Origin of the sequence: Mucilaginibacter sp. Mucisp86, assembly GCF_047324315.1 — a bacterium.
GTDB lineage: Bacteria > Bacteroidota > Bacteroidia > Sphingobacteriales > Sphingobacteriaceae > Mucilaginibacter.
Window position 1 is genome coordinate 5186833 of sequence record NZ_CP168503.1, and the last position, 57112, is coordinate 5243944.

The 57112-nt window shown below is 42.1% G+C and carries 60 protein-coding genes (1 of these 60 cut by a window edge); 40 read left to right on the forward strand and 20 right to left on the reverse strand.

The features are described from left to right. Positions 1-23: 23 nt before the first annotated feature. Entirely contained in the window at positions 24-239 is a 216-nt protein-coding gene (locus ACEN9X_RS21830) for a hypothetical protein (RefSeq protein ID WP_091211258.1), read from the forward strand. 44 nt (positions 240-283) lie between these two features. On the opposite strand, the gene ACEN9X_RS21835 is transcribed toward ACEN9X_RS21830, so the two are convergent. Together ACEN9X_RS21835 and ACEN9X_RS21840 are read right to left on the reverse strand one after the other, a co-directional pair. Beyond that, the gene (locus ACEN9X_RS21835) at positions 284-772 is read right to left on the reverse strand and encodes a VOC family protein (protein ID WP_413667149.1); all 489 of its coding nucleotides are present in this window, start codon (positions 770-772) and stop codon (positions 284-286) included. An 85-nt stretch (positions 773-857) separates the two neighbouring features. Further along, positions 858-1088, reverse strand: coding sequence for a hypothetical protein (locus tag ACEN9X_RS21840; RefSeq protein WP_413667150.1), 231 nt, complete (start codon positions 1086-1088; stop codon positions 858-860). A 406-nt stretch (positions 1089-1494) separates the two neighbouring features. Here ACEN9X_RS21840 and ACEN9X_RS21845 point away from each other — a divergent pair, with 406 nt between their 5' ends. Beyond that, a complete protein-coding gene (locus tag ACEN9X_RS21845) occupies positions 1495-2010 on the forward strand; it encodes a Pr6Pr family membrane protein (protein WP_413671151.1) in 516 nt (171 codons plus the stop codon). Between the two features lie 136 nt (positions 2011-2146). Continuing rightward, a complete protein-coding gene (locus ACEN9X_RS21850; protein ID WP_413667151.1) occupies positions 2147-2293 on the forward strand; it encodes a hypothetical protein in 147 nt (48 codons plus the stop codon). 84 nt (positions 2294-2377) lie between these two features. Here the strand turns inward: ACEN9X_RS21850 and ACEN9X_RS21855 are convergent, their stop codons facing one another. The 3 genes from ACEN9X_RS21855 to ACEN9X_RS21865 all read right to left on the reverse strand — a co-directional run bounded on the left by ACEN9X_RS21855 (position 2378) and on the right by ACEN9X_RS21865 (position 3917). Further along, positions 2378-2578 carry a hypothetical protein gene (locus ACEN9X_RS21855; RefSeq protein ID WP_413667152.1) on the reverse strand — a complete coding sequence of 67 codons (201 nt, stop codon included), beginning with the start codon at positions 2576-2578 and terminating at the stop codon, positions 2378-2380. A 110-nt stretch (positions 2579-2688) separates the two neighbouring features. Continuing rightward, on the reverse strand, positions 2689-3549 hold the full coding sequence (locus ACEN9X_RS21860; RefSeq protein WP_413667153.1) for a family 16 glycosylhydrolase: 861 nt from the start codon (positions 3547-3549) through the stop codon (positions 2689-2691). Positions 3550-3680: 131 nt separating this feature from the next. After that, positions 3681-3917 (reverse strand): hypothetical protein, encoded by a 237-nt coding sequence (locus tag ACEN9X_RS21865; RefSeq protein ID WP_413667154.1) that lies wholly within the window; start codon positions 3915-3917, stop codon positions 3681-3683. Positions 3918-4209: 292 nt separating this feature from the next. On the opposite strand from ACEN9X_RS21865, the gene ACEN9X_RS21870 reads away from it, so the two are divergent. The 3 genes from ACEN9X_RS21870 (at position 4210) to ACEN9X_RS21880 (ending at position 8960) form a co-directional block, all read left to right on the forward strand. Next, positions 4210-5475 (forward strand): metallophosphoesterase, encoded by a 1266-nt coding sequence (locus ACEN9X_RS21870; protein ID WP_413667155.1) that lies wholly within the window; start codon positions 4210-4212, stop codon positions 5473-5475. Positions 5476-5560: 85 nt separating this feature from the next. Next, positions 5561-5770: a hypothetical protein gene (locus ACEN9X_RS21875; RefSeq protein ID WP_413667156.1), complete on the forward strand. Its 210-nt coding sequence runs from the start codon at positions 5561-5563 to the stop codon at positions 5768-5770. A gap of 349 nt (positions 5771-6119) precedes the next feature. Continuing rightward, entirely contained in the window at positions 6120-8960 is a 2841-nt protein-coding gene (locus tag ACEN9X_RS21880; protein WP_413667157.1) for a hypothetical protein, read from the forward strand. Between the two features lie 58 nt (positions 8961-9018). Here ACEN9X_RS21880 and ACEN9X_RS21885 read toward each other — a convergent pair whose 3' ends face one another. The 3 genes from ACEN9X_RS21885 to ACEN9X_RS21895 all read right to left on the reverse strand — a co-directional run bounded on the left by ACEN9X_RS21885 (position 9019) and on the right by ACEN9X_RS21895 (position 11498). Further along, positions 9019-9771: a copper homeostasis protein CutC gene (locus ACEN9X_RS21885; protein ID WP_413667158.1), complete on the reverse strand. Its 753-nt coding sequence runs from the start codon at positions 9769-9771 to the stop codon at positions 9019-9021. Positions 9772-9898: 127 nt separating this feature from the next. Further along, complete coding sequence (locus tag ACEN9X_RS21890) at positions 9899-10909, reverse strand: N(4)-(beta-N-acetylglucosaminyl)-L-asparaginase (protein ID WP_091211270.1); 1011 nt, start codon at positions 10907-10909, stop codon at positions 9899-9901. Positions 10910-11057: 148 nt separating this feature from the next. Further along, positions 11058-11498 (reverse strand): DUF2007 domain-containing protein, encoded by a 441-nt coding sequence (locus tag ACEN9X_RS21895; protein WP_413667159.1) that lies wholly within the window; start codon positions 11496-11498, stop codon positions 11058-11060. Positions 11499-11551: 53 nt separating this feature from the next. Here ACEN9X_RS21895 and ACEN9X_RS21900 point away from each other — a divergent pair, with 53 nt between their 5' ends. The 4 genes from ACEN9X_RS21900 (at position 11552) to ACEN9X_RS21915 (ending at position 14040) form a co-directional block, all read left to right on the forward strand. Further along, positions 11552-12499: a helix-turn-helix transcriptional regulator gene (locus ACEN9X_RS21900; RefSeq protein WP_413667160.1), complete on the forward strand. Its 948-nt coding sequence runs from the start codon at positions 11552-11554 to the stop codon at positions 12497-12499. Between the two features lie 122 nt (positions 12500-12621). Beyond that, on the forward strand, positions 12622-13077 hold the full coding sequence (locus tag ACEN9X_RS21905; protein ID WP_091211273.1) for an EVE domain-containing protein: 456 nt from the start codon (positions 12622-12624) through the stop codon (positions 13075-13077). After that, positions 13065-13487, forward strand: coding sequence for an SRPBCC family protein (locus ACEN9X_RS21910; protein WP_413667161.1), 423 nt, complete (start codon positions 13065-13067; stop codon positions 13485-13487). The genes ACEN9X_RS21905 and ACEN9X_RS21910 overlap by 13 nt, the downstream gene beginning before the upstream one ends. 94 nt (positions 13488-13581) lie before the next feature. Next, positions 13582-14040 (forward strand): GyrI-like domain-containing protein, encoded by a 459-nt coding sequence (locus tag ACEN9X_RS21915; protein ID WP_413667162.1) that lies wholly within the window; start codon positions 13582-13584, stop codon positions 14038-14040. A gap of 255 nt (positions 14041-14295) precedes the next feature. Here ACEN9X_RS21915 and ACEN9X_RS21920 read toward each other — a convergent pair whose 3' ends face one another. Continuing rightward, positions 14296-15630: a dihydroorotase gene (locus ACEN9X_RS21920; RefSeq protein WP_413667163.1), complete on the reverse strand. Its 1335-nt coding sequence runs from the start codon at positions 15628-15630 to the stop codon at positions 14296-14298. A gap of 112 nt (positions 15631-15742) precedes the next feature. Then, complete coding sequence (locus tag ACEN9X_RS21925; protein ID WP_413667164.1) at positions 15743-16159, reverse strand: winged helix-turn-helix transcriptional regulator; 417 nt, start codon at positions 16157-16159, stop codon at positions 15743-15745. 81 nt (positions 16160-16240) lie between these two features. On the opposite strand from ACEN9X_RS21925, the gene ACEN9X_RS21930 reads away from it, so the two are divergent. The 11 genes from ACEN9X_RS21930 (at position 16241) to ACEN9X_RS21980 (ending at position 27860) form a co-directional block, all read left to right on the forward strand. After that, positions 16241-17125 carry an NmrA family NAD(P)-binding protein gene (locus ACEN9X_RS21930; RefSeq protein WP_413667165.1) on the forward strand — a complete coding sequence of 295 codons (885 nt, stop codon included), beginning with the start codon at positions 16241-16243 and terminating at the stop codon, positions 17123-17125. Positions 17126-17422: 297 nt separating this feature from the next. Further along, a complete protein-coding gene (locus tag ACEN9X_RS21935; RefSeq protein ID WP_413667166.1) occupies positions 17423-17890 on the forward strand; it encodes a MarR family winged helix-turn-helix transcriptional regulator in 468 nt (155 codons plus the stop codon). A gap of 5 nt (positions 17891-17895) precedes the next feature. Beyond that, positions 17896-18399: a transposase gene (locus tag ACEN9X_RS21940; RefSeq protein WP_413667167.1), complete on the forward strand. Its 504-nt coding sequence runs from the start codon at positions 17896-17898 to the stop codon at positions 18397-18399. 135 nt (positions 18400-18534) lie between these two features. Then, entirely contained in the window at positions 18535-19887 is a 1353-nt protein-coding gene (locus ACEN9X_RS21945; protein WP_413667168.1) for a DEAD/DEAH box helicase, read from the forward strand. 9 nt (positions 19888-19896) lie between these two features. Beyond that, on the forward strand, positions 19897-20163 hold the full coding sequence (locus ACEN9X_RS21950; RefSeq protein WP_091211280.1) for a hypothetical protein: 267 nt from the start codon (positions 19897-19899) through the stop codon (positions 20161-20163). A gap of 8 nt (positions 20164-20171) precedes the next feature. After that, positions 20172-20504, forward strand: coding sequence for a gliding motility protein GldC (gldC, locus tag ACEN9X_RS21955; protein ID WP_091211281.1), 333 nt, complete (start codon positions 20172-20174; stop codon positions 20502-20504). A 10-nt stretch (positions 20505-20514) separates the two neighbouring features. Further along, positions 20515-20952: a hypothetical protein gene (locus ACEN9X_RS21960; protein WP_413667169.1), complete on the forward strand. Its 438-nt coding sequence runs from the start codon at positions 20515-20517 to the stop codon at positions 20950-20952. A gap of 87 nt (positions 20953-21039) precedes the next feature. Beyond that, entirely contained in the window at positions 21040-24495 is a 3456-nt protein-coding gene (locus ACEN9X_RS21965; protein WP_413667170.1) for a response regulator, read from the forward strand. 2 nt (positions 24496-24497) lie between these two features. Beyond that, positions 24498-25328, forward strand: coding sequence for a CheR family methyltransferase (locus ACEN9X_RS21970; RefSeq protein ID WP_413667171.1), 831 nt, complete (start codon positions 24498-24500; stop codon positions 25326-25328). Next, positions 25318-25905: a chemotaxis protein CheB gene (locus ACEN9X_RS21975; RefSeq protein ID WP_413667172.1), complete on the forward strand. Its 588-nt coding sequence runs from the start codon at positions 25318-25320 to the stop codon at positions 25903-25905. Before ACEN9X_RS21970 ends, ACEN9X_RS21975 begins: the two co-directional genes overlap by 11 nt. A gap of 26 nt (positions 25906-25931) precedes the next feature. Next, positions 25932-27860 carry a response regulator gene (locus ACEN9X_RS21980; protein ID WP_413667173.1) on the forward strand — a complete coding sequence of 643 codons (1929 nt, stop codon included), beginning with the start codon at positions 25932-25934 and terminating at the stop codon, positions 27858-27860. Here the strand turns inward: ACEN9X_RS21980 and ACEN9X_RS21985 are convergent. Beyond that, positions 27857-28342 carry a methylated-DNA--[protein]-cysteine S-methyltransferase gene (locus tag ACEN9X_RS21985; RefSeq protein ID WP_413667174.1) on the reverse strand — a complete coding sequence of 162 codons (486 nt, stop codon included), beginning with the start codon at positions 28340-28342 and terminating at the stop codon, positions 27857-27859. The two genes, ACEN9X_RS21980 and ACEN9X_RS21985, sit on opposite strands and share 4 nt — an antisense overlap. A 93-nt stretch (positions 28343-28435) precedes the next feature. On the opposite strand from ACEN9X_RS21985, the gene ACEN9X_RS21990 reads away from it, so the two are divergent. The 9 genes from ACEN9X_RS21990 to ACEN9X_RS22030 all read left to right on the forward strand — a co-directional run bounded on the left by ACEN9X_RS21990 (position 28436) and on the right by ACEN9X_RS22030 (position 37509). Next, entirely contained in the window at positions 28436-29119 is a 684-nt protein-coding gene (locus ACEN9X_RS21990; protein WP_413667175.1) for a heme exporter protein CcmB, read from the forward strand. 163 nt (positions 29120-29282) lie between these two features. Further along, positions 29283-30467, forward strand: a complete 1185-nt coding sequence (locus ACEN9X_RS21995; RefSeq protein WP_413667176.1) for a carboxypeptidase-like regulatory domain-containing protein — start codon at positions 29283-29285, stop codon at positions 30465-30467. A 115-nt stretch (positions 30468-30582) separates the two neighbouring features. Beyond that, positions 30583-31257 (forward strand): cytochrome c biogenesis protein CcsA, encoded by a 675-nt coding sequence (gene ccsA / locus ACEN9X_RS22000; RefSeq protein ID WP_243480982.1) that lies wholly within the window; start codon positions 30583-30585, stop codon positions 31255-31257. A 1-nt stretch (position 31258) separates the two neighbouring features. Further along, entirely contained in the window at positions 31259-31468 is a 210-nt protein-coding gene (locus tag ACEN9X_RS22005) for a CcmD family protein (RefSeq protein ID WP_091211293.1), read from the forward strand. A gap of 152 nt (positions 31469-31620) precedes the next feature. After that, positions 31621-33057, forward strand: coding sequence for a Glu/Leu/Phe/Val family dehydrogenase (locus tag ACEN9X_RS22010; RefSeq protein WP_413667177.1), 1437 nt, complete (start codon positions 31621-31623; stop codon positions 33055-33057). Between the two features lie 125 nt (positions 33058-33182). Continuing rightward, complete coding sequence (locus tag ACEN9X_RS22015; RefSeq protein ID WP_413667178.1) at positions 33183-33710, forward strand: hypothetical protein; 528 nt, start codon at positions 33183-33185, stop codon at positions 33708-33710. Positions 33711-33905: 195 nt separating this feature from the next. Further along, positions 33906-34316 carry a cytochrome c maturation protein CcmE gene (locus tag ACEN9X_RS22020; protein ID WP_090524409.1) on the forward strand — a complete coding sequence of 137 codons (411 nt, stop codon included), beginning with the start codon at positions 33906-33908 and terminating at the stop codon, positions 34314-34316. A gap of 9 nt (positions 34317-34325) precedes the next feature. Beyond that, complete coding sequence (ccsA, locus tag ACEN9X_RS22025) at positions 34326-36788, forward strand: cytochrome c biogenesis protein CcsA (RefSeq protein ID WP_413667179.1); 2463 nt, start codon at positions 34326-34328, stop codon at positions 36786-36788. 10 nt (positions 36789-36798) lie between these two features. Next, positions 36799-37509, forward strand: a complete 711-nt coding sequence (locus tag ACEN9X_RS22030) for a phytanoyl-CoA dioxygenase family protein (RefSeq protein ID WP_413667180.1) — start codon at positions 36799-36801, stop codon at positions 37507-37509. A 66-nt stretch (positions 37510-37575) separates the two neighbouring features. On the opposite strand, the gene ACEN9X_RS22035 is transcribed toward ACEN9X_RS22030, so the two are convergent. Beyond that, complete coding sequence (locus ACEN9X_RS22035) at positions 37576-38496, reverse strand: alpha/beta fold hydrolase (RefSeq protein ID WP_413667181.1); 921 nt, start codon at positions 38494-38496, stop codon at positions 37576-37578. Positions 38497-38578: 82 nt separating this feature from the next. Here ACEN9X_RS22035 and ACEN9X_RS22040 point away from each other — a divergent pair, with 82 nt between their 5' ends. From ACEN9X_RS22040 to ACEN9X_RS22065, 6 genes are all read left to right on the forward strand, one after another. Further along, positions 38579-39361 (forward strand): Rossmann-like and DUF2520 domain-containing protein, encoded by a 783-nt coding sequence (locus ACEN9X_RS22040; protein WP_413667182.1) that lies wholly within the window; start codon positions 38579-38581, stop codon positions 39359-39361. Positions 39362-39380: 19 nt separating this feature from the next. Beyond that, positions 39381-39713 carry a 2Fe-2S iron-sulfur cluster-binding protein gene (locus tag ACEN9X_RS22045; protein ID WP_091211301.1) on the forward strand — a complete coding sequence of 111 codons (333 nt, stop codon included), beginning with the start codon at positions 39381-39383 and terminating at the stop codon, positions 39711-39713. A gap of 88 nt (positions 39714-39801) precedes the next feature. Next, entirely contained in the window at positions 39802-40044 is a 243-nt protein-coding gene (iscX, locus tag ACEN9X_RS22050; RefSeq protein WP_121227630.1) for a Fe-S cluster assembly protein IscX, read from the forward strand. A gap of 145 nt (positions 40045-40189) precedes the next feature. Then, complete coding sequence (locus ACEN9X_RS22055) at positions 40190-40711, forward strand: KdsC family phosphatase (RefSeq protein WP_091211302.1); 522 nt, start codon at positions 40190-40192, stop codon at positions 40709-40711. 131 nt (positions 40712-40842) lie between these two features. Next, on the forward strand, positions 40843-41415 hold the full coding sequence (locus ACEN9X_RS22060; protein ID WP_413667183.1) for a Maf family protein: 573 nt from the start codon (positions 40843-40845) through the stop codon (positions 41413-41415). 237 nt (positions 41416-41652) lie between these two features. Further along, complete coding sequence (locus ACEN9X_RS22065) at positions 41653-42321, forward strand: DUF4136 domain-containing protein (protein WP_413667184.1); 669 nt, start codon at positions 41653-41655, stop codon at positions 42319-42321. Positions 42322-42370: 49 nt separating this feature from the next. Here ACEN9X_RS22065 and ACEN9X_RS22070 read toward each other — a convergent pair whose 3' ends face one another. The 3 genes from ACEN9X_RS22070 to ACEN9X_RS22080 form a co-directional block, all read right to left on the reverse strand. After that, positions 42371-42568 (reverse strand): hypothetical protein, encoded by a 198-nt coding sequence (locus ACEN9X_RS22070; protein WP_413667185.1) that lies wholly within the window; start codon positions 42566-42568, stop codon positions 42371-42373. A gap of 15 nt (positions 42569-42583) precedes the next feature. Then, positions 42584-47434 (reverse strand): T9SS type A sorting domain-containing protein, encoded by a 4851-nt coding sequence (locus ACEN9X_RS22075; protein ID WP_413667186.1) that lies wholly within the window; start codon positions 47432-47434, stop codon positions 42584-42586. 581 nt (positions 47435-48015) lie between these two features. After that, entirely contained in the window at positions 48016-50001 is a 1986-nt protein-coding gene (locus tag ACEN9X_RS22080) for a M1 family metallopeptidase (protein ID WP_413667187.1), read from the reverse strand. A 130-nt stretch (positions 50002-50131) separates the two neighbouring features. Between ACEN9X_RS22080 and ACEN9X_RS22085 the strand changes: the two genes are divergently transcribed. The 4 genes from ACEN9X_RS22085 to ACEN9X_RS22100 are packed head-to-tail and all read left to right on the forward strand — an operon-like array spanning position 50132 to position 52843. Then, complete coding sequence (locus tag ACEN9X_RS22085) at positions 50132-50884, forward strand: prolipoprotein diacylglyceryl transferase (protein ID WP_413667188.1); 753 nt, start codon at positions 50132-50134, stop codon at positions 50882-50884. Next, positions 50877-52274 carry a radical SAM protein gene (locus tag ACEN9X_RS22090; RefSeq protein ID WP_413667189.1) on the forward strand — a complete coding sequence of 466 codons (1398 nt, stop codon included), beginning with the start codon at positions 50877-50879 and terminating at the stop codon, positions 52272-52274. Before ACEN9X_RS22085 ends, ACEN9X_RS22090 begins: the two co-directional genes overlap by 8 nt. Further along, complete coding sequence (locus ACEN9X_RS22095; RefSeq protein ID WP_413667190.1) at positions 52271-52552, forward strand: hypothetical protein; 282 nt, start codon at positions 52271-52273, stop codon at positions 52550-52552. Before ACEN9X_RS22090 ends, ACEN9X_RS22095 begins: the two co-directional genes overlap by 4 nt. A 27-nt stretch (positions 52553-52579) precedes the next feature. Next, positions 52580-52843 carry a hypothetical protein gene (locus ACEN9X_RS22100; RefSeq protein WP_413667191.1) on the forward strand — a complete coding sequence of 88 codons (264 nt, stop codon included), beginning with the start codon at positions 52580-52582 and terminating at the stop codon, positions 52841-52843. Here the strand turns inward: ACEN9X_RS22100 and ACEN9X_RS22105 are convergent. From ACEN9X_RS22105 to ACEN9X_RS22125, 5 genes are all read right to left on the reverse strand, one after another. Continuing rightward, on the reverse strand, positions 52840-53766 hold the full coding sequence (locus ACEN9X_RS22105; protein WP_413667192.1) for an exopolyphosphatase: 927 nt from the start codon (positions 53764-53766) through the stop codon (positions 52840-52842). The genes ACEN9X_RS22100 and ACEN9X_RS22105 overlap by 4 nt on opposite strands. Positions 53767-53861: 95 nt before the next feature. Next, a complete protein-coding gene (locus ACEN9X_RS22110; RefSeq protein WP_413667193.1) occupies positions 53862-55115 on the reverse strand; it encodes an ABC transporter permease in 1254 nt (417 codons plus the stop codon). Beyond that, positions 55108-56028, reverse strand: coding sequence for an ABC transporter ATP-binding protein (locus ACEN9X_RS22115; protein WP_413667194.1), 921 nt, complete (start codon positions 56026-56028; stop codon positions 55108-55110). Before ACEN9X_RS22115 ends, ACEN9X_RS22110 begins: the two co-directional genes overlap by 8 nt. 57 nt (positions 56029-56085) lie before the next feature. Then, positions 56086-56745, reverse strand: a complete 660-nt coding sequence (locus ACEN9X_RS22120) for a hypothetical protein (RefSeq protein ID WP_413667195.1) — start codon at positions 56743-56745, stop codon at positions 56086-56088. Positions 56746-56880: 135 nt separating this feature from the next. Continuing rightward, positions 56881-57112, reverse strand: partial view of an exo-alpha-sialidase gene (locus ACEN9X_RS22125; protein ID WP_413667196.1) — the final stretch only. The gene runs 917 nt beyond the window's last position; the window shows 232 of its 1149 coding nt (coding positions 918-1149); its start codon lies beyond the right edge, outside the window — the gene reads right to left on this strand; it ends in the stop codon at positions 56881-56883.

Sequence of the window (57112 nt, forward strand, 5' to 3'; positions counted from 1 at the left end):
ATCTACCTCAAAATAACATTACAATGGATGTATTGGTATTTGCAACAAGTGTACGGCAGAGACGGCAGGTGAGCCGGGTGCAAAATTTATTTACCAAAATACCTGCCATAGCCCAATGGAACTTTGACCTTGAAGATTGCGATAATATTTTACGTGTAGAGGTCAGGGACATTTCACCCCGCGATATTGAATCGTTGCTTCAAAAAGCCGGCATCCATTGTCAGGAACTTGAATATTAAATAAAGTACAAGAATTTTAGTTTTTGATTGTTTGACGGCCCGGCTTATTTTTTAGCCGGGCTGTTTATTTCAATCCAGTAGCCATCCGGATCCTGGAAATATAACTGCAGTACGCCATCGGCACGGTATGTTGGCTCTTTACTATCGCCCTTCCAGTTTGAGTAGGGGATATTCATTTGCTCAAGTGTTTTGGCAAACTCTTTTACCGACGAAACGGTAAAACAAAGATGTACGCCTTTAACCTGTTTTTCGTTGCGTTCGGCCTGGATAACATGAAGTTTTACATTGTTACCGAGGCTGTACCATTGATGTACGGTATCGGCAAACGGATTATCTACCTTTTTGAGGTGTAATACTTTGGTATAAAATTCGGTGCTTTTTTTTAGGTTGCTGGTAGTGATTGCAATATGATCAATCACCGGCGAAATATCGGTACCTTTTTGTGCCCTGCAAACCACCGGTAAAAGTACAGTGATAATAAGCAGGGGGATAATCGTTTTAGCCGTTTTAATGAATATTGATACAGATTTCATATTTAGGATGGGTAATTTAAATGCCTAAAGATATAGGTTTAGCATTGTGGTTAAACTAATGCACAAATAAATTACACAAATACATCTAATGAAAACTGAATATCAATTTTTCCTCTTCGCCGTTAATACAGTTGGTGTTGTGTATGTTCCAGTCATTGATGTCAATAAGGCCCGGATGGGTTCTGTAATGACTGTCATCAACAGGGCACTTTACCACATATCCAATATCTTTAATCAGTACAATTATTGGTCGTGCACCGCAAATCTTGCAGCAGTTGCAATCAACCGATCCTGGTATATTTACATAACCCCTCATACTTCATCTGGCGTTTAATGAATTTTTAATTGCGATTAGTTATCAGGTCACTCAATTTTGTGGAGATACTTATCGTATTTTATCCCAAAATGTTATAAAAACACTAATTTAGAATAAAATCCTCCATAAATATAATACGTATGAAACTGAATTTATGTTACTACGTTTTGGTAGTTTATTATTTATTTAAGGGGTAATAATAATTTGTTCGCATTTTACAGGAGTGTTTATAATAAATTTAAGCGCTGCAAATGGCTATGGAACAATATAAACTACATATCAATAATACGGTTAAAGGACGCAAATGGTTGTATGCCTCTACGGTTATTATATGGTTTAGTTTAATGTTACAAATAAGCATAGCAATACCAAAATACCTGCAAACAGGGCGAAGCCTTGCCGGTAGCTGGTTCAACTATTTAGTTATTTTACAATCCTCACCAATTTACTTGCAGCCACATGCCTTACTGCCGTATTATTTAAAACTAATATGGGCATACGGAGGTATTTTTTGCAAAGTCATATTTTTAGTGCTATTGCCCTGTATATCACCATTGTTGGCTTGGTTTATAACCTGGTGCTCCGTAGTTTGTGGCATCCGGACGGATTATCTAAGCTTGCTGATGAATTGCTGCATTCCGTAAACCCTGTTTTATTTGTGCTTTACTGGCTCATGTACGTGCCAAAAGCCGATTTAAAATGGACACAAACTTTAGGCTGGCTTTGGTTTCCCTTTATTTATTCGGTGTATATATTTATCCGTGGCAGCATCAGCCATTTGTATCCTTACCCGTTTCTTGATATCGGCGCGTTGGGATTATCCCGCGTTGCTGTTAATTCATTACTGATGCTTGTGGCCTTCCTGTTCTTCGGCTTTTTGTTTGTTTGGATTAACCGGCTCATGAAAAAGCGCGATGATTAAAATATCTCCTCAGTTGTTACCCGACCAATAAATATCCACTGTAACATTCCCTTTACCACCAGTAATATCTTACCCTTATGGCATGATAACTGATTAAGCATAAGTATATCTATTTAAAACTTATAAATTATTTGCTATGAAAACCACTGTTTCACGCTCAATTGCGCTGTTAATATTAGCTGCAATGGGCTTTGCAAGCTGCTCTGCCGAGTACCGGGAACGGCACCGGCGCCGTCATGACGATAGGGTTCGTGTACACGAACGCGTAATTATACATAACTAACACAGGTAAATAAAAACAGGCCGCGCTTCATAAGCACGGCCTGTTTTTTATGGCGATTACAAACCGGGATCTTTTATCGAAAAATCAATCGTTCCAAAGGTGTTTATGGTGCAGATTGTTTTCCAGTTTGTTTTTAATAAAAAGATCGTCTTTATGCAAAATGCAGTCGCCGTGATTGAGGTCTTCTTCAGAAGTAACTTTAATGATACTGCCTGATATTTGTTCAACTATGCTTGATAGTGTGAGGATCTCTGTGTCGGGTATTTGAACGGTTAATATTGCCATGGGTAGATGATGTTATTTTTAATAATTCAAAAATATGGCAATAAAATTTAGCTTGTGTTTTATGAAAGTAAAATTTAAATAACCTTTATTTTACAAATGTGTCAACAATATTAATTCCTGGTTTTAGTTACCAGTACCCAGTCAACAATGGTTTTGGCTTCGCCTGCTTTAATTTTGTTAACTGTATTTTCTGATAAGCCATGATATGGCTTGGTAACCTTATTAACGCCACCGGGATACCCGCCGCCTAAAGCAAAATTAAGGATGATGAACTTTTTATTGTCAAAAGCCCAGCGCCCATATTTTTCAACCATTGCTTTTGTTACTGTATAGGTGATTTTTCCATCAACCTTAAAAATAAGACTCTCCGAAGACCAATCAACCGAGTATACGTGCCATTGGGTAACATCAATACCTGCCGGGAAAAATACGCGTTTTGCAAGCGGCGTATCGCCATAATAACCCGGGCCGTGCAAAGCGTGGCTTACCCAGCTTGAGTCGCCAACGGTTTCCATTACATCAATCTCACCGCAATCGGGCCATTTGCCGTTACCCAGCGTCCAAAATGCAGGCCATAAACCTGCACCTGAAGCCATCTTCATCCGGCAAGAAGCTGTGCCATAGGTAAATTCCATTTTAGCGCGGGTATTAATACGCCCCGAAATAAAATCATATTTACGCTGCTCTTTACTGGTAAAACCGGGCTGGTACAGAGCTTTTAACACCAGTGCGCCGTTCGTTGCCCCCTCTGCTTTGCCATCTGTCATGTAAATAGTAGCTGCCGAATCAACGTAGGCCTGCTGCTCGTCATTAACAGTATTACCGGTAATTTCAACATTCCATTTACTTCTGTTAAGAGTTGACTGGTTAAAATCTTCAAAGAAAACAGTATCTGTTTTTGGCTGCTTTTGCGCAAATACCTGTGATGCAGTTAAAAGAGTTGCTGATAACAGCAGATGTTTTAATTTCATTTTTGATGATATAGGATGATTATTTAAAAGTATATAAATTGGATGATGCTAATTTAAGCTTTACGGATTGAGATAGTAATTTTACAATAGTATATCAGTTTTGACATTACTATATTTGTTGAAATACTCATCTATCGGACAATGGGTAACAACATTACAAACTTATATTTCAGAACTAAAAAGACCTCATTAGTGATTTTGGCAGTAGCAGCAATCGTTTGCTCCAGACTGCTGTTCTTTTTTTTCAATGACCCTGAAGGCCCAAATCCTTTAATAGTTGCCGCCGCAGCGGTGGTTGTATATTTGTTATCCTGGACAGCATATATATTCGGCCCGTTGAAAATAAATGGATTTAAGAGACTTTTCATAGCAATTTGTATCCAAATACTATTGGTTATTAGTATCTATTTTTGTGTGAAGTAATCTGATATGTAACTGATCGAAAACCTGCAATTAATACAAGCTCGCAAAGGCGCTAAGAAAACCCTTTGCGACTTAGCGCCTTTGCGAGAGATTAATATGTATGACAATGACCTTTTATATCATTCCCACTTCACAGCCCAACGTGTTTAAAATTTTGACCCAAACGCTTATCGCCCTTTAGAATATTACGCTCCAATTACCTTTACTTTTTTAAATTGCAGTCTTATACATGTTTATATGCACAATAGTGGCTTTTTAAAGGTATTCGCAATTATCGCATTTATTAGTTTGTTATTTGATTGGTATATCCATTCCGGCTTAAAAACACTCACCACCGACTGGCAATCAAACCTATGGCGCAGTGTTGTTTTATGGGGGTATTTGGTAATATCCGTAGGCGTAACTGCTTTATTTTTGTTGGGATTTGGTGCTTTCAGTACCGCAAGTGGTATGCGCCCGTTTCACGAATGGATGCTGAGCCTGTTCCTCACATTTTTTGTCACCAAACTGGTTTTTATCATTGTGCTTTCCCTTGGTGATCTCGGGCGTTTCTTCGTCGGAATTTTTAATATGGCCGGCCGTTCGGGCAATGCAAGCGGACAGCCAGCCTTTCCCGGTAGGCGTAAGTTTATCAGTGAAATAGCTGTACTGGTAGCCGCGGTACCTTTTACATCGTTTTTTTATGCCATGTTTAAGGGTAAGTACGATTATAAGTTACATAAAACCACGCTTTATTTTGAGGATTTGCCGGATGCATTTGATGGCTTTACCATTACCCAGTTATCTGATATCCATTCGGGAAGTTTTGATAATACCGAAGCTATGCAACGCGGTATCGACCTGGCTAAAGCTCAAAAAAGCGACCTGTTTGTTTTTACCGGCGACCTGGTGAATAATGCAGCATCAGAAATTGAACCTTATATAGACAGGTTTGGACAGATCAAAGCCCCTTATGGGCAGTTTTCCATCTTAGGCAACCATGATTATGGCGATTATATCCACTGGGATAGCTTACAGGAAAAGGCAGCCAACCTGGATAAACTCAAACAGCATCATAAAGAATTGGGCTATCGTTTGTTGCTTGATGAAAATGTAACAATCGAAAAAGGAGGACAAAGCATCTCCCTTATCGGTATCCAAAACTGGGGTAAGGGATTTATACAGGTGGGAGATTTAAATAAAGCGCTTGAGGGTGTACCTAAAGATGCTTTCAAAGTACTGCTTTCGCATGATCCAACTCATTGGGAAGAGCAGGTGCGTTATAACCCTACTACCATTCATCTCACCTTATCCGGGCATACCCATGGTGCACAGTTTGGGGTAGAGATCCCAGGTTTTAGATGGAGCCCTGTAAAATACCGCTATGTTGACTGGGCTGGCCTGGCTAATGAAAAGAACCGTTACCTGTACGTGAACCGTGGTTTCGGCTTTCTTGCATTTTCGGGCAGACTGGGTATTTGGCCGGAAGTCACGGTGATTGAATTGAAGAAAAAGGTGGCATAAGCTAATAAAAAGCCAGTTTCTATACATCTATTTGATTGTGGCAAGGTTTTTATGCTTTTATTACAAAGCATCTAAAACTAAAATTATGGCAACTAACAATATGAAAAGGATAGGAAAGCGGGGAGCGCAGGTTGAGTATAGTAACGCCTGGGAAGTGATGAGGCCTTTTGTTCATTTCGGCATTAAAGCGGCAAGTGCTATCGCGCATACGCTTATCTACATTGTAAAACATGTACCTAAGCCCGGTTCGCCTAACCCGCCCGAAAAGAAAAGGGACAAGATCATTAAAATATAAAATTGCAAACCCGGCAGTAATTTCGGTTTTTTTATTGCGGTAAACGGTTTTACCGTTATTTGACGGAAAAAATACCGTGTTTTCACGGATTGCCGCAACGTTTTTTAATGCCGAAATTTAGACCGTTAGTTAAAATGGATTTACACAATTGCCATTATTTGATAACAGGCTGCAAATGTTGCCTTTCTATATTGAAACATATTTAAAGCCTAAACCTTACTTACTTTAACCTTATCGTTACACCCGCCTAACCGGCGGGTGTTTCTTGTTTTATACCAGTTTAAATTAAAAAGCGTTGTGTAGGCGGCATTGTTGTTTAAATAGCAATTTGTATTTACTTTCACCCTCAATGAATTATCTGTTTACCGGTTACAAAACACTTCAAAAATTAATACTTCCGGCGCTGTTGCTTTCTGCTACAATATCAAAAGCACAGGTTTTTGGCGGCAACCCACCCTCAATAAAGTGGAAACAGGTAAACACAGCTCCTGCAAGGGTAATATTCCCGGCGGGCTTGGATTCGGCAGGACTAAGGGTAGCCAATATTGTGCAGCAAATGAATGGCGTTGTAAAGCCTACCATCGGCTTTAAACAAAAACAGATCAGTATTGTACTGCAAAACCAAACCACCGTTGCTAACGGTTATGTGGGGTTAGCGCCCTTCAGAAGTGAATTTTATTTAACCCCCGATCAAAATAGTTTTGAAATAGGCAGTCTTCCATGGCCGCAGCAGTTGGCTATCCACGAGTTTAGGCATGTGCAGCAGTACAATAATTTTAATGTAGGGCTTTCGCGTTTTCTCCGTGTAATTTTTGGCGAGGGCGGGCAGGCGCTGGGCAACGATCTGGCCGTACCTAACTGGTTTTTTGAGGGGGATGCTGTATTTAACGAAACCCTGGTGAGCGAACAGGGCAGGGGCAGGCTACCATATTTTTTTACCGGTTATCGTGCGCTATGGGCGGCTGATAAAAACTACAGCTATATGAAACTTCGCAACGGCTCATACCGCGATTATGTGCCCGATCACTATCCGCTTGGTTACATGATGGTAGCCTACGGACGTGAAAAATATGGCAGCGAACTATGGAGAAATGTAACACATGATGCGGCGGCTTATCGCGGCGGGTTTTACCCCTTTCAGTGGGCCATTAAAAAATATACCGGCGAAAGTTTCAAAACATTTTCAAATAATGGGTTTAGCTATTTTAAACAGCAATTTGCCGAAGATAACACCCAACCGGTTACCGAACGAAAGAGACACTTTGACGCCAACCGGGAATACCCTGCGTTTGTGAACGATAGCACAATTATTTACGCTGAAAGTACCTATGATCATTTGCCTGCTTTCGTTATCAAAACCGGTAATAAGGAAGTAAAACTAAGTACCCGTTCCTATTCGCTGGATAGTTATTTTGATTATAACGATGGTAAAATAATTTACGCATCCTATCGGCCCGACTTACGCTGGGGCTACCGTAACTACAGCGAATTGATGTTGCTTGATACAAAAACAGGACAAGAGCACCGTATCACCTCAAAAGCAAAATACTTTTCGCCAGCTTTTAGTCCTGACGGCCAAAGCATAGTTGCGGTACAGGTTGATCCCTCCGGAATGAGTAAGCTGCACATCTTAGATACAACCGGGAAGGTACAAAAGGAAATTCCAAACCCCCAGGGGTTGTTTTATACCTATCCTAAGTTTTATGGTGATGGTAAATTGATTTCGGCTGCCCGTGATAAAGAAGGCAAAATGGGGATAGCTCTTACGGATATTGCCACCGGTAAAGCAGATTATTTAACACCCCTGAGCTTTCGCCCGATAGGTTTTATCGCCCTGAAAAAAGATACCCTATATTTCACTCAAACAAATGGTAAAAACGACCGCCTCTTTGTGATGATGCTTAGCAATAAAAGTGTTTTTGAATTGTTGCCAACCGGTAATTATACAGGGTTAGGCTATTATCAGCCGGCGGTAAGCGATAACAAACTGGTCTGGGTTGGTTTTACTGCTGATGGCTATCAGGTTAACCAGGCTAATAAAAAGGATTTGAAATGGATAGCGGCCGGAGTTGATTACGCACGTTACCTGCCCGATTTGGGTATCACGGCACTAAAAAAAGATTCGGCTGCCAATATAGTTGCCGAAATAACCAATAAACCTTTGCCGGTCACCAATTATTCAAAAGCGCATGGATTGTTTAACTTTCATAGTATCATCCCTAATATCAGCGACCCTAACTATTCGTTCGCTATTACCGGGGAGAATGTGTTGAATACTTTCCAATCCGAACTGTCTTTTGATTATAATACTAATGAAGGGTATAAGCAATTTGGTTTCGATGCCATTTATGGGGCTCTGTTCCCATATATTTCGGCCGGTGCTGATTATACGCTCGACAGACGGAGCTTTTACAAAGGACAATATGTTTACTGGAATGAAACCGCTGTTCATGGCGGTTTACGTGTACCATTGAATTTTACCGAAGGCAAACGTTTAACCAGCCTTACGTTAGGCAGTGATCTGTACTTTAACAGTATTAATTTTCAGCAAGCTTACAAAAGCAGTTTTGCAGATAGGTCTTACAGTTATCTGAACAACTACCTTAACTTCAGCAATCAAACGCAGCAGGCGCAAAAAAACATCTATCCCCGGTTTGCGCAAAGTATAGGCCTCAATTACAAATCAGCAGTTTCCGGCTCGGGAGCAACACAGTTTTTAGCCACAGGAAGCTTTTATTTCCCCGGTTTGTTTGTGAACCACAACTTTGTGATCAGCCTGGCGCATCAGCAAAAAGGAAAAGATAATGTGATCAGTTTCTCTAACGATTTTCCTTTCTCCAAGGGTTACACTGCCGAAAACTTGGATAACATGAACAAGGTTGGCTTAACCTATCATTTGCCAATAGCTTATCCCGATGCCGGCTTCGGTAACTTGTTTTATCTGTTACGACTACGCGGGGCATTGTTTTTTGATTACACCCATGCCAACGCATCCAACTTTTTTACCGATGGAAGCAGCTTTAAGCAAAATTTCAGGTCGGCAGGTGGCACGTTGTATTTCGATACTAAATTCTTTAATCAAAATAGTATCACATTCGGTATCAGGTATAGCAGGCTGCTGGATGAAGACTTTTTTGGCGGGACAGGCCGCAACAGAATAGAACTGGTTTTGCCGGTGACGTTCTTTTAACGGAATGTTACAAGATATCAGTCTTATGTCCTGATATCTTGTTTCTTGAATCTTTTATTTAACTATTTGCCAGTCTGATCAGTTCCTTAACCCGGTCAACCCCGGTAACATCAATACTGTATTCATCCCCAGCTTCGGCGCTCATCATGATACTTTCGTTATGAAATTTCATTTTACTCGCAACCTTGATCCTTGCCGACGAATGCACTTCCTTTACCCCGGTAAAATGAATCAGATCGGCCACATTGGCTTCACTTACACCACTGCCGGGCATAATGCTGATACGGCCGGCCGCCTGTTCAACAAGGCGGTTTAAGTTGCTGGCGCCTTCAATAGCAGTGCTTTTACCTCCCGAGGTAAGCACGCGTTCGCAGCCCATTTCAATAATTTCTTCAAGGGCTTTATGCTGATCGGCACACATATCAAAAGCGCGATGGAATGTAACGCCAAGGCCCCATTGCCGGGCAAGGCGCACCATTTCGGTACAGCGTTCAATGTCAATGGTACCATCTTCTTTAAGAATACCTATTACAACGCCATCGCAGCCGGCATCAATACAATACCTGATATCGGCCATCATAAGCTTGTACTCCATATCATTGTACAAAAAGTCGCCGCCGCGCGGACGGATCAGTACATAAAGCTTGATATGGAGCAGACTGCGGGCCATTAATATGGTGCCGTGCGATGGGGTGGTGCCACCTTCTTTTAAATTTTCGCAAAGTTCAACACGCACAGCGCCCCCTTCCTGGGCCGCCAGGGCCGATGTTACCGAATTAGCACAAACTTCGAGCGATACGGGTTGATACATTTTCTTTTATGTTTTTTAGTTCATGGATCATAGTTGATAGTTCATAGCCGGATTCGTCTATTTAACCCAACATCCTAATAGCTTTTCGCCATGAACCATGATCTATCAACCATGAACCAAATAATCTCTATTTATAATAACTTTTTCCCGGAATTAACAGATCCTGTTGCTGCGCATTACAAACAGCATATGAAAAGCCGCTTTGTATAGCGTAAGCACCATATTCGCCTTTTTTATTAATTGCTAAAAAGCCAACCTGGATCTTTTTAGCTATTTCCGGTTTCTTTTTGATAATACGGTTTACAGCCTCTTTGCAGGCATCCTCGGGCGATAATCCCTGGCGCATCAGTTCGACCACCAAAAAGCTGCCCACGTTGCGGATCACCTCTTCGCCAACACCTGTTGACGTTGCCCCGCCAACTTCATTATCTACATAAAGGCCTGCACCTATAATTGGGCTATCGCCCACGCGGCCATGTAATTTAAAGGCCATGCCGCTGGTTGTACACCCTCCTGAGATATTGCCTTTAGCGTCAATGGCCAGCATACCAATAGTGTCATGGTTGTATTTATTGCCCGGTTTGCCGCCGTTTTCTATGTTCATAACGGGGCTGTACTGAGCTTTTTTAAGCCATTCTTTCCAGATCTTTTCAGTTTCCGGGGTTAGCAGTTTTTCTTTTTTCATTCCCTGTTCAACTGCAAACTGGGTTGCACCTTCGCCAACCAGCATTACGTGAGGGGTTTTTTCCATCACCAAACGGGCTACTGAAATAGGGTGAGCTATATTTTCCATAGCAGCTACCGACCCGCAATTGCCAAACTCATCCATAATACATGAATCGAGGGTTACATGGCCATCGCGATCAGGCAGGCCGCTACGACCTACGGTATGATTGCTGATATCTTCGGCTTCGGGAATGCGTGCTCCGGCTTCAATGGCATCGAGGGCACGGCCTCCGGCCGATAATACTTTCCAGGCACCTTTGTTGGCAATAATGCCAAAATCCCAGGTTGAGATAACGATAGGATAACCGCCTTCTGGTTTAGAAATGACAGTTTTTGCTATAGCAGATTTAGAAATGGCTGCAAATGAAGCACCTGCAGCAGATAATTTGATGAACTTACGGCGGTTGTACATACCGCTAATATATAAAAAACAGTATTAAGTCATAAGTTCTAAGTCTTGAGTCTGAAGTCGTAAGTATTGAGTTTCTGAGCCAGATCCTATTTGGGTATAAAATGAAGACTTTTAACTCAACGGTTAAAACTTCCGGCTTCAAAAAAAATCATTCAAAGTCGCGCTGACAGTTAAAACAATGCCATGCTTTGCGGCTGTAAAAAGGGAATATCATTAGCAAAAATGATACGATGGCGGTAAGCCAGTGAACCCTTTTTTCGGTTGCCGAACCATATCGTACATTGGTTGAGCCGCAGTACGGACATATGACAGCATTTAGTGTTTCATCATCAATTTCAATATGGTCCTGGTCGTGAAGATCACCTTCGGCGGCTAAAATTTCACGGCATCGTTCAAGGTCGCGCTCGAAAATTTTAAGTTTAATACCACCTACTGCCTGGTTGTAAAGCGGGTTTGAACCTATGGTGTTTTCGTCGGCAATAAAGCAGGGAATGCCATAACCCTCCAGTTTGGTACGGATGATGTGTGCAAGCATCACATCATAATAAGTTTCAAATGTTATGATCTTTTCTTCGGGTTGAACGGCCATATGTAGATAAATATTAATCAAAGGTAAATTGTTTTTTATTTAATTTGGACGCCATGAACCGCATCGACCGAATATCAGCAATTTTGATCCAACTACAATCACGCAGGGTAGTAAAGGCCGGTGATATAGCCGATAGGTTCAATATTAGTCTGCGTACTGTTTACCGGGATATTAAAACGCTCGAAGAAGCGGGCATTCCCCTCATAGGCGAAGCCGGGGTTGGCTATTCCATAATGGATGGCTACCGTCTTCCGCCGGTTATGTTTACCCGCGAAGAGGCTACGGCTTTTTTAACTGCCGAAAAGTTTGTTGAAAAGCTTACCGATACCTCAACCATGGCGCAGTACCAGTCGGCCATGTATAAGGTGCGGGCTATCCTTAAATCGTCGGAAAAGGATGCTTTGGAAAACCTTGACGGGAGCATAGAAGTATTAAAAAGTCATAGCCAGAAAAGGGCAGGAAGCACCGATCATATCCAAACTATATTGGATTGCATCATATGTAAAAAGATCATGAGCATCGATTATTTTGCTGCCCATTCGCAGGAAAATACCAAACGGGAAGTTGAGCCGGTAGGTGTTTTTTTTCTGGACAGCTTCTGGCACCTGATAGCCTATTGCCGCCTGCGTAGTGACTATCGGGATTTCAGGATAGATCGCATCAGGAAACTGGTGGTTACCGATAAAAGTTATGTAAACAGTAAGCACCCCACGCTAAAGGATTACATTGATAAAATGGCTTGTGAAAAGCAGCTTGAACAGGTAGTGATTAAAGTTGATAAGGAGATTCACAGCTATCTTGATCATCAAAAATATTATGGCGGTTTTGTATCTGAAAAAACTGTAGGTAATAAAATTGAGATGACTTTTTTGACCATCTCATTAGAAGGCTTTGCCCGCTGGTACATGACCTTTGGCGATCGTGCCGAGATCATCAAACCAGACACTCTGTTGCATCGCGTACGGGAGATCACAGCAACCATCTCCCAAAAAATAAATTAATTTCTTTTCTTTTTTTCCTGCTGACATAAGGCTGTCACCAGCGCATTGTTACTTTGTTTCATCATAGCAGGGACGCGACTTTTATTGGTCGTGTTTTTGCGGGTAATTTAAACCATACACTTATGAAACATTGGATAATAGTAGTATCAAAAGATCACATTAGCCGGGGTATTTCCGGGGGCTTTATTCAGGCTAATCATGGCAAGCTTGCACCGCTTAAACGTATGGCAGTTGGCGACTGGGTAGCGGTGTATTCGCCTAAGCAAAAAATGAATGGTGATACACCTTTACAAGCCTTTACTGCCATTGGCCAGGTGCGGGATGAAGATATTTATCAAAAGCAAATGGCTATCGATTTTACGCCTTACAGGCGCAATGTAAATTACTATGAATGCATGGAGGCTCCTATAGCCCCGATGATTAATGAGCTCGATTTTATCAGCAATAAAAAGGCATGGGGGTACAACTTCAGGTTTGGTTTTTTTGAAGTTCCCGGCACCGATTTTGAGAAGATAAAAGAGCAGATGATAACTGAAGATAAACCACTACTAAATAAAGCTACATTATGGAAAAACTAACAGTAAACGTACAGGTGAAATTTAAAGCGCCCATGGCCAGAGTTTGGCAGGGATTAACTGATCCGGCCATGGTAAAAGAATACTTTTTCGGTACCAATCTGGAGTCGAGCTGGAGGGTAGGGGAGCCCATTAAATTCAGCGGGGAATGGAACGGACATAAATACGAGGACCACGGAACCATACTGGATATTGATCCCGGTACATTTGTAAAATATAGCTACTGGAGCAGCATGAGCGGTACCGATGACAAGCCCGAAAACTATGCTAACATCACCTATAACCTAACCGAAAATAGCGGCGAAACCGAGCTTACTATTACCCAGGATAATGTAAAAAACGAAGAAGCCAAAGCGCATTCGGAGCAAAACTGGACAGGGATTTTTGAGAAATTGAGAAAGTTGATAGAGTAGTTATAGTAGTAAATTGATAATTTATATAATCATTATAATTATTTGTTTAAAAGTTAATTATATATCAATATAACAAATAGTAATAGCTCCGTATATGGATAAAATAACAATAAAGGGCTTTTATTTAGTCGGGATTTCTGTACGCACTACAAATCAAAATGGACAGGCGATGAAAGACATAGCCGGGCTTTGGAACTGGTTTATGAGCGAGCATGTTTTACAGCAGGTGGTGAACCGCTTAAACGATGACATTTATTGCGTTTACACCGATTATGAAAGTGATAAGGACGGCTATTACACCGCGGTACTTGGGTGTAGGGTTGCTACTAAAGATAATATCCCTGAAGGCTTGATTTGCATTACTGTGCCGCCCGGAAGTTATAACCGGTATATAGCTAAAGGTGTACTACCGCAGGCAGTAGGCGAAACCTGGCATCAGATCTGGACGAGCGATATCGACAGAAGATATATGGCCGATTTTGACGTTTACGGAGAAAGATCGCAAAATGCTGATAGTGCAGAGGTTGAGGTTTTTGTTGGGGTGAATAGTTAATGCTACCACCCAGGTCCTTTTTCTGGCCTTTTTCTGGCGCAAGTCTTGTGTGGTGGGTAATGTAGGGCTGACTTGTGCCTTCTGGTACACCTATTTTAGGACGATACAGAGTCACAAGTCATCCACCCTCGTGGCCACCGCGCAAGACTTGCGCCATAGTAGAGAAGAAGTCACAAACTAAAAAAGAAGAAGCAAATGCTTTTTCCCCTCCAGAAAATTCTGTAAATCCTTAAATTCTGAAAGTTTTGATATGCTTTATCTATTAAAAGTCAATCGTTTGCCAGCTTTACCTTCAATAAGACTTCCGTTGGCGTAAGCCAGGTTACCCGATATTAAAGTATAAGCTACCTGTGAGCGGAATGTGTTGCCTTCAAACGGGCTCCAGTTACATTTATACAGGATATTGTTTTTATCTACGTTCCATGGTTTGTTAAGGTTAACCAGTACTAAGTCGGCCCAATAACCTTCGCGGATGAAGCCGCGTTTCTCTATTTGAAAAAGGGTGGCTACGTTGTGTGCCATTTTTTCTGCTATTTGCTCAAGGCTTATTTTGCCGTGATGGTACAGCTCAAGCATGGCCGGTAAAGCATGTTGAACCAATGGGCCGCCGGATGGGGCCTGCAGATAAGGTTGCTCTTTTTCTTCAATGGTATGCGGGGCATGATCTGTAGCAATAACGTCAATCCTTCCGTCAAGCACGGCACGTAAAATACCATCACGGTCCGCCTCTGTTTTTACCGCGGGGTTCCATTTAATGTAATTGCCTTTTGTTTCATAATCTGCATCAGTAAACCACAGGTGGTGGATGCAGGCTTCGGCGGTAATTCGCTTATCTTTTAGCGGGATTGTATTCTCAAAAAGGTGTGTTTCGCGCTCGGTAGAAATGTGTAAAATATGCAGGCGGGTGTTGTGTTTTTTTGCCAGCTCAATCGCCATTGATGATGACAAATAACAAGCCTCCGCGCTCCTGATTTTTGGATGCATCCGCACGGGGATATTTTCGCCAAGCAGTTGTTTATAGTGGGCAAGATTGCTCTTGATCGTAGCCTCATCTTCGCAATGTGTAGCTATCAACATTGGTGATTGTGCAAACAGTTTTTCGAGCGTGTGCGGGTCATCAACGAGCATGTTCCCGGTGGAGGATCCCATGAATACTTTTATGCCGCAAACCTTGCTGGTATCGGTGCGCAAAACCTCGTCCAGGTTGTTGTTGGACGCGCCCATAAAAAACGAATAATTGGCCAGTGAATTTCGTGAAGCGATCTGGTATTTATTTTCCAAAAGTTCCTGCGTTAAGGTGTTGGGCACGGTGTTCGGCATCTCCATAAATGAAGTGATACCACCGGCAACAGCAGCGCGTGATTCGGTATAAATGTCGGCTTTGTAAGTCAAGCCTGGTTCGCGAAAATGTACCTGGTCGTCGATGCAGCCGGGAAGCAAATGCAGGCCTTCTGCGTTGATGATTTCATCGGCTTGCACGTCAATCACTGAATCGATACGGTCTATCAAACCATCTTTAATCAATACATCGGCAACGTATTGTTTATGCTCGTTAACTATGGTGGCTGCTTTTATCAGGATTGTAGACATGGGTTGATTTTGGATTTCGGAATTTCGATTTCGGATTTATTAATATGATGCTTATAACAGGTCAAACTTACGAAGTTTTTGAAACTTCGTAAGTTTTGCTTCGGGAACGTAATTACATTTCAGCAAAAGTTTCCTCGGTAGGGAACTCTCCCAAACTCCTGTAAATAGGCATTCCATTTGCTTCGCTGTCTTCAACCGCCCATTTAGACATCGCATACATCACAGGCCGTAAACCCATACCCGTTTCACTGAGCCGGTAGGTTACATGCGGCGGCACAACAGGTTTAGATTCTCTTATGATGATGCCGTCAGCTTCCAGTTGTTTCAGGTGTTGGATCAGCATTTTTTCGGTAATAGTTGGGATAGACTTTTTTAGTTCACCATAGCGTTTGCTGCCGGCTAACAGGTGGAACAAAATGATAGGTTTCCAATATCCGCCTATACGCTCCATTACATAAGTTACGGGGCATTCTTTAAATGCGGCTTGTTTGTTTTCCTGTATGGTTGAGCTTTCTTTTATAGCTGTCATGGTGATACATACTTTGGGGTAAGTACTTGTAAAAAAGTAAGTACAAAAATACCTTTGCTTTCAAATAAAAACAAAAACATTATGAAAATTATAGTAACAGGTTCAACAGGCAATATAAGCAAACCTTTAACACAAACTTTAATTGCCGCAGGGCATAACGTAACAGTAATTAGCAGCAATGCCGATAAGGCAGCAGAGATAGAATCATTAGGCGCTAAAGCTGCAATTGGCTCACTGGCCGATGCCGATTTCTTAACACAAACATTTACCGGTGCAGATGCACTTTACGCCATGGTACCGCCAAGTTTTAGCGCCGAAAGCTTAAGGGCCTATCAAAATGAAACAGGTAAAAGTTATGCTGAAGCTATCAAGCGGTCGGGCATAAAAAAAGTGGTTGCGTTAAGCAGCATCGGTGCGCATTTGGATAGTGGCGTAGGACCGATAAAAGGCATCCATGATGTTGAAGGAATTTTAAGTGGATTAGATGGTGTAGCTGTTAAATTTATCCGTGCGCCATTTTTTTATATCAATTTCTTCAGTAGCATTCCACTTATCAAATATCAGGGCATCCTTGGGTCAAACTATCCTGCAGATGCAAGGCTGATCATGGTACACCCTAAAGATATTGCCGCAGCTATTGCTGAAGAGTTGCAACAGGATTTTACCGGTAAAAGTGTTAGGTATATTGTAAGCGATGAATCAACGCCCGGTAATGTAGCTGCTGTTTTGGGTGAGGCTATTGGTAAGCCCGGTTTACCGTGGATTGAATTTACGGATGAACAACTTGCGGAGGGCTTACAGCAGGCAGGTGTTCCGCCCGAAATGACCCGCAACTTTGTTGAAATGGGTACTGCCGTAAGAAGTGCAAAAATATGGGAGGATTATGATAAGCACAGGCCAACCGAATCCGGAAAGGTGACTTTGCAGGATTTTGCCAGGGAGTTTGCTGCGGTATACAATGCCTGATCCTTTTATTAATAATTCAATCTGATCGGCAGGATCATACTATAAAATTTTCACAGAAGTTTTCAAACCTGCCTCAAATAATCGAATTGCACGGATCTTAAATTTTAAGTTCGTGTAATTCGATTAATGCATTAAAAATCGGCATAATTTCCCTTGATCGTTTTTCGATCTGCATTAATTCCGGGCTTTGGCTAAAAGTGCGGGATATGCGAAATTTTTTAAACTAATGGAATTGCGCAATAGCATTTGCATTATTGTATAATAAATAAATATCTTTGTAACAAAGATATTTAGATAATGAGGAAAAATATTGAAGATAAATTATTATCACAATTCAGGGCAGCCAGCAGGCAATATTCTGATGCTTCTATCTTTATGCACGAAGCAATAGCCCGAAAAGCCGGACTCTCAGGTACAGATCACAAATACTTAGGGCTGATACTGCAGCACAAATCCATAACAGCAGGCGAGATTTCAAAGCTAACCGGACTGACTACCGGCGCGGTAACCGGTTTGATTGATCGCTTGGAGAGAAAGAAGTTGTTGAAAAGGCAATTTACCAAAGACGACAGAAGGAAGGTAATCATCGTTCCTAATGCTGAAAATAGTATGAAGCTTCTAACGCCGCTCTTTGATGAACTGCAACAGCAAACCACTGAACTCATTTCAACTTTCTCACCCGGCGAAATTCAAACTATTGAGCGCTACTTTGTAGAAGCAACAGCTATAATGAAAGCAACAGCAGAAAAGTTAAATAACAAATGATAACAATGGAAAATATAACTTCAAACTATCTGGCAAGGGCCGAAATATGGCTTTGCACCACTACGCTTATCTACTTTCTGATGAACGGGGCGCAAATTTTTGAAACCCTTGTTTTTGTTCCCAAATGGACGGTTTCGCCGCCAGATAATTTTAAACTTCTGCTGGATGGAAAAGGCGCAAGCCTTAAAAGTTTTTGGATCGGATTACACTCTTTTCACGAAATCACATTTATTCTTGCCCTCGTTTTCTGTTGGAAAATTGACCCTGTCAAAAACTGGCTTTTAATTTTGTTTGCAGTTCATATCGCCGTTAGGGTGTGGACATTATCGTTCTTTGCCCCTAATATTATTAATTTTCAGAAAATGGCAGTGACACAGGCTCCTTCAACAGACTTGTTGAACAGGACTGCACTTTGGCAAACACTCAACTATGTAAGGGTTGCCATTTTCATTGCCATCTCCTGCGGACTTATTCCGCTTTGCATTAAATTATTTGGCATACGCCAATAAAATCATATTAATTTCTTTTATCTCTTACCCAACCGTCTTGCCTCCTGATTCTTGACTTCCTGCTTCTATTAAATTCCTGACACCGCCGTGTTCCGGGCATTGTTCCTACTTCAACAAAAAGCCTATCTTTGCGGCATGGCAGTAACCTTTGATGATTTTAAATTTAACCGGCAAATTTTGAACGCAATAGCCGATGCCGGTTATACGGAAGCTACGCCTATCCAGCAAAAGGCCATTCCTCCTATATTGAACGGGCAGGATGTAATGGGTATAGCGCAAACTGGTACTGGTAAAACGGCAGCCTATGTATTGCCCATCATCATGAAGCTGAAATATGCACAGGGAGAGCATGCCCGGGCTTTGATCATTTCGCCTACACGCGAGCTGGCCATGCAGATTGAGGAAAATATCAGGGCTTTTGCCGCTTATACTGATTTACGGGTTGTTTTGCTTTACGGAGGCCTCGGCCCTAAAACACAAATAGAGCAGGTAAAAAAAGGTGTGGACATTATCGTGGCAACACCGGGCAGGTTTATGGATATTTACCTTGCCGGGCATATCATGACCAAACCATTGCAGGTGCTGGTACTTGACGAAGCCGATAAAATGATGGATATGGGCTTTATGCCCCAGATAAACCGCATATTGGAAGTGGTACCTGTGAAAAGGCAAAACCTGCTTTTTTCGGCTACCATGAGTGAGAAGGTGCACCAGCTTTCGGCCAACTTTTTGGAGTTCCCAACGGTTATTGAGGTTACCCCACAGGCTACGCCGGCACAAACGGTTAACCAGCATTTATATCATGTGCCCAATATCAAAACCAAAATAAACCTGCTCAAAAAACTGCTCGATAACGAGGGAGAGATCACCAAACTGATTGTTTTTTGCAAAACCCGCGCAGTGGCCGAAGATGTGTTTAAATTTCTTACCCGCAAATTTGGCGAAGATGAAGTGAAAGTACTCCACGCTAATAAGGGACAAAATACACGTATCAACTCCATCAATTCATTCAAAAACGATGATGTGAAGATATTGGTAGCTACGGATGTGGCATCGCGGGGAATTGATGTAAGCGATGTAAGCCACGTAATTAACTTTGATGTGCCGGTGGTTTATGAAGATTATGTACACAGGATTGGCCGTACGGGTCGTGCGCTGCAATCGGGCGAGGCCATTACTTTTGCTACACCATCTGAAGAGTATTATATCCGCAAAATTGAAAAACTCATCAAGCAAACCATCCCGGTTGAAAATATTCCCGATGATGTGTTTATTGAGGAGACCCCATATGAGGAACGCCAGGATCAGGCTCGGGAAATAGATACTCAAAAACGTAAAGAAGATCCCGATTTTAAAGGGGCTTTCCACGAAAAGAAATCCCTTAACCAGCGTAAAAAGTTTGATGCCAATAAGGATAAAGCTAAATACGGCTCAAAGGCGGCAAGGCAGGGTAGCGGCCGATCATCCAAAAGCAAAAAAAGACATTAAGCCTAATCAATGAAATTCAGATTTACCCCTTTAAACTTTTTTACCGCGTTTTTGGTGGCGGTAGCAGCCTATGTTTTTATTTATGGAGCTGGCATAGCCGGCCGACCGCTTGAACATTGGGGAGGCACAATAGGCTGGATCTTTTTACTGTTTGCCTTTGTGGTTTTTGTGATTGATATCATGTTCCGCAACTTTTTTATCGAAACCAAAAAAATATGGATGGTGGAGACATTCTTCATTGTTCTGGTTATTATTATATTCTTACTTGTTAAATAAAATTTGAAATGAAAACCGCTGAAATAAAGCTTACCGTTACGCTTGATGATAATAACGTTCCTGAACATATCCTTTGGGAATCAACCGATTCAACTAACAAAGAGGCCCTGCCTGTAAAATCAATGATGCTTGCCCTTTGGGACCAGAGCTACCAGAATACCCTGCGTATCGACCTTTGGACAAAGGACATGCCTGTTGATGAAATGAAACGCTTTTTCTACGAAACACTGCAAACTATGGGGGATAGCTTTTTACGTGCAACAGGCGAAAAAAATATAGTAGAAGACCTGCGCGACTACTGCGCCCACTTTGCCGATAAAATGGAGATCACTCAAAAATAACAACCTAAATATGCGCCTTAGCTCAATTTTATCATTTGTAGGCTTTGCCCTGCTATTTGCAGCAACTTATTGCCCTCTGCTGCGGGTATTCCACGTAACCAGCTGGAATATTTATAAGCTTAACCAGCCGTATGGCCTGGTGCTTTTACTGGTAGCGGTTGTTGGCATCATTGTATCGTTCCTTAACCAGGCTAAAATTATGCGTGTTGCTGCCTGGCTTTCGGTGGTGCTTGTTGTGCTCTTGCTGGTTGCCGCCATTATGAAAGTAAATTCGGCATTCAGTTTTATACCGTTCAAGGGTATCAATAAATTTTTAACCAGTCAGCTTAAATTTCAGTGGGGTTGGTATGTAATGTTTGCCGGTCCGGTTTTGGCTTTGATTGGGGCTTTGAGTAGTAAACCAAAGGTTTTTATACCAACGGCTACAGATACTACCGCAGTAAATTAATATTCCTGGTATGTTTTATTGGCTGTAATGTTAACATTACAGCTTTTTTTTAAACATATTTGTAATTCAGATTAATACGAATACCTAATGTTAAAATTTTCTTTTCGCCAGCAGGTTTTAGCGGGCTTTGTGGTATCAATTATACTTGTTTTCATAGTTGGCGTTTTGTCTTACACCAGTATCCGCCAGTTTGAGGATGATAATGTTTGGGTTGATCATACGCAAAACGTTATTCGCTCGTCAAATAACCTGTTGCAGCATTTAATTGATGCCGAAACAGGGATGCGTGGTTACGGGGCAACCAACAAAAAAGCATTTCTTGACCCATACAACGAAGCGCTGCCCCGTATTGGTGTTGACCTGCAGGAGTTAAGAGATCTTACCAAAGACAATTTGATTCAACAAGCCCGTATTGATTCGTTAACATCATTAGTATCATCGCAGCGCGCTATATTAAAAACAGATATTGATACCCGCGAGGCCAAAGGTTTGGACTTTATGGTGCAAAACGATATGTTTTTGAATGGCAAGCACAATATGGACGTGATCAGATCGATCATAGCCAATATTATCAAATCAGAAAGCCAGTTTTTACAGGATCGTAAAAAAAGTTCGGAGACGGCATCCAACAGGGTTGTGCTCATCATTATTTTCGGTTCTATTATTTTCCTGATCATTATATTGGTATTGTTCTTCTACATCCAAAAAACTTTTGATCAGCAAAAGAAAATTGAAGAAGAAATTCGTGTTGCCAATATTGAGCTTGGTAAAGTACTTGCCGACAATGAAGCCAAAAACTGGCTGCTTACAGGTACCGGTCAGCTCAACGAAAAAATGCAGGGCCAGCAGGTTGAAAAGGAATTATCAAATAATATTTTATCAGAGGTTTGTACTTACACCAATGCAGCTACAGGTACGTTTTACCTGTTTAATGAAGATAACGGAAAACTGGAACTTTATGCTTCGTATGCTTTCCACAATCCTGATTTCGTTAAAAAATCGGTTCAAATGGGCGAAGGCTGGCTTGGCCAGGTAGCTAAAGACGGTAAGGCCGCGGTTGTAAAAGGCAAATTGAATGATAAGCTTGAACTTTCATCATCAGTATTAAAAACTGAACTGGCCGAATCATTTATTATACCTTTCTTTTTTGATAAAAAGTTAAAAGGGGTAATGGAGGTTGCTTTTAATGAAGGGATTTCAAAAAATAAATCGGAATATCTTTTAGCGATTGCCGGTGATATCGGTATAGCTGTTAATACGTCGCAGGCGCGTACCATTATGCACGACCTGTACGAGGAAACCCAGCAACAGGCCGAAGAGCTGGAAGCTCAACAGGAGGAGCTTCGTGTCACTAACGAAGAACTTGTTCAAAAAACAGAAGAGCTGCAGGCATCGGAGGAAGAGCTTCGCGTACAGCAGGAAGAGCTTCGCACCACCAATGCCGAATTAGAAGAAAAAGCCAGCCTGCTTGAAGAAAAGAACCAGGCCATTGAAGAGGCGCGCCGGGCCATTGACCTTAAAGTTGAAGAGCTGGAAACAACTGGTAAATATAAATCGGAGTTTTTGGCTAACATGAGCCATGAACTGCGTACCCCGCTTAACAGTATCCTGGTATTGGCGCGTATTCTTAAAGATAACAAGCCTGCTAACCTTTCTGAAGATCAGATTAAATATGCCAGCGTGATCTTCAATGCCGGTAATGATTTACTTACATTGATTAATGATATCCTCGACCTGTCAAAAATTGAATCGGGCAAGCTGGATATGCAAAATGAGGATATTAAGGTAAAGGATATTGTAGGCGATATGGAAATGCTGTTCGCCGAAGTGGCCAGCAACAAAAAAATCAATTATACCACAAATATAGCTAAAGAACTACCTCAAACCATATTTACCGATAAGGTACGACTTGAGCAGGTAGTCAAAAATCTGTTAAGTAATGCATTTAAGTTTACGGCTGAGAATGGCTCTATCGCTATCAATGTAAGGCCGGGTGCAAAAGATAAAACCATCAGTTTTGCCATTAAGGATTCGGGAATAGGAATCCCTGCCGATAAGCAGAAAGTAATATTTGAAGCATTTCAACAGGCCGATGGCTCAACAAGCCGCAAATACGGCGGTACCGGTTTAGGCCTATCTATAAGCCGGGAGCTCGCTTTCCTTTTGGGCGGCAGCATAAGTTTGAGCAGTGAGCCGGGTATCGGCAGTGAGTTTGTGCTTACTGTGCCTTATGAAGCAAAACTTGTGGCTACCGTTGAAGACGTGATACTGCCAACCACAGAAACCTTTAAGGCAGCTGCCGAATTTTTGGCGCCGGCTAAAGCCGGACCGCGAGATCCGGGCAGAGAGCCTTTGGTAGTGATTGTTGAAGATGATAAAAATTTTGCCAACATATTGCAGGATTACGCCCGCGACCATGGTTATAAATCAATTATGGTATATGAGGGCACCCGTGCTGTTGAAATTGTTAAGGAGGCCAGGCCTGATGCTGTGATATTGGATATTATGCTGCCTGGTAAAGATGGCTGGCAGATATTAAAGGAGTTGAAGAACCACGAAGATACGATGCATATCCCGGTTCACCTGATGTCTGCCGGAGATGCTGCTGCAAACCGTGTGCGTAAGGAAGGGGCAATCAACTTCATGAAAAAGCCTATCAATACCGAAACGCTGGATAAGCTTTTTGCTGATATCATGGTACAAAGTGGCACCAGGTTTAAACAGATACTGCTGGTTGAAGATCACAAAGCCCAAAGCCAGGCCCTGAAAGATCTGATGCAAAGCCAGGGTATCACTGTAGATCAGGCTTTTGACGGGGAGTCGGCATTCAGGATGCTGCATGAAAACGAATATCAGTGCGTGATCCTTGACCTTAACCTGCCTGATATTTCGGGCCTGGATCTGTTGGATAAGATTAAGGAAGTTGACCGGTTTGCTGCATTGCCGGTTATTATCAATACCGCAATGGAACTTGATAAAACATCAGTAAACAGGTTGATGCATTATGCCAATGCCATGGTGGTTAAAACCAATAAATCATCCGACAGGCTGATTGACGAGGTTAACCTGTTCCTCAACAAGATTAGTGAAACTGCCAATACCACAACGCCGCAGGCTTCACCTGTGGCACCTGCTAAACCTAAAACGTTAACTAAAGGTAAGGAAGCCATTAAGGGGAAAAAAGTGCTTATTGTTGATGATGATATGCGAAACATCTTTGCGCTGAGCAGCGCCCTGCAAACTTATGACCTTAATGTAGAGATAGCCAACGACGGGGAAGAAGCCATTGCAAAACTGGAAGATGTAAAAGATATTGATATTGTGCTTATGGATATCATGATGCCTAAAATGGATGGTTACGAGGCCACCAGGCATATCCGCAAGCAAAACAAATGGGCAAAGTTGCCTGTAATAGCATTAACGGCAAAAGCAATGAAAGACGACCGCGAAAAATGCATAGCGGCCGGCGCCAACGATTATATCACTAAACCGGTTGATATGGACAGGCTTATTTCATTGATGCAGCTATGGCTTGAACGTTAGTTATGGATACAGCGGAGGGAATTATATCAAATGCACAGGTGCATGAACTTATTGATATTGTAAGAAAGGTTCATGGGTTTGATTTTTCGGGTTATACCAAAGCATCATTAAAACGGAGGTTGACCCGCATCATGCTGCTCAATAAGTTTGAGTTTTATGACCTTAAACACGTGCTTATTAATAACGCTGAGTTTTTTCAGAATTTCCTGGAGGAGATTACGGTTAACGTAACCGAGATGTTCCGCGATCCTTCATTTTACCGTGCGGTTAATACCCAGGTTGTTCCGTACCTTTCAACCTATCAGCACACTAAAATCTGGAGCGCGGGCTGCTCAACAGGCGAGGAGGTATACTCCATGGCCATATTGCTGAACGAGGCAGGGTTGGGTAAAAAGTCGTTCATATATGGTACAGATATCAATACCGAGGTGCTGAGGGAGGCCCGTAAGGGTATTTACAGTTTACGCAACATAAAAAGTTATGCCGAAAACTATCAATACACTGGTTTAAAGGGTTCAATTACCGATCATTTTACTATTTTGTACGATGCTGCATCGATACATAATGAGTTAAAGCAGAATACGTTATTTTCAGTACATAATTTAATATCTGATACGGTATTTAATGAGTTTCAGATGATAAGCTGCCGGAATGTTTTTATTTATTTTGAAACGTTTCTGCAGGAGCGGATCCTTGACCTGTTTTACAAAAGCCTTTGCCCGCTGGGATATTTATGCCTTGGCAGCAAAGAAACTATCCGGTCCGATTCGTTTAAAAGTAAGTTTAAGGTGATCAACCAAAAGGAAAACATTTATCAAAAAGTTGGGACCTGATAAAAAGTTACTGGAAAGATGGCATGACGCCCAGATAGTGTTATTTGGGGGCTCGGCAGGCTCGTTTAAAATTTTGTTCAGGATCATAAAAGATCTTCCCGAAAAACTGGGAAAAACGGTAATCCTTATCATACACAGGAAAAAAAACTTTTTCAGCGAAATAGAAAAACTGTTTGCTGAAAATAGCCGTATGTACATGCGCGAAATTGAGGATAAGGATATTCTTAAAACGAATACCATGTATATTGCTCCTGCAAACTACCATACGCTAATTGAGGAAGGCGGCTATTTTAGCCTGGATGTTTCGGAACCGGTATGGTATTCAAAACCATCGATAGATGTTACTTTTGAAAGTGCTGCCGAGGTTTACGGTGATAAATGTATCGCCATATTGCTTTCGGGGGCCAACCAGGACGGCGCCGAAGGTTTATTAAAATTGAAGAAGAGCGGCAGCCTTACTATAGCGCAGGAGCCGGGCGACGCAGAAATGGGCGAAATGCCAAGGGCAGCTATAAATTTAGGCGCTGCCGAATATGTTTTAACTCAGGATGAGATTTTTAAGCTTTTACTATCGTAACAATCACCAACCCCAATAAATATTAAATGACCCCTGTTAATATTCTTATAGTTGATGACAGAGAAGAGAACATCATTGCTCTGGAGGCATTGCTTAAACGCGATGATATCAAAATATTTTCTACAACATCGCCAAACGAGGCCCTTAAAATAGCCTGGGAAACCAATATCGCTATAGCATTAGTTGATGTGCAAATGCCCGAAATGGATGGTTTTGAGCTGGTTGAAATGCTTAAATCAAATCCGCGTACCAAAGATATCATGGTGATTTTTGTAACGGCTATTTCAAAAGAAGCCAAGTATGCGGTTAAAGGTCTCGGTACCGGGGCTGTTGATTACCTTTATAAACCGCTTGATCCTTACATCACATCGGCTAAGGTTGATTCATTTGTACAACTGGCCCGTAACCAGGCCGAAATAAAGCAAAAGAATGATGTGCTGCAGGATTATGCCATTGTGGTAAAAAACTCGGCCGATATCATCGCTTCGGTTGATGCGCAGAGCCTCCGCATAGCGAATATAAACCCAACTGTCGAAAAGATAATGGGTTTTAAACCGGAAGAACTGACCGGTAAAAGTATTGTTGACCTGGCTATTGATGATCATAGGACAGCCTTTCGAAAAAAACTGGGCGAGATCATTAAAGACAATTTGAGCTTTGCCATTTTTGAGTTTAAGTTCGAAACTTTTGATAAAAGGGTAATTTGGGTAGAATGCCGGGCAGCTTACCGCAATAAAACCATCTTTATCAATATCAGCGATATTTCTCCGCAAAAAAGTTACCAGGAGCAGCTCATCAAATCAAAAGAAAACGCAGAGTACAGCAAAAAGGTAAAGGAAACTTTTTTGGCTAACATGAGCCATGAACTGCGTACACCGGTTAATGGCATTATTGGCATTACATCGCTTTTACGCAAAACAAACTTAACCGATCAGCAAAAAGGCATGCTCGATCTGCTCGATACTTCGTCAAAATCTTTATTAGGTGTGATAAACGATGTGCTTGATATCTCGAAGATAGAGGCCGGCAAATTCAGCATTGTACGTGCCGCAAATAATGTTTACGATATTGTAAACTCAGTTTTCAACCTGCTTAAGTTTAAGGCCGACGAAAATGATATCGAATTTTTGCTCGATATTGAAGAGGAAGTACCGCAATATCTTATGCTTGATTCATTGCGCCTTAATCAGATATTGATGAACTTATTGAGCAATGCTCTTAAGTTTACCGAAAGGGGATATGTAAAGCTTAAGATCACTGTACTTCAAAAGCATAATGATAAGGTAAAACTAAAGTTCAGCGTTGAGGATACCGGTATAGGGATCCCGGCCGACAGGCTTAACCGGATCTTTGAATCATTTGAACAGGCCGAAGAAGATACCGTAAGTAAATATGGAGGTACCGGTCTTGGCTTAACTATAGTGAAAAAGCTTGCCGAATTAAAAGGGGGCGAGCTTACAGTAAGCAGCCAGGTAGGCAGGGGCAGCACTTTCAATTTTGTAAACTGGTATACCATCAGTCTTAAACCTAAAGATAAGTTAACGCCTAAGAAAGACAGGGTACTGCCGCCATTTAACAACATAAAGGTACTGGTGGCCGAGGATAATATGGTAAATCAGTTCATGCTCTCGAAAATATTAAAGGATTGGAACGTAGAGGTTGAGATGGTTGATAATGGCCGCAAGGTTATTGAGAAACTCACCAATAAAGATTACGACATTATTTTAATGGATACCCACATGCCCGAAATGAACGGTTACCAGGCAGCCAAAACCATCAGGGTTGATTTTGAGGAGCCCAAACGGAGCACGCCAATTATATCGTTATCGGCCGCAAGTTATGACCATGAGCAGCAGGAGGCTTTAACGGCGGGGATGAATGATGTGCTTTCGAAGCCATTCCAACCGTATCAGCTGCATGAGAAAATATCGAGGTTGTTGAGGGTTGATGTTTAAAACTCAAGCTTGGTTTGCCCAACGCCCAGCACCTTTGCCTCATGTTCAAGTAGCCATTTTTTACGCCAAACGCCTCCTGCGTAACCTGTAAGGCTGCCGTCTGAGCCTATTACCCGGTGACATGGTACTACAACCCACAGGTGGTTTCGGCCATTAGCAGAAGCTATTGCACGTATAGCTAAGGGATTACTCATTTGGTTAGACTGCTGGGCATAGGTAATGGTTGTTCCATACGGAATGCGCAATAACTCGTCCCAAACCTGTTGTTGAAATTCGCTGCCTTGTTGCTTTATCGGAAAAGTAAAATCTTTCCTTGTGCCTGCAAAATATTCATTTAACTGGTCAATAGCTGTTTGCAATAACTGAGTGGGAGCAGGTTCAATTTCATATTCCTCGTCCCGTATCGATACTGATGCTATAAAGCCATCTTCTTCGGTAATGCGGGCAATGCCAACCGGTGTGCGGAAATAAGCTATGGGCATAGGTAATTGGTATATTGTATTCAAAATTAAGCTAATTTTTTTAGCTTGTCAAATCCCCGCCGTCACTCGCGGGTAATTATTACATTTGCGGTCATGAAACTTATTAACGAAACCTGGTACCTGCTAAAAAAGGAAATTTTGCTGGAGTGGCGGTCTAAATATGCTTTTAATGGCGTTTTGCTATATGTGGTTTCAACAGTTTTTGTTTGTTATATTTCCCTTAATTTAAATCCCGGCTTTTCAAACAGTAGTGGTTACGCAATAGTTTGGAACGTATTGTTCTGGATCATTATGCTGTTTGCATCGGTAAATGCCATAGCCAAAAGCTTCATGCAGGAAAGTAAAAGCCGGTTACTCTACTACTATTCCATTGCCAGTCCTCAGGCCATTATCCTCTCTAAAACAATTTATAACATTTTGCTGATGGCTTTATTGAGCACATTGGCATTGGTGATTTTTAAAGTGTTTTTCCCTAATACCCTTGGCGACCCGCTGTATTATTTTCTTGCTGTTTTATTAGGAAGTGTAAGTTTTTCAACTGTATTTACCATGATCTCGGCCATTGCATCAAAGGCTGGCAATAACGGTACATTGATGGCTATATTAAGCTTTCCGGTTATCATCCCGGTTATACTGGTGCTTATTAAGTTGAGCAAGAGCGCTATGGATGGGGTAGACCGAAGCTTCTTTTATGGCAATATCGGCGTTTTGTGTGCTATCAACGCCATTGTTATAGCTACGGCACTGTTACTTTTCCCTTATTTGTGGCGCGATTGATCTGTTTGCCCTTTCTGCTATTATCCAAAAAAATCTTTAGTACATAAAATTGATTCAGGTTCAGGTAAACCCACCGCAACAAAAATTATACAACAACAATTCATCAACCGTTCATAAAAAATGTGTTTTTTAGTAGATTGAAAAAATATCCTAATTTTATTTAATGCGTTTTTATTGGTTTTTGCTTGTTGCGTTTTTATGTCCGCTTGTTGTTTCGGCACAAACCGGTACTATCACAGGTAAGGTGGTGCGGGCTGATACTAAAAGCCCGGTAGCCAATGCCAGCGTATTTTTAAATAATGCCACTTACGGCACTTCTACAGCAGAGGATGGAACTTTTACTTTGGCTGGTGTAAAGCCGGGGCAATACCAGTTGGTGGTTACCGGCGTAAGTATTGAAGAATATTCTACAACTGTACTGGTTGGCCGTGAACCTGCAAAATTGAGTATCGAGGTTAACCAAAAGGTGCTGATGCTGCGCGAAGTAGTGATCAGCAGCAGTGCCGACTGGAAAAAGAACTACGAACTGTTCAGGAAGGAATTTGTTGGCGATACTGAAAACGGCAAGGAGTGTAAAGTTACCAATCCGCATATCCTTAATATAATTTACCATAGAGGGAAACAGCAACTGGAAGCATCAGGCGATGAGTTTTTAGTGGTAGAGAACCTGGCGCTGGGCTATCGCACCAAATTTTTGCTGAAAAACTTTTTATATGATGCTATTGAGCATACTATCTCTTATTCAGGTAGTGCCCTGTTCGAAAACCTGCCCGGCAGTGCTGCTCAGAAGAAGCTTTGGAAACAAAAACGCGAACAGGCCTACTATGGTTCCGCCCAGCATTTTTACCGTTCGCTTTACAAAGGCAAACTAAAAGAAGAAGGGTTTGAGGCGCATGATTTTACGAGACAAATTAACCCTGAACGGCCTGAAGAAGCCGTGTTGATGCAGAAGATGAAAAAGTACCGTGAGGGCCCGCGCGATTCGGCAATGCGTTATTATAACCTGTCGAAAATGACTAAGTGGTATCGTGAAAACCTCGCGAAGCTGCCTTACCAGGAATTTGAGATCCTGCGTAAAACCCCGCAGGATGGCATCTATGCGCTTACTTTTCCTCACTTTTTATACGTTGTTTATACCAAGCGCGAGGAAACCACCGAATTTAAAGATGTTTACCATCCGCTGGATATGCCCAACTATGAAACCAGTATCATGACCAAATACTCAGGCTATATAGCTTTTGATATGAATGGTATTGTGGTATCAAGCCCGAGCCCGCTTTATGAGGGTTCATGGTCAAAAGCAAAGCTCGGCGATCTGCTGCCGGTGGATTATGAGCCGGGGGATTAGTTTGGTCATTAGGTCATTGCGTCATTAAGTCATTTTTTTATTTGCAGAGATAATGACTCAATGACCTGATGGATAATGACAATGAAATTTCCTTACATTTGCCTGTACAAATCATATGAAGTTTATTTATCAAACATGGTGGAAGGTAGCGGCTGTTTTGCTTGTATTATCTACCTTTTACACCGGCCTGGTTTTCAAAGCGCCGAGGCTGCCAATTATTCACGAAACCATCCGTAATTTGTATTTCCACGTACCTATGTGGATGGGGATGCTCACGGTATTTGTTGTATCGGTTTATTTCAGTATTAAGTACTTGCAAACGGGTAAAGAGGAGCACGACCTCGCCTCTGTTGAGTGTGTTAACACTGGTCTGCTGTTTTACAGTTTAGGCCTTTTAACCGGCATGCTTTGGGCAAAATATACCTGGGGCGAGTTTTGGAGCGGCGATCCTAAGCAAAACAGCGCTGCGATAGCATTTTTGCTGTATTGTGCTTACCTGGTGCTTCGTAACTCTATTGATGAAGAGCAGAAGCGGGCCAAGATCTCGGCTATCTACAACATATTCGCATTCCCGATCATGATCGTGCTGATATTTGTTTTGCCCCGTTTAACAGATTCATTGCACCCCGGCAGCGGCGGTAACCCTGCATTTGGTAAATACGACCTGGATAACGGCATGAAGATAGCCTTTTACCCGGCCATGCTGGGCTGGAGCTTTATTGCCCTTTGGATAGCAACCATCCGCTACCGCATCCGTTTAATTGAGAATAAGAAGAACGCTATAAATTAAGATGAAGAAATTAACGCTTTTATTGTTACTGCTTACGTTTTGTACCGCTGTTTTCGCGCAGCAGGGCCAGCAAGTTGAAATGGCCGACGCTCTGCGCCAATCGGGAAAAATTTACGTAGTTGTGGTAACTATTTCCATAATTTTTGTTGGCCTGGCCATTTACCTGTTTTCTATAGATCGCCGGTTAAAAAAAGTCGAAAACGAAAAGTAGTTCAAATAATATGTTTAAACAATTTAAACATATTTTTTATGGCGGTGTTGGGTGGTGTATAGGGCACACTAACTAAGAAATATTTGCAATATTGATAAAAATTGTACCAAATTTGCTCACTTTTTTAAGAGATTAATATTTATACAATAGTTATGGCTACGAATATTTTGATTGCCGACCAAGAAACACACTTCTTTAGCGATGTGTGTAAAAACTTCGATTACGCCGCCCAATTTACCAAACAGGATGCGGGCCTGCTTGATCAAATTAAATCATGTAACAGTGTTTACCGCTTCCGTTTCCCTATCCGCAGGGGCAACGGTTTCGAGGTAATTGACGCATGGCGTGTTGAGCACTCGCACCACCAGTCGCCAACCAAAGGCGGTATCCGCTACAGCGAAATGGTGAACGAGGACGAGGTGATGGCCCTCGCCGCGCTCATGACCTACAAATGTGCTATTGTAAATGTCCCGTTTGGTGGCGCGAAAGGCGGGATCAAAATAAATCCTAAAAATTACACGGTAAGCGAGCTGGAAAACATCACCCGCCGTTATACTGTTGAGTTAATCAAAAAGAACTTTATTGGCCCAAGCATTGACGTACCTGCACCTGACTATGGATCGGGTGAGCGCGAAATGAGTTGGATTGCCGATACTTATGCCACCATGAACCCCGGTCAGCTGGATGCTATGGGGGCGGTAACCGGTAAACCTATCGCCTTGCACGGTATTGCCGGCAGGAGGGAAGCAACCGGCCGTGGTGTAGCTATTGCTACACGCGAGTGTGTAAGCGTTGGCGAGGATATGCAAAAGATCGGTTTGCTGCCGGGCTTATCAGGCAAAAGGGTAATTGTACAGGGCCTTGGTAACGTAGGTTACTATTCGGCTAAGTTTTTATCCGAAATGGGAGCGATCATTGTTGGTCTTTGTGAGTTTGAAGGCGCTATTTATAATGAGAACGGTTTAGATATCGAGGCGGTATTCCAGCATCGTAAGGCTACCGGTTCTATTTTAGGCTACGCTGCTGCAGTACAAGAGTTTACCAATACCATGGAAGGTCTTGAGCAACCATGTGATATCCTGGTGCCTGCCGCCCTCGAAAATCAAATTACAGAAGCAAACATTCGCAACATACAGGCTAAGATCATTGTTGAAGGCGCTAACGGCCCAACCTCACCTGAAGCCGAAGCAATATTTTATGCCAATGGCGGCATGATTGTGCCTGATATGTTTGCCAATGCAGGCGGTGTAACTGTATCTTATTTTGAATGGTTAAAGAACCTGAGCCACGTAGCTTTCGGCCGCATGAACCGCAGGTTTGAAGAAAACTCCAACCTTAACCTGGTAAACATGGTTGAGGGGATTACCGGGGTAGCTTTGACCCCGATTCAACGTTCAACTATTATTAAAGGCGCATCAGAGCTTGAGCTGGTAAACTCAGGTTTGGAAGATACCATGATCCGTTCATACCACGAGATCAGGGAGATCTACAAAAGCAACCCTGAGATCGGCACGCTGCGTAATGCTGCTATGGTTGGTGCTATTAATAAGATAGCGGTATCTTACCAGAACCTGGGTATCTGGCCATAATTAAGGATTTAATAGTTTTATATATAACGAGGTGGGCTTGAAAAAGCTCATCTCGTTTTTGTTTTATAGAAATGCTAAATGTTGATTAGGGATTATGCATTAAATAAATTTCGCATATTTATCGAGTGTATAAGGCTATCCAAAAATTCAAGAATCAGCAACAGCAACAAAATAAAAAACGGGAATTAAAAGCCAAAAGATTAAAGATTGCAGAATATATTTTGTGGGGTATGTCCGTTGTATCCTTATGCTATGCATTTCATAAACTTGATGATACATTTGTTCCCCGTTGGCCTGTAGTGTCTATTTGGGTACTATCAGGTTTGGTTGTATCTGCTTTTCTTATTAAAGATATGAAAGTTTTCTGGGGAGGTGTTTTTTTCTCAGGAGCAATATCTGTTGCCGTACTGTTGCTTTTAAATAATGTTTTTTGTGATAAGCAGGAACGGGTTTTTAAAGTTAACATCAGGCATAAGTATCATGATGGTTCGAAAAGGAGGGCGCATGTAGACGTGGAATTCGGAGAAACTGACAGAAGCATACTCGCAATTAACGATGATCAGGTGGATACCTCTTCATACATTATACTGACATTGAATAGAGGATACCTGGGATATTACATTATAAGAAGTGCCAAATTTGTAAAAGATTAATCGGACATCGTCGCGATATGGATTACCGAATTTGCTATTCATTCTGGCAATTCTTTAAATTCAATAAATTCGGGTTCAGACAAATTTTCACCTATCAAGAATGATTCTAAATAATACATATGTCTTGTAATAAACATTATTCGCTGCACGTTTTGTATTTTTGCAAATCGTTATTTATAATAATATAAACCGCGGATGAAAAAAAGTGCAATTTTTGGTCTTGTTGTTATCGCTATAGCCATAGCGGTTATCATTAGTGTTTATTCAAGCTCAAGCACCTATGCTACCTTTGCCGAGGCGCAGCAAACCAGCAGTGAACTACATGTAATAGGCCATTTTAGCAAGGGAAAAGAAATGGTTTATGACGCAACTAAGGATGCTAATTATTTTTCATTTTATATGAAAGATAACAAAGGCGAGGAGCGTAAAGTTGTTTTTACCGGTACCAAACCGGAAGATTTTGAGCGTTCAGAGCAACTGGTACTTACCGGCCAGATGGTTGGCAGCGAGTTTCACGCCTCAAAAATCCTGATGAAATGTCCATCAAAATATACCCAGGATAAGTTAGAAGTTACAGAAGCGAAGGCTAAACAAGCCAGCATTTAATCATTTTTGATGAATACAGTTTTTAAGGGCGAACACCTTTTACCGGGACAAATCGGCCAGTTTTTTATTGTTCTTTCGTTTGGTGCAGCCCTGCTGTCATTCATAAGTTACTATTTTGCTACTACAGATGATGCCGGTAAGGCCGACAGCAACTGGCAGCGTTTAGGCCGTTTAGGTTTTTACGTAAATTCCATATCTATTTTAGGAATGGGCACCTGCCTGTTCTATGTGCTTTACAATCATTATTTTGAGTATCATTATGCCTGGGCTTATACTTCGCGTTCATTGCCTGTTTACTACCTGGTTTCGGGTTTCTGGAACGGACAGGAGGGGGGCTTTTTGCTTTGGGCTTTTTGGCAGGGCGTTTTAGGTAATGTGCTTATTGCAAGAGCTAAATCATGGGAGCGCCCTGTGATGACCGTTGTGGCCCTGTCGCAGGTGATATTGGGTACTATGGTACTGGGTATTGATATCTTCGGTCAGCGGATAGGCAGTTCGCCATTTTTGTTGTTACGTAACTCGGGTATAGAAGCGCCAATATTTTCACAGCCAAACTACCTCGACTTTATTAAAGACGGGCAGGGAATGAACCCTTCGTTGCAAAATTACTGGATGGTGATTCACCCGCCTACTTTATTCCTTGGCTTTGCTTCAATCGTTGTTCCGTTTGCTTATGCTGTTGCCGGGCTTTGGCAAAAACGCTATAAAGAATGGGTGCAACCGGCGTTATCGTACGCTTTATTTGGCTCCATGATATTGGGTACAGGTGTTATTATGGGTTCGTTTTGGGCATATGAGTCACTAAATTTCGGCGGCTTTTGGGCCTGGGACCCGGTAGAGAACGGCTCGATATTTCCATGGTTAACTATGGTGGCGGCATTGCACGTACTTATCGTATTTAAAAATACAGGCCACTCATATTTTACGGCTACAATGCTGGTGTTGCTGAGCTTTGTACTGGTATGGTACACATCATTCCTTTCAAGAAGCGGTATTTTAGGCGAAAGTTCAGTACATGCGTTTACCGATTTGGGTATGTTCTGGCAACTGGTGATTGGCATCCTGATATTCCTTGTTTTGTCGGTTTATGTATTGGTATGGCGATGGAAGGAACTGCCAATTACTAAAAAGGACGAAGAAACCTACTCACGCGAGTTTTGGATGTTTGTGGGGTCTGTGTTTTTAGGTCTGTCATGTTTTCACCTGATTGTAGTAACATCGGTACCAGTATGGAACGCCATGTTTGGCACCAAGATCGCACCTCCTTCTGATGCTGTTAAGCATTATAACGTGATCCAGTCGTCGTTTGCATTTGTGGTGACTTTACTTACCGGCTTCACGCAATTCCTGAAATATAAAAAGACAGATATCACCCGTTTTTTCATTACCACAGGTGTTTACCTTTTGTTTGCCATATTGGTAACGGCACTTGTTGTTTATTTAACCGGCGTTTATCGTCTTAATTTCGTTTTCAACCTCGTGATGTGCGGTTCAGTTTACTCGGTTATTGCCAATGCCAAAGTATTGGTTGATGCTTTTAAGGGTAAGTTTAAACTGGCAGGTTCGGCCGTGGCTCATTTGGGTTTTGGCTTGCTGATGGTTGGCGCGGTGATAGCGGCCGGTACCAGCAAAGTGGTATCTGAAAATGCCAGCGGTGTGGTTAATGTTCAGGGCTTTGATGCTAAAGCCGGCAATGCCCGCGAAAACATCATGATCTACAAAAATACACCTGTTAAAATGGGTGATTATACAGTTACTTACCTTGGCGACTCGATATCATCACCATACCATTTTTACAGGGTTGATTATAAAAAGTATGATGCTAACGGTAAATTGCTTGAAAACTTTGTGCTTAAGCCCAAAGTACAGGCCAGCCGTGATGCGGGAATGTCCTCTTCGCCTGATACCAAGCACTATTTATTAAATGACCTTTATACCCACGTTACTGCCATTCCAAGCGAAGGTTTTGCCATGCAGGGCGAAGCCGGGCATGACGAAGGTAATGATGATAAAAACTATGATGAGCCCGTAGCCCATGAAGTGGCTATTGGTGATACCATCAGGTACCGCGACGGCTTTATGCTGGTTAAATCATTAAACAAACAGGCTACCGTACAAAACATCCCGCTTACTGCCAATGATGTAGCTATTGGTGCTAATATCGAGGTGCATGCCCGCGACGGCAAAGTGTACAATGCCGAGCCTGTATTTATGATCAGGGGAGGGAATGTGTTTGACTTTGCGCGTAAGGTCGAGGATGCCGGTTTGAAGCTACGTTTTTCAAGGATCAATCCTGAGAATAAAAAGGTTGAGATCACAGTTTATCAGCAGCCTCAAAACAAGCGCCCATGGATTGTGATGCGCGCTATCAGCTTCCCATACATCAACTTCTTCTGGAGTGGTACTATCATTATGGTGATCGGCTTCCTGCTTTCTATCCAAAGGCGTAATAAAGAACTTAAAACAGTTTAATTTCTGTTAGATGGATTTAACCGGGCTCCGGTATCATATAGCTCATAACGGGTTTACTGTTATTGAGGATATTTATACCGGTGCCGAAGTTAATGCCACTATTGATGTTATCGAGTCGGCCGATAGATCGGGACCGCTGTTTCGCCAAACGGATGATGTATTTGCCATAAGGCAATTTCTGAAGGCTGTTCCGGATGCGTTTCCTCTTATATTTAATGACAGGCTAAGAAACGTTATCTCCAATATTTTTGGCGATGATTACTTTGCTGTTAAATCTATTTATTTTGATAAGCCCGGATCATCCAACTGGTTTGTAGCCTGGCACCAGGATTTGACCATCTCTGTGGATAACAAAGTTGATATAGCAGGTTATGGCCCCTGGACAGTTAAACATAACCAGTTTGGTGTGCAGCCACCAATAGATATCCTGCAGGATAACTTCACTATCCGCATTCATCTGGATGATACCGACGAAGGCAACGGTGCTTTGAAGATGCTGCCCGGTTCACATCTTAAAGAAATCTATCGCCCCGAAAACATCGACTGGCAACAGGAAACCGAAGTAAGTTGCAACGTACCGGCCGGTGGTATCATGATCATGAGGCCATTGCTTATGCATGCGTCAAACCGTACTACCAATAATAAAAAGAGGAGGGTAGTGCATATCGAATTTAGCAGGGCGAAGCTTGCTGAGGGAATTGATTGGGCGGAAAAATGCTAAAATAAAATGCAGACTTACGAAGTTTCAAAAACTTCGTAAGTCTTCGGCTTCGGCTGTTTTTACCAATCATCCCTTCAAAAACGAAAGGATCTTAGCATTCACCGTATCAGCCTTTTCTATCATCGGTAAATGAGCAGCACCATCAACAGGGAAAAAATCAACCTTCAATACGCTGCGAATAGAATCGGCAAAACGTGGTGACAATGTTTTATCTGCTTTTCCCCATATCAACAATACATTTTTGCCGGTATTATTGAGGCAGGTATTACTTTGCTTACCATCCTGGTGGTAATTGTACATGGTTGAAACCAGCGCATTCCTGAAACCTTTAAATCTCATTTGTGGCAGATAACGTTTTATCCACTCCGGATGATTTTTGGGGTAAAGAAAGTCAGTTGTTTGGCCGTTGGCCCGTTCGTCGGAATTTACGGCTTCGTTGTATAAGGTAAAACATTGCGGAGACGCCGGTTTTTTTTGCTCATATACAGGATCAACAAGAATTATTTTATTAATCAGGTTAGGGTGGCTGCAGGTAAAGTTGGTTATTACCGCTCCGCCGAATGAAACGCCCGCTAAATTTACTTTGTTCCCTAATTTAAGCTGATTGATGAGATCAAGAATTTGCGTATTGTAAAGGTCTTGATTATATGGAACATCCGGCCTGTCTGAATAGCCACGACCGTACATATCATAGCGTAAAACCCGGTAACCTTTTTTTATCAAAAAATCATATGTTGGGTCCCAGATATAATAAGGTACGCTAAAGCCGTGAACGAGTATAATAACCTGGGCGCTATCAGGACCTTCAAGCTGATAATGGGTTACGCCCTGGCTTAATTTGATAAAGCTGCCCGGAATGTTTTTGCGGCTGGCATCGGTTAAGGTTTTGGTTTCTTTATTGTTATATCTATAGAAGCCGTATAGTATTAATGACGCGGCCCCGACAAGAAATATCACAATTATAATGCTTACTTTAAGTATTTTCATGCGGTATTAGATGTTGGTTCCTAAAATACAGAAATATTTATACTACAGTTAGTTAAATAATTATATCCATTGTAAAGATTATATGAACATAACCATAATAGGCTCGGGCAACGTTGCTACGCATATGGCGGCTGCATTTAAAAATGCCGGGCATCGCATTATGCAGATATACAGCCGCAACATGCAGCATGCTGCTTTGCTGGCCTACCATGTAGGTGCTGAAGCTATCGATAACCTTGACAATATCAACCCCGATACAGGGTTGTTTGTTGTTTCGGTTAAGGACGATGCTATAACGACTGTTGTTAAAGCGCTATCTGCCCATAAAAAGTTAATAGTACATACATCGGGTTCAACCGATTTGAATAGTTTGCTGGCTTTTACTCCAAATGCCGGGGTTTTTTACCCCCTGCAAACGTTTAGCAAGATAAGAGAGGTAGATTTCAGATCCGTCCCGCTCTGTCTTGAAGGAGCTGATGATCATGTTCTTGTTGATTTAAAGCAGCTTGCATTTACCATCAGTAACAATGTATATACCGTTAACTCGGCCCAGCGTAAAATATTGCACCTTGCAGCAGTGTTTGCCTGTAATTTTCCTAATTATTTGTACGGTGTTGCACAGGAGTTGCTGGCACAAAATCAGATGGAGTTTAGCATGTTGCGCCCGCTGATCCTGGAAACGGCCCAAAAAGTATTGGAGCAAGAGCCCCGCAATGTGCAAACCGGCCCTGCGGTGCGTAATGATGAAGGCACCATGGCTGTGCACATGCGGATGCTGAGCGATATGCCTATGTTACAGGATGTTTATAATTTATTAAGTCAGGGTATTATCAAAAACAATAAAGGGCTTACGGCAGACGAGTAATTTTGTTACTTTTGCCTAAATGAACATTTATAAAATAAAGGTCAATTTCGAGGAGAAAGGGCACGAAAGTGTTGAGTTGCCAATTGCCGAAGGAGAATCTGTATTAGACGTATGCCTGGAGAACGGTATTGAATTACAGCACAATTGCGGTGGCGTTTGCGGATGCAGCACCTGCCATGTTTATGTAAATAAAGGTATGGATAACATCCAGGAAATATCCGATAAGGAAGAGGATTTTATTGACAGGGCTGTTAATCCGCGTATCAATTCGCGCCTGGGATGCCAGTGTGTGATTGTTGATGGCGATATTGAAGTTACTTTGCCTGACCAGTCGCAATTTTTAGGCCACTAATATTTGCATCAATCCGTTTAAACAATAAATAAAACGTATAATTTACAACGTATTAGCGTACCCCGGGTAGTACGTAAAATCAATAAAAATGAGCGATAATAAATTTGCCTTGCCAATTCACTGGAATGATTATGAAGATATTGCCATCGAACTTTACGAAAAGTTTGGTGACGATTTTGACGAATCAAAAATATACCGTATCCGTTTTACTGAACTGCTTGACTGGGTATTGAGCCTGCCTAATTTTGCAGGTACCCGTGCCGAATCAAATGAAGGCCACCTGGAGCAGATTCAATCGGCCTGGGTATACGAATGGCGCGATAATCAATAGTTGGCAGTTTTAAGTTGGCGGTTTGCAGTTTTAAATTTGCAATTAGCAGTTTAATACGGGTTAAACATTCAGTAATCCAAAAAATCGGTGAGATCACCTCAAAGAATCGGTGTAATCATCAAAAAAAATCGGTGTAATCACAACCATGGAATCGTTCCTGAATAAATTAAAAGATATTACTACCCTCATTTTTGATGTGGACGGTGTTTTGACCGATGGGTCTGTTTTCGTAACAGAATCGGGAGAACAAAGTCGTGCCTTTAACATTAAAGATGGCTATGCATTGCAATTGGCCGTTAAATGTGGTTACAATGTTTGTGCAATATCGGGCAGCCGCTCAAAAAGTGCTATGTATCGTTTAAATAGCCTGGGCATCCAGGATGTTTATATGGGGACTCATACTAAGTCGCAACGGTTCAAGATCTATCTTGAAGAAAAAAGTATTATTGCCACTAACGTATTGTACATGGGTGACGACATTCCCGATCTGGAGGTGATGAAACTTGCAGGTTTACCTGTTTGCCCTGCCGATGCCGTTGAAGAGATCAAAGCGGTTAGCGCCTATGTATCGCCTTATGGCGGTGGCAAGGGTTGTGCCCGCGATATCATCGAGAAAGTGCTCAAAGTTCAGGATAAATGGATGAGCAAACAGGCATATAGCTGGTAAGGGGTGGTTTATGGGCTATGGTTCATAGTTCATGGCCTTTTATATGGTATAGAATAAAGCGATTGCTATAAAACAGTCACGAGTACCCGCTGTTACCATGATCTGTGAACCAATAACTATGGACTAAAGATATGCACACTATCCCCCCCGTAATTCTCGCATCAAAGTCACCAAGACGTCAGGAACTGCTCAGGCTTATGGATGTTGATTTTAGGGTGGTGCTCAAAGATGTTGATGAATCATATCCCGAAGGGCTAACCCCGCCCGAAGTCGCTTTACACATAGCCCGTAAAAAAGCCGAAGCATTTGATGAAACGGTAGGGGAAGAGGTTGTACTTACCGCTGATACCATAGTTTGTATCGACGGCCTGATATTAGGTAAACCCGAAACCAGGGAACATGCTATTGAAATGCTGCAACTGCTATCGGGCCGTGTACACCAGGTTATTACAGGTGTTTGTTTACTTTATAAAGGGCGCTACAATAACTTTTACGACCTAACCGAAGTATTCTTCCGCAAACTTTCACATGCTGAGATCAGCAATTATGTAGCTAAATATCAGCCGCTTGACAAGGCCGGATCATACGGTATCCAGGAGTTGATAGGTTTGATAGCCATTGAACGCATTGAAGGCTCATATACCAATGTTGTTGGCTTACCTACTGAAAAGGTTTACGCGCAGTTAGCCGCGTTAAATAAATAATCCTTAATATTTAATAAAGACAATATTTCTTATACAAATGGTGCAAGCATTGTGCTAATACTTGTGTATGGGATGCTTGTGCTTTCCGGGTTTGTTTTATTCGTCGTAACAATTTAGCTAAACATCGTTACTTTTTAATAAAGCGTATTCTTTCGGCATATTTAAATAAATAATTACATAAATTAAACCTTTGTTTCCTGCATAGTCTAATGCTTTAAATAAAGGGAGTAATTTGTCATGAAAAAAACTATTAATACAGGGCTGGTGTTTTTGCTGGTGGCCACCTTGTCTGCTTGCAGCAGCTACAATTATTACACCGCAGCCCGAAACAAAACAGATTTATCCGCTTACCGTACATTTGCCTGGCTACCTCCTGCAACCATGACCAATAAAGCCGGCGCAGTTGTAAAAAAGGAAGTGGCTGATGAAAGAGTTAAGGATGCAGCGATATCGGCATTGGAAAACAAAGGTTTAAAATTTCAGGAAAACAATCCCGATTTGATGGTGAGTTACACCACAGTTACAGGCCGGGGTATGAAAACTGAGTTTTATCCTGCTTACTACGGCGGCTATCCGGGCTTCGGTTTGGGTTTTGGCTGGGGTTGGGGCGGCGGCTGGGGCTACCGTCCGTTTTATGGCTATGGCGGCTGGGGCTGGGGATATCCTTACGGATATGGTTACGGCTATGGCGGCTACGCCCGTGTACCTTACAAAGAGGGCACGCTGATCATCGATATTATGGATGCCAGGTCACGCAAATTGGTGTGGCGTGGTTTTGGCGTAGGTGAGCTGCACAATCCGCAAAGAACAGTAAAAGAATTGCCGAAAGTAGTTAATGGCATTATTGAACAGCTGGAGCTTAACCAGGTACAACAACAGCCTCAGGTGCCGATGAGAAAAGCATAAGAAATTTGCTGATCAATTTATTGAACTAATGCAAAAATCCCTTTAGGCCTTAGGCCTGAAGGGATTTTTGTTTGCGGTACAAATGAATTGCAGCAAAAACAAATGCAGCTACAGCAAAAACAATAACCCAGGTGTCAAGCGGGCAGTAAGCGTCGTCATCTGCGTTATCGCAGGCAAATATTTGAGCAAAGCAGCCTAAGGTTGCTATTACCCAAACAAGGATCGTCAAAAAAATCTTCTTTATCATATGCACAAATCGCTTTTATAGTTTTACAAATTTACCGGTGCCAATCAATTGCCTGGTTTTGTTGTCGGTAACCCTTATTATGTATGTTCCGGGCACAAAACCGGCCACGTTGTTTTTCCAGTACAATTGAGTAATATTTACTGTCTTCAATAGTACACCACTACTGTTAGTTAATTGAATATTATAGTTTGCCGATGAGTTGGTTTGCGATATAGTTAAGTTTACCGTTTCGTGTACAGGGTTTGGATAAATGGTAAGCAGGCTGTTGCTTATATTATTTTGAGTATTGGCATACATTAACGGTAACTCTTTTGACAGACTGATATCATTGTTTAAATCAGTTAGCTGAACGCGATATTTATTTAGGCCTTTTGCCGGATTAGGATCGGTATACGAGTAGGTGCCTAAGCCGTTTGATTGCATAACATTCAGGTCTTCCCAGGTTTTGCCGTTATCAACGCTTCTTTGCAGGTTAAATGAGCTATAGTTTGCCTCATTTTCAACAACCCAGGTTGTTTTAGCCCCGTCACTTACTTTCACGGCGTTAAAATCAATCAGTTTCAGGCCCAGCGCCGGATTTTGGCGCATTATCAGTTGAAAGCGGTCTTTCCCAAAAGTAGCCGCAATGCTTTTATCAATATTATAGCTGTAAGCGTTGTTGTGTTTCAGATCCACTGAATCTTTGGTGAAATTATCTTTAAGCCATACTTCGTAAATGGCGGGCAGGTCTTTAACATCGGTTAATTTAATTTTATAAGGGCCTGATGTTGTTGCATCTGCAAAGAGTGGGATTGTTGCCTGGGTTTTTCCAGGTAGCGGACGATGGTGGATGCTTGTTTTTACGCCGTCGCTAGTTAAAGCCGAAAAGCTTTCCAAAGCACCGTTTCCGCCAAGGTCTTCAGCATCTTTATTTTTGTCGAAATTAGCGGTAGCCCATTTATCAAAAACCAGGGCAACGCCATCAAAATTAGCCTCATCTTTTTCAAGCAGTAGGTGCATAACGGGGCTTGGTTGCGAAACCGGTTCGCTTACACTGGTAGCGGCAATAGGAGTATTTGCTGCGCTCATAAGGGCTTTATTACCGGTGCCTAAAGTCTGTGCAATAGGTGTTTTGTCTTGCGGTAAGCTGAAGACTCCGGTAAGCGAAGTTGATAAAGGCTGGGTAGTTACCTTGGCCGATTCCCTGAAGGTTAAAGCCTGCCCGCTACCGTTTGCTATAACAAAAAAGCCCTGGCCGCTTGCTATCATATTACTTGCCGCGCCGCCAACTACGCTTTGAATACCCGGGTTAACGGTTGTGGTGGTATCGTTAACCGAAGTTATCTGCCCTGCATTTTGCTGGTAACTCTCATAGTTTTTTGTTGTTAAGTTGTAAACCCATATAAAAGCTAATGGTGGTACATTTGCCGCAGTAGTTGTATAAATCTGGGCTTTTTGTCCGGAAATATAAATTGAAGAGGCGGCATTGGCATTACTGCCTGACGTTCCCTTACGGTTAAACTTTTCAAAATTTATGGTGCTGGCATAAGGGTTGCCCACAAGGTTATAACCTTGCAGGGTGTTAACAGCCGGGCTGGAATATTGTAAGGTTGATGCGCCGTTATACCAGTTTGCTACGGTGATGTTGCCCTGGTTTAACGTTCCTGTTTCGGTCATCGTGGTGGGCTGCGGAACGTATGTAGAAACTACTGCAGTGCTTATAGAGCCTGCAAGGGTACGATCTCCACGGAAAAAGAATATAAAACCATTGCCGGCACCTATCGACCTGGTACCGGTTTCCCCATCAAAAGAATATGGCGATGTTAAGCTATTAACCCCCCTGAAATAGCCGGATGTAAAGGAGCTTTGGTTTGCAGCCTGGCTTTCTTTAAAAAAGTAAATAGAGGGGTTATTGGCCCCGGGCGAAACATCAAAGCCACCTGCGGCTAACGTGGTGCCGGTAACAAACGCATTGTTTTTAAGATATGCCAATGTAAAAACAGGGCTTGAAGTACCTGTGTTAACAGAAGAGGTTAACAAGCGATACCCTCTGTATTTTGACGCGCCGCCGTTGATATAACGTTGCACATTTACGTTACCGGTAATTGCAGTACCCGAGGGGATACTTGCAACAGTGGCCGAACCCGTAGCATCAGAGTTTAATGTTAAAACACCACCGGCAGCTAACGTAGCAGTACCTCCCATGGTAAGTATGCCTGAAGAAGATACCGCGAATTTACCAGTGCCCGACATAGTTTTGGTGCCACTGCCGTTAACCGTAACATTATTGAATTTTGTGCCGTTTGTACTGTTATCGGTAAGGGATTGCGCACCTGCCTTACTGAAGAAAACAGTACCTGTACCAGGTGTAAATGTTCCGGTGTTGGTATAATCGCTATTATAAATTACGCTTCCCGAGCCGCAGGTAAAAGTACCTGCAGTATTGGTATATGCGCCGGTGAAAGTTGCTGTGCCTGATCCTGTTGTAATAGAAGAGCCAGATGAATTACCATAAGTGCCAGTGAAGGTAAGCGTGCCTGAGGCTCCCGTTATTACCGAACTGTTAGTGGTATTTCCGGTTATTGCGATACTTCCGGCATCCTGTGTTACGTTTGCCGAATTTGTCCAGTTGCCGGTAACCGCTATATTGGGATCATTGGTGTTGAGGTTTATTGCCCCTCCGCTGGTGATCCAGTTTCCGCTTACAGTTAATGCACCTCCGTCAACAGTTTTAGCTGCTGCACCTGATAAAGTAAGATTATCATAATTAGAAGGACTGGAACTGATAAAGCTGTCGCTGGTAGCATATACTGTTTGCGTACCCGAAGTAGCTGAATAGTTCACAAGTCCTGTACCGCTGCCTCCGGTGGTGAAATCAATAGTACCGCCAGTAGCAGCGCTTATTGGAGTATTGCCCGTTAAGTTTAAAGTAGTAGCCCCGGTGCCGGTATCCATATCAACTAAGGCGGCATTGGTTATAGTATTGAGACCATCATTCCTGTTTACATAGTTTGAGTTGGTAGTTGAGATATTACTTACAGTTAACGTACCCGAGTTTAGATGAAATGTTGCGTTGTTAACAGAATAATTTTGCAAAAATATCAGTGCATAGGTGCCAAGCGCCGAAGAAGTAGTATTTAGTGTTAATGAATTAGTGATGTTAAATACCGGAACTGTAGCATTTATTATAGTTGTGTTTGACGTTGGGGTGGTAAGCGCAGTAGGCGCGGGAGGTGTAGTGTTATCGCCTAATACAAATGAATTACAGTTTAATGTACCAGTTCCTGTACCTGTAATGGTTGTTGTTACACCGCCGGCACTACTATTGTGATTTTGGGTAATTGCGCCATTTACAGTAAGTGAATAGGTGGTATTGATAGTTAAAATAAGCGATGGCGTTCCGGTTAATGTACTTTTTGTTGGGCCAAGTATCAGGGATGCAACGTTAGGCACAGTACTTTGTACAATAGGCTGGTTTTTAAACGATACTACACCTATACGTGCAACGTTGCTTGTAGTTGGCACTGTTGCCGGGCTCCAGTTGCCGGTGTTATTCCAGTTATTATCTGATGCACCAGTCCAATCGATTGCGTTTACAAACGTTATAGTATTACCGCTTGATGAAGGGCCGGTATAAGTTATTGCTGTACTGTTGCCATTACCCATAAGTGTACTAATGCTTGTCGGGGTAATAGTGCCGGTAGGGCTGCCGCCGTAATTAAGCTGGCTTTTTACAGTACCCGTCCAAAAATAATAGCCTGGTACTGAGTATGAACCATCGGTATTACCCGAACTGGTTATAAGGTCGCCCACGCTATAACTTTGCATGGCATTTCCTGTATAATTCATTGAACATATCAAGGCATCAGCTGATGTTGAATAGTATGAATCGTCAGATCTGTAAAGGCTTCCGGAACCGTTGAAATAAGCTTCAAAACCTGCGCCGGTTGTGGCGATTACCAATTGATTGATAGTAAAGTTACCCCTTGATATTATTTTTAACCCGTAAAGGATCACGCTTTCGCTTTCGTAGTAAGGAGGCTGGGTTACGTTATTGGCTGTTCCGTTTGCGCCCGTTGTTGTAAATTGAAGCACACGGGTATACATATCAAAATTATCCCATTGAAACCTGCCGGCAGTTGTGCATGTGGATTCAAGATAGGAGTAATAATAGGTGCTGAACCCGCTGCCCGTTGTTCCATTACTTGACGCAACAAGGGTTTTGGCTGTTGTCATACCCGCTACAAAAACATCCTTAAAGATTGCCCAGCGACCATCTTTCAATCGTTGTACTTTGATCATGTAGGTTTGCTGATCATTAGCCATAGTTGCGTTTAGCAATTCATTATAGCGGCCGTTACCTGTGTTGGAATCATACCTGTACCTTAAACTGAGTGTTGTGCCGGTGTGGGTTATATAAATGCCCTGCATGGTATTGGTGGTATAACCATTGGCAATAAGCCAATACCGCCATGAGTTGTTGCCAACCGCCATTGCATCAGGATCATCCGGACCGGTTGCACTATTGTTTTTATAAATGAAATTCCACTCAAAATCATTCTGAGTCATGTCAATGCTTCCTGATGTGCCGCTCCCGACAAAATCCCAGCGAATTGCACTTATGGCATTGGTTGCCGGCACTGCCGATCTCAAACTTACCGAACCATTTAATGGACTTGTAGTTGATGCATCAATGGTAATTGATGAACTTGTGCGGGTTGCATTACCAACACCGCTTGCGCCTAATGAAGTTATATTATTGGCTGAAGCAGTTTCAAAGTTATTGTAATAGTAGGTAAGATTATCACTGGTTTCCTGGGCCGTAACTCTGTTAACCAGGCACAGAAAGTATCCGGCAAATAAAACGCAGAGTAATTGTGTTTTCAAATTATTAGGTTTTAGGGAGTAATTGCAATAATGGTGCTGACTTAATAAAAATGCTATTAAAGTACGAATTTTAACTCGAAATGACTGTTGTGTTGCCAATAGTGCACTCTATTTTTGATGTTTATTAAGAAAATGGAAAATTTATGAAATTTAATTATTGATTATTATTTACCCGGTTTGGGGAATTTTTTTCCCTGCCGTTTTAATCAATAAGCATGTGGTTTACCTATAGTGATGAGTAATTAATTAGCACAAAACGGTAATTTTTTTTTAAATACTCCGGTTTGGAGTAAGGTTTTTTGGTTGCTGCCAGGAAAATTGAGCCAAATAACTCATTGAAGATGGTATTGCGAAGTGCTGTGCGGAATGCTTTAAAAGAGAAAAGGCATGAGTGTTCAACTTTTAAAAAGAAGGGTGTTCAGTTTTTAGAACTATGAATTTTTAAGTTGTTGATTATCAGTAAGTATTTGTTCATTTGTTATTTTGTCGATAATGTAAATAATTGATAATCAGTATCTGTTGTTTTTAAAAAATGCGCCAGGTGTTCAACCTAAAAAAGTTGAACACCTGGCGCATTTCCTCTATTTAACCTTTTGGCTGTTATTACCGCGATTAAGATCGGGCAGGGCGGCGTCGGGGTCAATGGCCACTGATTCGGCTTCCTGCGTTGTAGGCAGTGTATATGTAATTTGTCCGGATTGCAGCCAGGTTTCAACCGGCAGGTAAAAACGTTTTTTGCTGCTGTCTTTAAATTTTACCTCAACAGTAAACGGCATAGGTAACTGTTCTTTATTCACTACTTTGATGGTAATGCCTTTGGACGCATCTTTACCTGCGTATTTTGCGTCGATAAGCGCTATATCAACCAGCCAGTTATTGTAAAACCAGCCTTTCCAAAACCAGGAAAGGTCTTCGCCGGCCCCGTTCTCTATCGACCTGAAAAAGTCATCAGGCTGCGGGTGTTTAAAAGCCCATTGGTTGATATAATTTTTAAAGGCATAGTCAAACCTGTCTTTTCCTAATATTTGTTCGCGCAGCAGCACCAGGCCGAATGCCGGCTTATAATAGGTGAGGGGATGGCGGTATTTTTCGGGAATAGCATCAGGAGCTGTCATAATACTCGGCGATTGCGGATCAAGCAGCGAAGGGATGATCTCATCGGCGGGATTACCGCCTCCGGGTGCGTATTCGCTATCCCGTTTGGGAGCATATTCTCCCTTGTTGAAAGCATCAGAAGCATATATATCTATAAAAGTGTTGAGGCCTTCATCCATCCAGGCATAGCGGCGCTCGTTTGATCCTACAATCATCGGGAACCAGTTATGGCCTATCTCGTGTGCTGTTACCCAGTAAAGCACGCTGCCTTTATCGGTAATGCCGTCAAACACAATACCCGGATACTCCATGCCGCCGGCAATGCCCGCTTCGTTAATAGCAACAGGGTAAGGATATACAAACCATTTTTCTGAAAAGTATTCTATTGATTTTTTCAGATATTCGGTAGCCCGGCCCCATGCGTCGTTACCATAGCTTTCGGCAGGATAAACGCTCATCGCCAATGATTTTTTGCCACCTGGAAGGTTAACCCTTGCTGCATCCCAGATGTAAGCTTTTGATGCACCAAAGGCAACATCGCGGGTGTTGAGCATTTTAAAATGCCAGGTAAGGGTCCCTTTGTTAACCGGGCGACTGGCAGGATCATTAACCTCGGCCAAATCGCGGATCATGATAGTTTTGTCGCTGTTGCGGGCCTGATCTAAGCGGGCTATTTGTTTTGCCGTCAACACCTCTTTAGGGTTAAGCAGCTCGCCCGATCCGGCCACGATCATGTCCCATGGTACGGTTACCGAATAATCTATGTCGCCATAGTCGAGGTAAAACTCGCCGCTGCCCAAAAACGGCAGGGTATCCCAGCCGTGGCTGTCGTCATAAACGCACATGCGCGGAAACCACTGGGCAATTTCGTAGATCTTGCCATTTTTGGTATCGCAATAGTTCGTACGGCCACCAAAGGCGCCCGGAATAGTATAGTGATAATTAATCCGCAGTTTAATAGCTCCTTTTTGCAGCGGATGTGCAAGGCGCACCTGCATACGGGCATCGGTAATTACAAAAGGTACAGCTTTAACAACATCGCCATTGTCAACAGATACAGATTCTATCTGGTAACCGCTGGTATGCTGATCTGCGCCGGGCGAATGGTCGGTAAAGAAGTTGGAACGGGCATCCTGTTTATAAGTATTTTGATCAAGCTGTAACCAAAGGTAGGGCAGGGCATCGGGACTGTTATTGGTATAGTTGATCACTACGGTACCGCTTATGGTTTTGCTTACAGTATCAAGTTTTACTTTCAAGGTATAGTCGGCCCGGTTTTGCCAGTATTTAGGGCCGGGAGCGCCATTGGCCGAGTGAAAGTCGTTACCCTTTTCGGTATAAAACATAGGCGAAAAAGCCGCTGCCGCGTTGTAGTTTGATGAAGTATCGTTAGGATTGAGTTTCCCTTTTTGCGCCGACGCGCTGAGTGCTAAAACCGACATTATACCTATGCCGATAGATCGTAATTTCATGGTGTGTATTTAAGCGCCCAATATACAAAGGATGGCGCTAAATTTGGGTTTTATGAAAAAGTTAAGAAATGTACACGCTTACGGCTATTATAAAAAAACATATTTTAGAGCTTTATTATAAAAGATAACCTTGCACTTCCCTGTAAACATACCTTTTGGCCGGTCATCCATCCCGGTACATTTTGTTTGCGAAACATTGTCGTATTTTTTAGGTTACCGGTATTATGCCTGGTTGCGTAAACATTCGGCAGATAAGATCAGTGCCGATCACCGGCTTATTATTTTTATCGGCGCGGCAGCGGGTGCATTTATCGGCTCGCACCTTGTAGGGATTTTTGAAAATCCGCCTTTGCTGTTTTCGCATTTCAATATCATCTATTTTATGGGCAACAAAACCATAGTGGGCGGTATGCTTGGCGGATTGATAGGCGTTGAACTTACCAAAAAGCAGTTAGGTGTAACCGTATCGTCCGGCGATTTAATGGTTTATCCGCTCATCCTGGCTATGATTATTGGCCGTACCGGTTGTTTTTTGGCCGGCCTGGAGGACGGCACTTATGGCATAGCTTCCAATTTATCATGGGCTATTGATTTTGGCGATGGTATCCGGAGGCACCCCACTAACTTGTATGAGATAGTGTTTTGGGTAATGCTTTGGCTTATACTGAAACTCATTGAACAAAGCCATCGCTTTGTTGATGGTGCAAGGTTTAAATTGTTTATGGTAAGCTACCTCATTTTTCGGCTACTGGTTGAGTTTATTAAGCCCGATTACTTTTTTAGTTTTGGTTTATCGGTAATTCAGTTAGTTTCTATGGCCGGCATTTTGTATTATTATAAAGTATTTTTATATCCTAAAAAGCTGTTTATAAGCCATGCCTGAACGCCCGTATATATATTATGATTTTACGTTGAGCATTTGCTCCACCTGTTTGCGTCGGGTTGATGCCAAAATTGTTTTTGAGGATGATAAGGTTTACGTGCTTAAAAACTGCCGGCAACATGGTTTTGAAAAGGTGCTGATAGCCACCGATGTGGAATATTATAAAAACTGCCGCAACTATGCCAAGCGAAGTGAGATGCCGCTTAAATTCAATGCCAAAACACATTATGGCTGCCCGTATGATTGCGGCCTTTGCCAGGATCATGAGCAGCACTCATGCCTTACTGTTGTGGAGGTTACAGACAGGTGTAATTTAAGTTGCCCCACCTGCTACGCCATGTCATCACCTACTTATGGCAGGCACCGTACTTTGGCCGAAATTGAACAGATGCTGGATGTAATAGTGGCAAATGAAGGTCAGCCCGACGTAGTGCAAATCAGCGGGGGAGAGCCTACCGTGCATCCGCAGTTTTTTGAAATTCTGGATATCGCTAAAACAAAACCCATTAAGCATTTAATGGTAAATACCAACGGTATCCGGATTGCTAAGGATGAAAATTTTGTAAAGCGGCTGGCAACCTATATGCCCGATTTTGAGATTTACCTGCAGTTTGATTCGTTTAAAAAAGAGGCGCTTGAACAATTGCGCGGCGAGGATTTGCGCGACGTGAGGCAAAAGGCCATTGAAAATCTAAACAAGTATAATCTGTCGACAACGCTGGTAGTTACGTTGCAAAAAGGTTTAAATACTGATGAGTTAGGGGCAATTATTGAATATGCATTGAAGCAGCCCTGTGTTCGCGGGGTAACTTTTCAGCCTACCCAGCAGGCCGGCAGATTAGAGAACTTTAATGAGCAAACAGACCGTTACACCTTAACTGAGGTACGCAGCGCTATATTGGAGCAAACGAAAATATTTAACAAAAACGACCTGATCCCGGTGCCCTGCAACCCTGATGCCCTGGTGATGGGCTATGCCCTTAAGCTGGGCGGCGAAGTGATCCCGCTAACCCGTATGATCAATCCGGATGACCTGCTGGATAATTCAAAAAATACCATTGTTTATGAAAACGATGAACGCTTGAAAGGGCATCTGCTTAATATGTTCAGCACAGGTAACTCGGTTGATAAAGCGAAAGAACACCTGCATTCATTGTTATGCTGCCTGCCCGAAATTGATGCGCCAAGCTTAAGCTATGACAACCTGTTCAGGGTGATAATTATGCAATTTATAGATGCACAAAACTTTGATGTTCGTGCCATCAAAAAATCATGTGTGCATATCGTAAATAAAGATATGCAGATCATCCCCTTTGAAACCATGAACCTGTTTTACAGGGATGATAAGCGGGAGTACCTTGAACAATTAAGAGGAGAGATTTTGGTATGACAGAGGAAGAACAATTACAACCACAAAATCAACATCCTGATAACAAGCAGCCAAGTGGTATCAAGATAGTAGGGCTTAATCTGGCAGTATTTGTTGGCTATACACTGCTTAGTATGCTGACCAGCGGCGGGCTTATATTCGCCGGATTGCTAATGATTGTCCAAGTTGTAGTTTGTGTTACACTTTCATTGTATTTCCGTAAGTGGAGTTGGTTTTTAGGTGGCCTGCTGGTTTTAATAATTGGATTTTCAACATGTGTTTCACTGGTAAGGGTTTAGTATCCCACAAGTTGATATAAAATTAAAATGGAAACGTTGAAGAAAGGCTCAGGTGGCAATAAAATGATAGTTGTAGGCGTCAATTTAGCGATATTAGCTGCTTATACTATATATTTTAGATGGGTTGCTAATGAAGAGCTTATTATAATAGCCGAAGCCTTCGTTATTTTTTTGCATGTAATACTGTGCCTGATATTGGCAATTTTTGCCTTGAGAAAAGAATTTTTGTTTAGCGCACTCGTAGTACTGCTGATCGGTTTTTCATCATGCTGGGTTGTTTTCTCCATTTAGGTTAACATCTCTGCCAAAACCCCTTCTTTTAATGAGTTAGTACACATACTTACCTTGTGAATATCCAGCGCATGCATAATAAAACGGGTAACCAAAGAAGCAGCTACGATCATATCAACCCGCACCGGAATAATTCCCGGATTACCCAATCGTTCTTTATGGCTTGAAAGAATCAGCTTATTGGTGATGGTTAACAGCTCTTCTTCATCAAAATCATAATGCTGGATACTTTTCAAATCAAAGGGCCGGGCCTTTTCTGTTTCGATCAATCCGGCAAAAGTTTCAAATGAGCCTGATGAGCCAACGAGGGTGTCAATTTCAATACCTGTAGTGGCGATGAACAAATCATTCAGGGTATCCTCGAGATACAAATTCATAGCCTCGATAGATGCCGGGGGAATAGGGTCGGTGTGATGGAACTGATCCATGAGGCGGGCAGCGCCAACTTCAAAGCTTTGTTTCCACAATATTTTATCTGCGTTGCCCAAAATAAACTCAACGCTGCCTCCGCCAATATCCATGATCAGGGAGTTTTTGGCCGATAAGCAGCCGCTTAACTTTACACCGTTGTAGATAAAAGCAGCTTCCTGTTCGCCGTCAATAATTTCGATGGCGATGCCTGTTTGGACTTCAACCTCTGTAATGAAATCTTTTCCGTTTGAGGCACTTCGCAAGGCCGAAGTTGCTATTGCTCTTACACTGCTAACGTTGTTGGCCGCGATAAGTTCGTGAAAGCGTTGCATGGTATTTACGCCACGTTGAAAAGCATCTGGCAAAATATGGCCTTTGTTAATACCTCCTTCGCCTAACTTAACGGCTTCTGTAATATGTACAATTTCATGGTAGTCATGGATCTCGCCTTCGGCAATCAATAAATGGAAGGTATTTGTACCCAAATCCATTACTGCAACGCTTTTACTCATACGGCTAAAATAAATAATCCCCGAAAATGTTTTCCATTCCCGAGGATTTTATTCGGTAAATCCGAAATCGAACATCCGATATCCGAAATCCAAAATTATTCTTTATAAAAGAACCACTTAACCAGTTCTTTATAGCTTGCTTTTTTGCCATACATTAACACACCTACCCGGTAGATCCGTGCTGCAACATAAGTAGTAAATAAAAAGCCAATAACCATCATACACATCGAAACAGCTACCTGCCATATTGGTGGATCAAACGGGATACGCACCATCATCGCTACCGGTGCAGTGAAAGGGATCATGGACAACCATACTGCCAGTGGACTGTCCGGCGCGCGGAACAATACTGATACTGCCAAGAAGTAAGTGAACAGCAAGGGTAAGGTAATAGGGAACATAAACTGCTGGGTTTCCGTTTCGCTGTCAACTGCCGAGCCCACAGCTGCAAACAGGGCAGCGTATAAGAGGTAGCCGCTTAAAAAGTAAAATATAAAGCAGCCCATAATATATCCAAATGGGATAGTTTGTAATACCGCAAGCGCATTTACCATAGGGCTGGTAGGCGAATTAAAAGAGTGCCCGGCGATTTTGGTAGATATAATAGATAAAATTATCCAGGCGCTAAACTGGGTTAAGCCAACCAGGCCCACACCTATAATTTTGCCGAGCATTAACTGAAATGGCTTTACTGAAGATATAACCACCTCAATAATGCGGTTGGTTTTTTCTTCAATAACACCGCGCATTACCTGCCCGCCATATATGAACAATGATATATAAATAATGATAGCACAAGCTATCCCAATTAAAATATTAGCGCCGATATTCGCATTCTTGTCACCTTTATCAGAAATTTCGATCGAACTTACAGTGATATTGGTCCTCTTGATAGAGCGCAGCAGCGAAGTGTCAATATGATGCCTGATGAGGTTATTTGAAAAAGCGATATCGCTCAATTGCTTTTCAATTTCTTCAGATAGGGGGATAGATGCCTTCTTTTTTGAAAATATCTGTACCGAATCTTTCTGCATGTAGTTTACCGGGATATATAAAATAGAAATGCCTTCACTATCCTTTAGTAGTTGTCTGGATGATTTGAGATCGGTGAGCGCATAGGTGAACTTTATGTTGTTAGCGTCATGAAATTTATTAGCGAAGTCACCGCTTTTATCAATTACGTTAACTGTTTGTAACGATGATAATTTGTCGCTGCTATCGGCAACCATCTTTACAACAATACCCATAAGTAATATTAACAGCGGTACCACAAATATCATGATGATGAATGATTTCTTGCGTACCCGTGTCAGGTATTCGCGCTGTATAATGAGTAATACTTTATTCATGGCCCGCTGAGTTTAGGTTAACTTTTTCGATAAATATTTCATGCATACTGGGTATTACCTCCTGCAGCATATTTACCCTTGCTTTTGGGATAAGGTATTGTAAAACATCGTTTGAGTTATTTTCGCCTGTAAGTTTTATCTTGATGGTATGACTGCCATCATCAGCATGAGTTTCGCTAACCAGTTCAAACGGTTGATTGCCATCAAATGCTATTTGTTGGCCCGTGTATTCAATAAAATAGGTTTCGCTACGATAGGAGTTGCGAATGTGTTTAACCTTACCATCCAATATCTTGTGCGATTTATGGATGAGGGCTATGGCGTCGCAAAGCTCCTCGACAGATTCCATGCGGTGGGTAGAAAATAAAATGGTGGCGCCTTTTTTATTTAGCTCCAATATTTCGTCTTTAATCTGTTCGGCATTTACAGGGTCAAATCCGCTGAAAGGTTCGTCTAATATGATCAAATCGGGTTCATGCAGTACAGTTGCTACAAATTGTGCTTTTTGTTGCATACCTTTTGATAACTCTTCGATTTTCTTTTTCCACCAGGTTTCCATTTCAAGCTTCTCAAACCAAAACTTAAGGCGTTTTTGCGCTTCGGCACGGCTTAAGCCTTTTAATCTGGCCAGATAGATCATTTGTTCACCAATCTCCATCTTTTTGTACAGGCCTCGTTCTTCGGGTAGATAACCTATCCGTTCGATGTGCGATTGGTTAAGTCTTTCGCCATTAAAATAAATCTCGCCCGAATCAGGGGCAGTAATTTGGTTTACAATACGGATAAGCGAAGTTTTACCGGCACCATTAGGGCCAAGCAGGCCAAAAATCTGACCGCTTTCAACCTCTAAACTTACATCACTGAGTGCACGGTGACCTGCGTATTGTTTAACAATATTGCGGATGCTTAGCATTTGTTAAGGTTTATGTATCTGTGTTTTGCCTTGTTAGATGAAATTAAGCAAAAAAAGTTACAAGTTGGGTTTATCATATGGGGGCCAGTCGGGGTTTTCAACGTCATAAAATGGCTTTTGCAATTGCCGGCTATTAAGCACATTTAAAGTGGTTACTGCGATATAAATTCCGGTTGTCGGAACTATAAGGTATACGAGCCCGATGTAGCGGATGTAGAGGATATAGCTGGAAGTCCCGATAAGGGAAAGTGCCCTCGGCACAATCATGTAAAATATAATAATAAATAACTCACTTAAGGTAAAAAGCAACAGAGGTAACTTAAATACGGTATCACGCAGCAAGGCGGCCATAATCACAATACATACTATTACTAACATATTGATAGTTCCATTGATCTGGTAAAATATTATCAATGGCTCTCTGTTGATTTGAAAAAAGCTGATGGCTGTATTAACTAAACCAGATATTAGGCTATAGATCAAATAAATGATGAACACGTTAACTATGAAAGGTTTTTCGTTGGTGTATTTTAAAATACCTATCACAAATACCATTAACCAGGCAAAACAAATGACAGGCATAAATGAAAACAAAGGTCGTACTACGTCTGGTACCGTGAACGAAATGGTTTGCATGGCATACAGGAGTATCAGAGCCAACATACTGATAATGCACGCAGTAATGGTGAGATAAGCGGTATCATGTGTAGGTTTCATAAGCAGGGTAGGTTTAAATTAAGTTAATCGCAATTAGCTTAAAGATAATAACGTAAGGCTGTTTATTGAAATAAAAAAACGGCGTGATTGTTTTGATACAAAATACGCCGTTAGCTAATAAAGCGGGTGCTTGATTTATTTCAGTTGATTCAAGCTAAACCTCAATGTTTCAATGGCCTCTTTTTGCCTTGAAATAATCACGTACATATAGCCATTATAAACAATGGTATGGGGGTAACCATATTGCCCGCCTTTCCACAGGCCTTCTTTTTTAAGATGATATAGCTCATTAGCTATAATATAATTTTCATCAAAGCTTTTACCATCTTTTGATAGCGAGAGCACCAGCGGGTTGCGGTCATAATGG

Excerpts from the sequence above, each read along its gene's own strand:
- ccsA (WP_413667179.1), top strand. The coding sequence starts at position 34,326 with ATGAATACAGTTTTTAAGGGCGAACACCTTTTACCGGGACAAATCGGC.
- ACEN9X_RS22060 (WP_413667183.1), top strand. The coding sequence starts at position 40,843 with ATGCACACTATCCCCCCCGTAATTCTCGCATCAAAGTCACCAAGACGT.
- ACEN9X_RS22080 (WP_413667187.1), bottom strand. The coding sequence starts at position 50,001 with ATGAAATTACGATCTATCGGCATAGGTATAATGTCGGTTTTAGCACTC.
- ACEN9X_RS21875 (WP_413667156.1), top strand. The coding sequence starts at position 5,561 with ATGGCAACTAACAATATGAAAAGGATAGGAAAGCGGGGAGCGCAGGTT.
- ACEN9X_RS21920 (WP_413667163.1), bottom strand. The coding sequence starts at position 15,630 with ATGTCTACAATCCTGATAAAAGCAGCCACCATAGTTAACGAGCATAAA.
- ACEN9X_RS21860 (WP_413667153.1), bottom strand. The coding sequence starts at position 3,549 with ATGAAATTAAAACATCTGCTGTTATCAGCAACTCTTTTAACTGCATCA.
- ACEN9X_RS22020 (WP_090524409.1), top strand. The coding sequence starts at position 33,906 with ATGAAAAAAAGTGCAATTTTTGGTCTTGTTGTTATCGCTATAGCCATA.
- ACEN9X_RS22035 (WP_413667181.1), bottom strand. The coding sequence starts at position 38,496 with ATGAAAATACTTAAAGTAAGCATTATAATTGTGATATTTCTTGTCGGG.
- ACEN9X_RS21910 (WP_413667161.1), top strand. The coding sequence starts at position 13,065 with ATGGAAAAACTAACAGTAAACGTACAGGTGAAATTTAAAGCGCCCATG.
- ACEN9X_RS21995 (WP_413667176.1), top strand. The coding sequence starts at position 29,283 with ATGCGTTTTTATTGGTTTTTGCTTGTTGCGTTTTTATGTCCGCTTGTT.
- ACEN9X_RS21850 (WP_413667151.1), top strand. The coding sequence starts at position 2,147 with ATGAAAACCACTGTTTCACGCTCAATTGCGCTGTTAATATTAGCTGCA.
- ACEN9X_RS22110 (WP_413667193.1), bottom strand. The coding sequence starts at position 55,115 with ATGAATAAAGTATTACTCATTATACAGCGCGAATACCTGACACGGGTA.
- ACEN9X_RS21915 (WP_413667162.1), top strand. The coding sequence starts at position 13,582 with ATGGATAAAATAACAATAAAGGGCTTTTATTTAGTCGGGATTTCTGTA.
- ACEN9X_RS21990 (WP_413667175.1), top strand. The coding sequence starts at position 28,436 with ATGAAACTTATTAACGAAACCTGGTACCTGCTAAAAAAGGAAATTTTG.
- iscX (WP_121227630.1), top strand. The coding sequence starts at position 39,802 with ATGAGCGATAATAAATTTGCCTTGCCAATTCACTGGAATGATTATGAA.
- ACEN9X_RS22100 (WP_413667191.1), top strand. The coding sequence starts at position 52,580 with ATGGAAACGTTGAAGAAAGGCTCAGGTGGCAATAAAATGATAGTTGTA.
- ACEN9X_RS21970 (WP_413667171.1), top strand. The coding sequence starts at position 24,498 with ATGGATACAGCGGAGGGAATTATATCAAATGCACAGGTGCATGAACTT.
- ACEN9X_RS21945 (WP_413667168.1), top strand. The coding sequence starts at position 18,535 with ATGGCAGTAACCTTTGATGATTTTAAATTTAACCGGCAAATTTTGAAC.
- ACEN9X_RS21830 (WP_091211258.1), top strand. The coding sequence starts at position 24 with ATGGATGTATTGGTATTTGCAACAAGTGTACGGCAGAGACGGCAGGTG.
- ACEN9X_RS22065 (WP_413667184.1), top strand. The coding sequence starts at position 41,653 with ATGAAAAAAACTATTAATACAGGGCTGGTGTTTTTGCTGGTGGCCACC.
- ACEN9X_RS22030 (WP_413667180.1), top strand. The coding sequence starts at position 36,799 with ATGGATTTAACCGGGCTCCGGTATCATATAGCTCATAACGGGTTTACT.
- ccsA (WP_243480982.1), top strand. The coding sequence starts at position 30,583 with ATGAAGTTTATTTATCAAACATGGTGGAAGGTAGCGGCTGTTTTGCTT.
- ACEN9X_RS21835 (WP_413667149.1), bottom strand. The coding sequence starts at position 772 with ATGAAATCTGTATCAATATTCATTAAAACGGCTAAAACGATTATCCCC.
- ACEN9X_RS21950 (WP_091211280.1), top strand. The coding sequence starts at position 19,897 with ATGAAATTCAGATTTACCCCTTTAAACTTTTTTACCGCGTTTTTGGTG.
- ACEN9X_RS21985 (WP_413667174.1), bottom strand. The coding sequence starts at position 28,342 with ATGCCCATAGCTTATTTCCGCACACCGGTTGGCATTGCCCGCATTACC.
- ACEN9X_RS21965 (WP_413667170.1), top strand. The coding sequence starts at position 21,040 with ATGTTAAAATTTTCTTTTCGCCAGCAGGTTTTAGCGGGCTTTGTGGTA.
- ACEN9X_RS21900 (WP_413667160.1), top strand. The coding sequence starts at position 11,552 with ATGAACCGCATCGACCGAATATCAGCAATTTTGATCCAACTACAATCA.
- ACEN9X_RS22045 (WP_091211301.1), top strand. The coding sequence starts at position 39,381 with ATGAACATTTATAAAATAAAGGTCAATTTCGAGGAGAAAGGGCACGAA.
- gldC (WP_091211281.1), top strand. The coding sequence starts at position 20,172 with ATGAAAACCGCTGAAATAAAGCTTACCGTTACGCTTGATGATAATAAC.
- ACEN9X_RS21940 (WP_413667167.1), top strand. The coding sequence starts at position 17,896 with ATGGAAAATATAACTTCAAACTATCTGGCAAGGGCCGAAATATGGCTT.
- ACEN9X_RS21855 (WP_413667152.1), bottom strand. The coding sequence starts at position 2,578 with ATGGCAATATTAACCGTTCAAATACCCGACACAGAGATCCTCACACTA.
- ACEN9X_RS22040 (WP_413667182.1), top strand. The coding sequence starts at position 38,579 with ATGAACATAACCATAATAGGCTCGGGCAACGTTGCTACGCATATGGCG.
- ACEN9X_RS22095 (WP_413667190.1), top strand. The coding sequence starts at position 52,271 with ATGACAGAGGAAGAACAATTACAACCACAAAATCAACATCCTGATAAC.
- ACEN9X_RS22010 (WP_413667177.1), top strand. The coding sequence starts at position 31,621 with ATGGCTACGAATATTTTGATTGCCGACCAAGAAACACACTTCTTTAGC.
- ACEN9X_RS22120 (WP_413667195.1), bottom strand. The coding sequence starts at position 56,745 with ATGAAACCTACACATGATACCGCTTATCTCACCATTACTGCGTGCATT.
- ACEN9X_RS21895 (WP_413667159.1), bottom strand. The coding sequence starts at position 11,498 with ATGGCCGTTCAACCCGAAGAAAAGATCATAACATTTGAAACTTATTAT.
- ACEN9X_RS22005 (WP_091211293.1), top strand. The coding sequence starts at position 31,259 with ATGAAGAAATTAACGCTTTTATTGTTACTGCTTACGTTTTGTACCGCT.
- ACEN9X_RS22055 (WP_091211302.1), top strand. The coding sequence starts at position 40,190 with ATGGAATCGTTCCTGAATAAATTAAAAGATATTACTACCCTCATTTTT.
- ACEN9X_RS21865 (WP_413667154.1), bottom strand. The coding sequence starts at position 3,917 with ATGAAAAGTCTCTTAAATCCATTTATTTTCAACGGGCCGAATATATAT.
- ACEN9X_RS22105 (WP_413667192.1), bottom strand. The coding sequence starts at position 53,766 with ATGAGTAAAAGCGTTGCAGTAATGGATTTGGGTACAAATACCTTCCAT.
- ACEN9X_RS21905 (WP_091211273.1), top strand. The coding sequence starts at position 12,622 with ATGAAACATTGGATAATAGTAGTATCAAAAGATCACATTAGCCGGGGT.
- ACEN9X_RS22115 (WP_413667194.1), bottom strand. The coding sequence starts at position 56,028 with ATGCTAAGCATCCGCAATATTGTTAAACAATACGCAGGTCACCGTGCA.
- ACEN9X_RS21925 (WP_413667164.1), bottom strand. The coding sequence starts at position 16,159 with ATGACAGCTATAAAAGAAAGCTCAACCATACAGGAAAACAAACAAGCC.
- ACEN9X_RS21980 (WP_413667173.1), top strand. The coding sequence starts at position 25,932 with ATGACCCCTGTTAATATTCTTATAGTTGATGACAGAGAAGAGAACATC.
- ACEN9X_RS21885 (WP_413667158.1), bottom strand. The coding sequence starts at position 9,771 with ATGTATCAACCCGTATCGCTCGAAGTTTGTGCTAATTCGGTAACATCG.
- ACEN9X_RS22070 (WP_413667185.1), bottom strand. The coding sequence starts at position 42,568 with ATGATAAAGAAGATTTTTTTGACGATCCTTGTTTGGGTAATAGCAACC.
- ACEN9X_RS21880 (WP_413667157.1), top strand. The coding sequence starts at position 6,120 with ATGAATTATCTGTTTACCGGTTACAAAACACTTCAAAAATTAATACTT.
- ACEN9X_RS21890 (WP_091211270.1), bottom strand. The coding sequence starts at position 10,909 with ATGTACAACCGCCGTAAGTTCATCAAATTATCTGCTGCAGGTGCTTCA.
- ACEN9X_RS21960 (WP_413667169.1), top strand. The coding sequence starts at position 20,515 with ATGCGCCTTAGCTCAATTTTATCATTTGTAGGCTTTGCCCTGCTATTT.
- ACEN9X_RS21870 (WP_413667155.1), top strand. The coding sequence starts at position 4,210 with ATGCACAATAGTGGCTTTTTAAAGGTATTCGCAATTATCGCATTTATT.
- ACEN9X_RS21840 (WP_413667150.1), bottom strand. The coding sequence starts at position 1,088 with ATGAGGGGTTATGTAAATATACCAGGATCGGTTGATTGCAACTGCTGC.
- ACEN9X_RS21930 (WP_413667165.1), top strand. The coding sequence starts at position 16,241 with ATGAAAATTATAGTAACAGGTTCAACAGGCAATATAAGCAAACCTTTA.
- ACEN9X_RS22090 (WP_413667189.1), top strand. The coding sequence starts at position 50,877 with ATGCCTGAACGCCCGTATATATATTATGATTTTACGTTGAGCATTTGC.
- ACEN9X_RS21935 (WP_413667166.1), top strand. The coding sequence starts at position 17,423 with ATGAGGAAAAATATTGAAGATAAATTATTATCACAATTCAGGGCAGCC.